We start from the raw sequence: 54,863 nt of genomic DNA, 5'->3' as shown, positions 1-54,863 counted from the left end.
AACAATTTACTTAAAGGAGATCTGGCAATATGACATTTACAATTGGTCAAACCGTTACGGCACTTTATAAAACTGGGAAATACATCGGTGAAATTACACAAGTTCGAGACCTGCATTATGTTGTGCGGATTCAAGCTGTGTTAAAGCATCCAGAACAAGGTGACTTACATAACCCTGGACAAGTGGACGTACCTTTTTTTCATGAGCGAAAAGCACTTGCATTTCGAGAGCAGGCCAATATTCCTCAAAAAATGGTTCATCTCTATGAAGACAGCGTTCCCGATTATAAAAATTCACTAAAAAAAGCGCTTGAATTAAAGATAGCTGAGCAACAAGCCAAAGATAGCCCTTTTGCTCAAGCAAGTATTGCCTGTTTAGAAGAGTTAAAAAAAGAGTACGGTATTCATTAAGTAAAAAGCCAAATTCACGTAGAAGTGATTTGGCTTTTATAATGCAAATTTATTTAATACTTTTGAAAAATCGATTCGATCTCCTATGGTCGTTGGCTCTGGTTTTTGAAGGTACCGCTTATCTTTTTCTACAAGCTTAAAGATGTTGAGTGTCGTCATCGCATCATCAAGCGCGCAGTGGTGCTTTCCAGTTCCTTCTTTACCGTACTCTTGCACAGCTTTCCAAAGGCCAGTTTGATTTTGATCTCCAAAAAAGCGCTTATACTCCATTGAAAGATCAATTTCTTTACCTGCAAAAGGAAATGGCACCTTATTTTTTTGACAGCACTGCCTTAATACTTTCATATCCATGTTCCCCCATGTAATGATCGTGCTGTGTTTATACATGCCCAGTCGCTGTACAAGCTGCTCTAGCGTAATGCCTTCATTTACTTGATTTTGTTCGATATGGAGAAATGATTTACAGCGCTCAGTTAATTTTGTAAAGTGTGTAGGCTGTACGTAAGAGGAGAAACGATCAATGATTTCTTGATTTTTAACAAACACCAAACCAACTTCAATGATTTCCGGAAAAAAGCCTTTTGGAAAACCCTTATACTCTGGCATTGTAAATTCAAAATCAATGAATAAATACTGAGAGTTCTTATCCAATATTATCACCCCTTTGTAAAATAAACCGCCCTACTATATTAATGCTATTATAGCACGATTGAACAATCGGAAGGTCTATTTTCTGTTCTTATTTTTAATATTATGAATATTCTAGTTGCTGAATAAAAAGAATACTTTACTACTACTATATTCTAGAGCATGTCTCTATGCGCAGGGTAACTGTCACGAATAGACATAATTTCGCTTATTTTTTTACCTATTTTTTCACTTTTTTACGTATCCGCTCTTCCAAATTCTCTTTAAACTCTAACTCGAGTGTGTGAGGTGGCTCCTCCTGGCTCTAAAAGCATACCTCACACCTTCTAGACTAAGCATTCTTATGTTTAAGCTTTAGGCAGAATAGCAAGCGTACATCTGGATATACAGATTAAATTCTCTTCTTCATCTTGAATTTTCACTTCCCAAACCGCTGTTTTTTTTCCTTTATGTAAAGGAACGCCTATAGCTGTAACGATTCCGTCTTTTTTCCCTTTGATATGATTGGCATTAATTTCTAAACCTACGCAGATTTCTTTTTCGAGATCTACACTTTTAATGGCACCTAGACTAGCCACAGTTTCAGCTAACGCCACCGATGCTCCTCCGTGTAAAAGCCCGAATGGCTGACGCGTTCGTTCATCAACAGGCATCGTCGCCTCCACTCTTTGTTCACTCGCACTAATAATCTCAATTCCTAATGCTTCTAACAGCGTATCTTTTGTTTTCATATCCATACCTCCCTTTGTATCTAGTATACAATAACGGTTTTGCTACAACATATACGAACCCTCTACATATACATAATAAAAATCCGTTTTCTAGGAGGGTTCTTATATGAAATCATTTGCTCCCTTGTCTTACTATTGGCCATCGTACTACATGCCTCACCCTTATACATACAGGGTACCTAACTTACCTGAGGCGGACATCGCGACATTTCAGCAATCTCTTAAAGTTATTCCCTCTACGATGCAAAGCGCTACTATATTTATTCAAAGAGCTAATACTTCGCCAAAGTTAATAAAAAAAATAAAAGCTGCTGCTCAAGAATCCAAAATGAGTGAAGTAAAAAGACTCATTCTTTCCACTGGTGTTAAGACAAAAATCGATGTTTTTTATACTCCAGACTATATTAAAATTACGTTTATTCATCCCGATAACCAATTTGACTGCTGTCACGTATCGTTAAATATTAGATGGTAAAATACAAGGAAAAAAGTCTTATTTTCTTCAAAAAAAGATGTACATGTTGTTTCGTTTCGAATATTATAATATATGCCATTTTTGTATGTAAAAACAAATTACACGATAATTGTATTTAGGATACAAATATGATATTGTATTTGGAAATATATTTTTTCTTTAGGAGGGATGACATGATGAGACATGTTACGCTAGTAGAAATTTTCACGCATCCTATCGCTCAAAAATATTTAACTCGATCTGGCGTTGCGCATGCTGTATCCGTCGCCTATCATGCGTTTCGTCTATCCGTACAGCATAATGTAAACCCGGATTTAGCTACAAAAGCAGCGCTGCTTCATGATATTGGCCACTACGAATGGTACACAAATGGTCAGTGGGATTATGAGAAGTATCGTCAAAATGATATTCACGCTATTAAAGGGGCTGAACGTGCACATAAATTACTCATTCGTTTGGGTGAGGAACCTAAGGCGGCAAAAGAAATTGCTTTAGCTATTTTACTACACACAGACTCATATTTGCCTGAAGGAACAATTCAACAACGCCCTCTTCAAAAAGTAGTCAAACTAGCTGACGAAGCTGATGAAGAGCCAGGCGGCAAACACCATTACCGTGAATTGGAATATAATCTGGCTGTAAAGAAAATTAAGGAGCTTGATAAGAAAGTGCTTGAACTTCTACATTCCAACCAATTTAAACAGTTAGGCTGACAGGGTTAACTCCTTTCATAAGAGTTAATCCTTTTTATTATTTCTCCTCATAATTCCCTGCAAACTACTCATACTACTTATTGATTCTCATTTTTGGTTAGTTAGGAGGAAGAAGAATGTCTAAAAACGCTAGAGGTTACGTGCAAGATTCTTGCACATCATTAAATCAGGCAAAAGCAAGCCTTGAACAAGCTCTTCAAACAGTAGAGAAAGATTCAAATCGTGAACGTATTGAACAATCTCTTCAGGCTGTAGAGCAAGCATTAGGAGCTTGTGACAGTACTGCTTCTACTCTTTCTCAAGCATGAAAAAAGCAGCCGGTTTTGATCGGCTGCTTTTTTTCATTATCGGGCCTCTATTTACAAGATAACCGAGGCAATCCACCCAAAAATAATAAGTGGAATGTTATAGTGAAGAAAAGTTGGTACACACGTATCCCAAATATGATCATGCTGACGATCGACTGCTAATCCAGATGTGGGTCCAAGCGTACTGTCTGAAGCTGGTGAACCAGCGTCTCCAAGCGCTCCTGCTGTACCAACAATACAAATCGTTGCCATTGGACTCATACCAAGTTCTAAGCAAAGAGGAACAAAAATCGTCGCGATAATTGGAATAGTAGAGAAAGAAGAACCAATGCCCATTGTCACTAAAAGCCCGATGACAAGCATAAGAAATGCCCCCAGCATTTGATTCCCTCCAATAAGAGCAACAGAATCTTTTACAAGCGCTTCTACATCTCCAGTTTCTTGAAGAACTTTTGCAAAACCAGAGGCTGACAGCATAACGAATCCAATGAAAGCCATCATTCTCATTCCGTTTGTTAATACTGGATCTGCTTCACTCCACTTCAAAGCTCCGCTGAAGTAAAGTACAACAATTCCTGCCAGCGCGCCAAAAATCATAGAATCTACTAAGAGCTGCACAGTTAAAGCTGCTACAATCGCAACCAAACCTATAATAATGCCTCTTGTTGTATAACCTGTACTCTCTTCTGCACCTTGATCAATATCAATGTCTTCATACCGACGTGGTTTGCGGTATGAAATAAAAACAGCAAACAATAAGCCCGCTATCATTCCTAAAGCTGGCAGAGCCATCGCTGCGGTAATATCTCCTTTATCAATCGTTAGTCCACTTTCTTTAATGTTAGTAAATAAAATGTCGTGATAAATCTTACCGAATCCTGCCGGCAAATACATATAAGGTGTAACCAGTCCAAACGTAATAACGGTTGCGACTAATCGGCGATCGATTTTTAACTGATTAAATACTTTTAATAGAGGTGGAATTAAAAGCGGAATAAATGCAATGTGAACCGGAATAACGTTTTGAGAAAAACATGAAATAATAAGAATGATCAATAAGATCAGTACTTTTGACAGTGACTTCTTTTTCGTTTCTCCTTCTTTCCCTACTATTTTTAACGCTAGTTGAACAACGGCATCAGGCAGCCCTGTCCGCGAAACAGCCATTGCAAATCCTCCAAGCAAAGCATAGCTTAATGCAACAGAAGCACTATTTCCAAGACCATCTGTGTATATACTTACTGTATCTGTGAGGCTGATACCGCCAACAAGTCCTCCAATTAGCGCTCCTACTGCTAAAGAAAAGACAACGTTGATGCGCATTAAGCTCAAAATCAGCATCACGAGCACAGCTATTAATACTGCATTCATTTTGAAACCTCCATTTTTCTTTTTACTTTATCTCATTAAAACATTAGAGAGATAAACAACATATTCATTATATTAGGTATAGAAAAAAAGTCAATCATCTTACTAAATAAACGTTTGTTTAACTTCTCTACACCCTTAACGATATAAGGATTTTTCTAAATAATCTTTTCTTACTAAAAAGAAAAAACATTATGTAAACATATTAAAAAAGAAGCATCGTCGATGCTTCTTTTTACGTTTCTTTCTATCACTGCTATACTTTTTTCATTAATTGGCTTCAAATAAACAAACCATTGCAGCTAGTGTTCGCACCATCACGCCTGTTGCACCTGAAGGTCCTAACTCATGAGAAGCAGCGGATGTTGCAGTTCCAGCAATATCCAAGTGAACCCATGGTGTTTGCTCTGCAAACTCACCAATAAAAGTTCCTGCCATAATTGCGTGCCCCTCTCGTCCAGGAGAGTTATTTAAATCTGCTACCTTACTTCCCCGAACACGCTTTTTGTCTCGTTCTGTAATAGGCAGCTCCCAAATCGGTTCGCCTGTCTCAATGCTCGCTTTTTCTATTTGCTGCAATAAAGCAGAATCATTCGTCATTGCCCCCGTTGTATGTGTACCAAGAGCTACAATTACACCACCCGTTAATGTCGCCACGTCTACTAAATAATTTGCTCCGTGGTGTTTGGCATAGGAGATACCATCAGCTAACGCTAAACGCCCTTCAGCGTCTGTATTCAGTACTTCTATTGTCTTTCCATTCATTGCTGTAATTACGTCATCTGGCTTAAAAGCACGCGCGCTAATAACGTTGTCAGTTGATGGAATGACAGCTACTACGTTTTGATGAGGTTTTAATTCTCCAATCGCTTCCATTGCACCAAGAACAGATGCAGCTCCTCCCATATCTGTTTTCATACCTACAATCCCGTCTTTAGATTTAATAGAGTAACCACCTGTGTCAAAGGTAATCCCTTTTCCTACTAACCCAATAACGTCTTCCCATTTTTCTTTTCCTTGATATTTCAGGACAATCATTTTAGGAGGCTCTGCGGAACCTTGATTAACTGCTAACAGTGCGCCCATTCCCAATGTTTCCATCTCTTCTTTTTCTAAAATTTCATATTCAAAACCATATGTATGTGCCATTTCTACTGCATAATTAGCTAAATCTGTAGCCGTTAGCATGTTGCTTGGTAAGTTAACAAGGGTGCGCGCTGAGTTTGTTGCTTTTCCATACGTATATCCAACCAAAGCAGATTGTACCACGTCTTTATAAAAAGAAAACAGTTCAATTTTCTCAAGCTGCTTGTCAGGTTCGTTTGATTTCTTTTTGTAGTTTTCAAACTCGTACATAGCAAGCTGTTGAGCTTCTCCTAATAAAGCTGCAGTTTCTTGCTCTGACCACGCTCCTGTATCAAATGTAGAAAGGGCAACCGATGCGTTTGAAATCTTCGCTTCTTTTAACTTTTTAAATAACAGCCCAAAGCTCTCTTTGAGCCCATTTTTAGTTAGCGCTTGCTTTCGTCCGAGTCCCACAAAATAAAGACGTTTTGCTCCTAATTTTCCTAGTGTATGAATCGTTGATATACGTTTTTCTTGTACACGTATATCCCCTTCTTTAATCAAATGAATGAGCTGTCCACCTAAAGCTTCATCAATTTCTTTTAGAAGGCCTTCAAATTGTTGATTTTGATTAAATAACCCGATTACGAGCGCTTCTGTTTGATGATCAGCACCAAATGTTTCTACATGCGAAAACATAAAATTCCTCCCTTTTACGTATAGAGATTTTATTTTTATTTATCATCTGCTTTGTTTAATCTATTCAGCAAGTGGAATATATATCATATTCACCACTGTTTTCATCTATATACATATGATAGCAGAAATACAATTTTTAATCACAGTTCAAAAACCTTAGTTTCACACATATACTTTCATCTACCGCTTTTTTCATCATACGGGTTTAGCTTTTCAGACATTTTAAGTTGAGGGAGGACGTCTCAATGGATTTATTCTCAAATTTTCCACTTTGGAGTTCATTAATCGCTATTTTCTTTGCTCAATTTATTAAGATTCCCCTTTCTTTTGTAGCTACTAAGAAAATAGACGGCAGCTTATTTTTTAGTACGGGAGGCATGCCAAGCTCCCACTCCGCAGCAGTAACTTCCTTAGCAACTGCCATTGGGCTAGCAGAAGGTCTTAAATCCCCTATTTTTGCTCTCTCCGCTATTTTTGCCATTATTGTCATGTTCGATGCTAAAGGAGTAAGAAGACATGCAGGAGAGCAAGCAACGGTTTTAAATCGTTTGGTTGAAGACTTTCAGCGCGCAGTAAAAGAGGCAAAGCTGTGGACGACCAATGAAGAAGACGAAAAACAAGTGAAGCTAAAAGAGCTACTTGGACATAAGCCTATTGAAGTTTTCTTTGGGGCCTTAACCGGGATAGCAGTTGCTTTTGTAACGTATTATGTATGGCCATAAAACATAAGAAAACACATGAAGAGTTCTTCATGTGTTTCTCGTTTATTTTACCTGCTGGCGAAAAACTTGCATCGACTTTTTTTCATTCAGCATTGTTAATTCTTCTTCAGTTAAGCGGCCGTCCCCTGATTTTACTACATAGACGTTTAATTCTTTTTTACCCCATATGTTGTACACATCGGAAACAGTCTCAAAATATAAATCAAGATGATTGCCTTTAATAGCCCCACCTTTATCTGCTACCACTCCATAGCCATAGCCCGGAATAAACAAGATCGTGCCAATTGGAAATATGGTTAAATCAGCAGCGATGGTTGAATACAAGTCACGTTTTACTTTAACGCCCGAATATGTAATACCATACCCTGGATGATTGGGATTTTTCCCAGTTGATTCGTAACCAGCTGTGTAACCCGTAGCCAATACATTCTTAGTTGGATAACGCGACCAATCAAATGCTTCTTCAATCGTCAAACGCTCTTTGTCATTGCTAGCCGCTTCAGCTCTTAGTGGTTTTAGAAATGATGGCAAGAGCCTTTTATTCATTAGAGGATGCCCTGTACTGTTTATAAAAGGCATATATTTGATGACTGTGGTTATTGGGACGCCGGTAATTGCTTCATATGTTGTAAACAGCGCTCCGACCAGTAGTAGGCACATAATGAATCGCTTTGCTATTTTTCCAATCATTGTGATTTCCACAACTCCTCTCACGAATCTATTTGTTTCCAACATAAAAACAAATTATTCGTTTGCGAGAAGAATTTACATTTAAAACATTTGGTACCCTCTTGTTCGTAAAGATTTAATGGTAATGCCTGAAGCTAGTGCACCTATAAAACCAGCCATTAAAATCACAATGTCAGCTGTGGCTAAAGACAGCACTTTTGTCCCTAGCTGCTGAAAGGAGTGAGCGGGATGTTGAATGTAATCCACCGCTCTTACATCATCAATAATAAAAATAAAAATCACGGGATAAATAATGGCCATAATCCAAGACATGCGAAGCAGCATATTCAATAAGAAACCGATTCCAAAAAACAAAACAAAAAACAACAAGATGGAGATAATTAGTACAGGCACACTCATTTCCATTGCTTTTCGCCTCCGTTACTCTTTATACTCTCAGTTTACTTAAGAGTAATGAAAGCGTCAATCACAGAAAAGTAAGTTAATACCAAAAAAGCAAAAGGCTTAAAGACCTTTTGCTTTTTGTTTTAAAAGAAATTAAATTTTCCTTTTTTCAATACAAGACCTGCTCCGCCTTGAAGGAAAAGCGAGCGATTATCAACAACTTTTTTCATAAAAGATGCGCTTGAACCAAATAGTTTTCGACCGTATACAACGCCAATTGCGTCATCATGCCCTAACGAACATACCGTTCCTTTAATATCTGGTTTGAACTCGCTTAATTCTTTTTGACCTTTCATCAAACGGCTAATATTTTCAGCGCAGGTACCGCCTTGCTGCATAGCAATTTGAGCTGTTGGCGGATAAGGACGTTCTGTTTCAGGGTTAATCATTAGCGAACAATCTCCAATAACAAACACATCTTCATGCCCTGGTGCCAGCAAGCTATTGCTTACTTTTACACGTCCGCGCATGTTCTCAAATCCAGCTTTTTCAATCACATGACTGCCTCGAACACCCGCAGCCCATACAACTGTTGCTGATTTGATTTCTTCTACTTGGTCATCTTTTGATACAATAATTCCTTCTTCTGTACACTCTTTAATCGCTGTTCCGATCTTGAACTCGATTCCTTTTCGTTCTAGTTGTGTTACCGCATATTCTACAAGTTCTGGATCAAAACCTGGCAAAGCCGTAGGCGCTGCTTCTACACAAATAACGCGTACTTTTTCACGAGGAATATCAAACTCTTTGCAAAGCTGTGGGACTCGATTTGCTAATTCTCCCACAAATTCAATGCCGGTAAAGCCAGCGCCCCCAACAATAATGGTCAGAAGTTCGTCTCTTTTTTCCACTTCATTGTTGTACGTCGCAAACACATAATCAATATGCTCACGAATTTGACGTGCTGCATTAATGCTCGTAATGGTAAATGCATGTTCTTTTAAACCTTTAATTCCGAAAGTTTCTGCTTCATACCCTAAAGCAACAACTAAATAATCGTACGTTAGCTCACTGTTTTCAAGAAGAACACGCTTTTCATCTAACTTAATATCTACGACCGTGTCTTTGATAAATGTAACCTTATTTGTGTTAATTAAATTTTTAACAGGAACACGAGAGCGATCTTGATGAATTGTACCTGCTGATACTTCATGAAGCCATGTCGTTTCGTAATGGTAATCGTTTTTATTTACCAAAACAATTTCCGCATCACTAGCACCCAGTTTTTTTTGTAAATTAACAATTGTCATAATGCCGCCATACCCGGCACCCAAAATGACGATTTTAGGCTTTTTCATAGGAATGTCATCCACCTTTTTTAGTTATAGTCACAAGTATGTCTTACAAATATAATGATAAGAGCAATTTTATTTGGTTTGCTTTTTTATGTTAGTTTGAGCAAGAACGATCATCGCTATCCATTTATTATTCACATAAGAAAAATAATGTGAATCACTTCACGTTCTTTTTCAAAAAAATGTAAGCGTAAGTCCTAGCTTGATTTACACAAACATCTTATGCTTTTTTAATCGGTTTTTCAACCCTTCACTTTGTATTTACAAGCTTTTTAATTTTCAATTACTTTCCTGTATACCCAGTTTTATATTTGACCAAAACGTGTGGTTATGTTAATGATTACAAATACTGATCTTTAAGTTGAGAAAGTTTCTCAAACATTCCAGCGTGTTTTAATGATATTTTATAATTTACTATGCTATCATAAAGTAGAATATGCATTGGCACAGAACAATCTAGAGGTGATTATAAATGAAAGAAGATAAACAAGTATATGATATTACCATCATCGGAGGCGGCCCTACAGGCTTATTTACAGCATTTTATGGCGGTATGCGTCAAGCGAGCGTAAAAATTATTGAAAGCTTACCACAGCTTGGTGGACAGCTTTCTGCTTTATATCCTGAAAAATATATTTATGATGTAGCTGGTTTTCCAAAAGTACGCGCTCAAGAATTAGTCAATAACCTAAAAGAGCAAATGGATCAATTTAAACCTGCAGTTGCGCTAGAGCAAGCCGTAGAAAAGGTAGAAAAACAAGCGGACGGCGTATTTCGATTAACTACTAATTCTGAAGTTCACTATTCAAAAACAATTATTATTACGGCTGGAAACGGTGCATTTAAGCCCCGTAAAATCGAGCTAGAAAACGCAGAACAGTTCGAGCAAACGAACCTTCATTATTTTGTGGATGATATGAATAAATTCAAAGGCCGCAAAGTATTAGTATGCGGGGGCGGGGATTCTGCTGTAGACTGGTCTCTTATGTTAGAGCCGATCGCAGAAAAAGTAACGTTAACGCATCGTCGAGACAAGTTCCGCGCTCATGAACACAGCGTAGAAAACTTGCATAATTCATCAGTTGATATTAAAACACCGTATGTACCGGTTGAATTTGTTGGAGATGACCGTATTACACAAGTTGTGTTAGAAAACACAAAAGGTGAAGAAAAGACAGTAGTAGACGTAGATGATGTTATTGTAAACTTTGGATTTGTTTCTTCTCTAGGTCCAATTAAAGAATGGGACTTAGATTTAGAGAAAAATGCAATTGTTGTTAACTCAAAGCAAGAAACAAACATTCCTGGCATCTATGCAGCAGGTGATGTCTGCACATATGATGGAAAAGTAAAACTCATCGTGGCAGGATTTGGCGAAGGTCCGACTGCCGTTAATAACGCTAAGGCATACATTGATCCAAAGGCTCGCTTACAGCCTATGCACAGTACGTCAATGTTCTCATAAAAAAAGCAGGCTCTCGCCTGCTTTTTTTCATTGCTGGATTGGTGTAACCATTCGATGAATGATTTCACTCATCATTTCCGCATCACTGCTTATTAAACAGATTTCATAAAAGGAATGGTTTCCTTCTTGACTAGTTACGCTCATCCTGTAGGTCTTCAAACCTTCGAGCTTGCTTAAATATTTTACTACCTCTGATTGACCGGCAATACGTTCAATCAGCAGAATATGCTCTCCTTCAACTGCTCCGTAGCTTTCAGCCAGAGATGCGTTAGCATTTTCATAATAGCGAATGTAAGGTTCAGAATGGTTAAGAGGCGCAGAGGACGAGTTTTGATGACAGGCTTTACCTGAGGAAAAAGGCAAATGCTGAACAAATAAATGCGATTCACTGAAGTGAATACTTTTTACATCCTTAGACTCCATTTTCCCATTTTCAAGTTTTAACCAGTTTATAAACCCCTTCCATAGAATAGGCAGGGTGTTTTTTTTGCGAAAACTTCCGTAACCTCCTACTTGTTCCGCGTCGTAACGAGTCGCATCTATCAAATCCGTTCATCTCCTCTTTTTTATTGAGTATAAAAAAGACTGATTATTCAGTCAACAAGTTTGACAGATGATGTAACATACAAAAATTCCTCACTAAAAAAGCTTTCTTCACCAGATCAGATGAAGAAAGCTTTTTTATAAAAATATATTTAGCACTCTTCAGGAGCACCTGCGTTGCTTGCTGTACGGAAAGAAGAGCCGCAGCCGCATGCTGCAATGGCGTTCGGGTTATCAATTGTAAACCCTCCGCCTAGCATAGATTGCTTGTAATCAATTTTTACATCTTTTAAAATTGGAGCACTTTCGCTATCTACAAGAATCTTAATGCCATGTTGTTCAAACAGCGTATCGTTTTCATTTACTTCGTGAGCAAAACCCATGCCGTAAGAAAGACCTGAACAGCCTCCTCCATTTACATTAACACGTAAATAAGCATTTTCTTCTTCATGTTCTTTCATCATATCTTTTATTTGAAAGCTTGCAGCTTCTGTAATTGTTAGGATATCTTGACTCATTTTTAAACAGACCTCCTTTTTTGTTTAGTATACGACGAAATGTCTGCGACGACAAATCGTCTGCTTCTTCGTTTCTAATAATAATACGCGCCGTCACAAATCACATTGGCTGGACCTGTCATTAATACATTGCCTTTATTTTGCCAAACAATCGTTAAATCTCCTCCAGCGAGGTGTACGACAGTAGGAACATCTTTTTTCGTCTTCTCATTTAATACAGACGAAACAACAGCAGCACATGCTCCTGTTCCACATGCTTGAGTGATACCCGAACCTCTTTCCCATACACGAAAATTCAGCTCTCTTTCGTTCACTACCTCGACAAATTCAACGTTCACTCCTTCTGGAAAACGCGAATCTTTTTCAACCACAGGCCCTAATGTAGTAAGAGGCGCTTGTTCAATATTATTTACGTAAAAGACAACGTGAGGATTTCCCATTGATACAGCCGTCCCTTTTAACCGTTCTTTTCCAAATTCCATCTCTTCATTAACGACTTGGTCTTGGCTTGCTCCCGTCATTGGAATTTGTTCTCTAGCTAAAAGAGGCGCTCCCATATCGATTGTCACTTCTGGAACTTCATTTCCCTGCGGATGCACCGTTGCTTCTACAACTCCAGAAAGCGTTTCGATAAAAAATCTTTCGCTTGTTACTAAATTATGTTCATATGCATATTTAGCTACACATCTTAAACCGTTTCCGCAGTTTTTTGCTTCCGAGCCGTCATTATTAAATACGCGCATTTTCACATCTGCACGTTCAGATGGACAAATAAGAATCATCCCATCCGATCCAATTCCCGTATAAACATTTGAGACTTTTACAGCAAGCGGTGCTAACTCTTGCTCTTCTATATGTTCTTCAAACATATTTACGTAGATATAGTTGTTGCCAAGTGCATGCATTTTTGTAAACTGAAATTTTTTCATATTATCACCCATTATTTTTTTATGTAGCTCTAGTATAAAGTGATTCTCTTTTGTACACAATAATATCATCCCCCGTTTTTTTAGCTCCTTAATCATAAAGATTAAGGGGTTTTTTATTTTGTCCTCATTTGGAGTATTAAAAAACACAAGAAGCATTATGATTGCAAAGAGAATGATTAAAGCGCAGATATTTGGGCAAAAACGCATAAAAAAGCACGGCAAGACTAGCCATGCTTACATCATCTATTCTATTAGCCTCATGTCCCTCTCCTGATAAAAAGAGATACGACAGCGGGGATAGTTTAAAACATTGGATTTTCTTCTAAATGAATGTAAATATTATCCACTAACTGTTCAGGTGTTTCCGCTGTAACAATCTCTCCATTTACCAAGGCAAATAAAGATTGTGAACATTTCCCGCAATAACCTAAACATCCGTATTCAATGATATCTAGATTTGGATCTTTTTCAAGCTTTGCTAAAGCTGCTTGAGAACCACTGGCTAAATTACTAACGCAAAATTCAATAATTGGCTGTATCACGTTTTTCACCTCTCTACTATTAGTTTATCCTATCTTCTTTCATTTTCAACGTCAACTTTGGAAATTCACGTTCATTTTGCGCACGCTTTTTAGCTTCACAGACTTTTTCAAAAAAACGTATAAATAAAGCTTTATTATAGGGATAGCTTGAAATTATGTTGAAACATATTGTGGTTTTTTATTAATTTAGTTATACTTTTATGTATAGAAAACCAAACGAGGTTATATTAAATTATTATTTAAGTAAAATATGTTATCTTATATAGCCTTTCATATCTTTTTGGCAACCATCCTTATTAACGGTAATTTGTACTCTCCTATTCTTAAAAGCAAGAATAATAGAGAGAAAACAAAAATGCATGAAGCTAAAGGGGAAATTCACATGAAGAACCTTGTCATACTGGGCGGCGGATACGGTGGTATGCGCGTTTTGCAGCGCCTTTTTCCGAATCAATTGCCTAACGATGTAGAAGTAACACTTATTGACAAAGCACCTTATCACTCACTAAAAACTGAATTCTATGCACTTGCAGCTGGAACAATTTCTGATCAGCATGTTCGTGTTGCTTTTCCTGAACACCCTCGCTTAAAGATTCACTACGGCTGTGTAAAACGCATAGACCTAAAAGAGAAATGTGTCTATGTGGATGATCAAATGATCGCTTATGATGACCTGATTGTAGGACTCGGATGCGAAGATAAATATCATGGAGTTCCCGGAGCTCTTGAGCATACATACAGCATTCAATCCATTGATGCTTCACGAGCAACTTATCAGACATTAAACAACTTGCCAGCCCACGCTACTGTTTCAATTGTAGGAGCTGGATTAAGCGGAGTAGAACTAGCAAGCGAGCTAAGAGAAAGCCGCCCGGATTTAAAAATCATCTTATTTGACCGCGGTAAATTAATTTTGTCTGCTTTCCCAGAACGTTTAAGTAATTACGTTCAAACTTGGTTTACTTCAAACGGTGTTGAAATCGTAAATAGTGCTAATATTACAAAAGTAGAACCGAACATTCTTTATAATCATGATGAGCCCATTCAAAGCGATGCAATCGTGTGGACAGCAGGTATCCAGCCAAATAAAGTGGTACGCGATTTAGACGTAGAAAAAGACCCTCAAGGCCGCGTCGTCTTAACGAAATACCATAACTTGCCTGACGACGAAAATGTCTACATTTTAGGTGATTGTGCAAGCCTACCGCATGCACCAAGCGCTCAGCTGGCAGAAGGTCAAGCTGAACAAATCGTGCAAGTACTTCTTCACCGCTGGAAAGGCGAAGCGCTTCCGGATGAATTGCCAACTATTAAATTAAAAGGCATACTTGGTTCATTAGGCAAAAAGCATGGATTTGGCTTAGTTGCCGAACGTCCAATTACAGGACGCGTAGCTCGATTATTAAAATCAGGTATTCTTTGGATGTATAAACACCATAGTGGATAAAATAAAAGCCGTTAGATGACTGACAATCTAACGGCTTTTTTCATTATGATGCGCAGAAACCATACTTCTCCATTTCCTCAAATACGCGCTTTAATTTCGGGTTGCCTTCCCCAACAATTTCTCCGTTAATGACCACTACAGGATAGAATAAATCTTCTTCAATCACACGCTTGGCAAAAGCTGTTTTTTCCGGATCCGTATGCGGCTCGTTTATATCTACATACGTGATAGCAAACGGCTGATTCGGATATTTACGAGAAATAGCTGCCTCTAGCCAATCATAGGTGTCTTTTGAAGACGGCAGGTTAACGCAGCTTGCACAAACAATTTCAGCTCCATAAATACACACTTCTACCTCAGTTGATTGCATAGCACATCCCCCTTAAATCTTTACATTCAAACTGTACGATTATTCACACTTTTACTTCATTATGAATACTATTTTACACAAAACTGATTCATTGCACATCTTTTTCTTTTAAGGTAACATTACGATGTATACTCCAATAGATTTTTCATGAAAGACCGTTTATAATAAGAGTAGAAGAAAGGAGTCGATAGTTATGTCAGAAATGCACGAGCAAGTTCAAGAAGTATTAGAAAAACTTCGTCCGTTTTTACTTCGCGACGGTGGAGACTGTGAGCTAGTAGACGTAGAGGATGGTATTGTAAAGTTACGTCTTTTAGGCGCTTGCGGAAGCTGCCCAAGTTCAACAATCACGCTAAAAGCTGGTATCGAACGTGCCCTTTTAGAAGAAGTACCTGGTGTAGTTGAAGTAGAACAAGTATTCTAATCTCTTTGATTTTATTATAAAAGCAACCTCCCATTTTATTGGGGCTTGCGAATGAAAAATCCTCATTCAAATGAATGAGGATTTTTTTATTAACTCGTTGTGACTTCAGCTTCTACAAATACACCTTTGCGGTCAATTTGTAAAACATCTATTTCGCAGTTCGGCAGTAAAGCATACATACGTTCGGCAATCGCTTTGCCTTTTCCTTTTGGTGCTAAACATAATACACTCGGACCGGCTCCACTTAGTGACACACCGTATGCGCCGAGAGCTTTTGCTTCTTTTCGCACAAGAGAAAGCTCTGGCACGAGTCTCATACGATAAGGTTCGTGATATAAATCTTTCTCCATAAATTCGCCTACCAGAGATAAATCTTTATTTAAAAGGGCTGCTACTAGCATGTTCCCGATTGCCCCAGCTTCTACTGCGTGGCGATAATTAATATCCAAAGGCAGCACATCACGAGCATCGGTTGTTTTTAATTCATATTCTGGAATGGCCATCACGATATCGACATCAAATTCAGGTATTTGAGCAATATATGTTTCATTTTCATGATGGTAACCAACAACGATGCCGCCGTAAATAGACGGGCTGACGTTATCAGGATGTCCTTCCATTAAGCTGCTGATGCGAAGCTTTTCTCTTTTTGATAAACGCAAGTCACACAGTACATTAGCCAGCTCGATTCCAGCTACGATAGCCGATGCGCTGCTTCCAAGTCCCCTTGCTAATGGAATGTTGCTCCAAACATTGACCTTCGCACTTGGAAGGTCAATGTTAAATTGACGAGCCACGTCTTGTGCCACTTCATACATTAAGTTATCTGTACCTGTAGGAATACTTTGCACTTCTTTCGTTTCAGGGATAAAAATCCATTCCTCATGACACTCTACTGTTAATCTTAAGTAGCGAGATAAAGCCACTCCAATGGAATCAAATCCTGGCCCTAAATTAGCAGAGCTAGCTGGGACCGTAATGACAAAACGCTCATTTTCTAGCATGAAGCAACGACACCTTGGATATACTCAAATACCTTTTCTTCATCATTTGGTAAAACCACTGGCTTTACGTTATGAGCATCGATTGCTACGTTTGGATCTTTTAATCCGTTACCTGTTAGTACAGCTACAACCGTTGAACCTTTTGCAATTTTACCAGAAGCTACATCTTTAAACACCCCAGCTATTGAAGCGCAAGAACCTGGCTCTGCAAATACACCTTCTTTGCGTGCAATTGTACGATATGCTTCTAAGATTTGTTCATCTGTTACTTCATCAATTTTCCCGTTTGATTCTTTTGCTGCGTTTACAGCATAATCCCAGCTTGCTGGATTTCCGATTCGAATAGCCGTTGCAATTGTTTCTGGATTTTCGATAACTTGATTACGCACGATCGCCGCTGCACCTTCTGCTTCAAACCCGTGCATGTGAGGAAGAGACGTTTGGTGACGCTCACTGTATTCTTTGAAGCCTTTCCAGTAAGCTGTAATATTTCCTGCATTCCCCACTGGGATAGCTAAAACGTCAGGCGCTTTTCCAAGCTGTTCACAAATCTCGAAAGAAGCTGTTTTTTGCCCTTCAATACGGTATGGGTTTACAGAGTTTACAAGTGCAACCGGTGATGTTTCACTCAGCTTACGAACCATAGAAAGTGCTTGGTCAAAGTTTCCTTCAATTGCTACAATTTCTGCACCATACATAACAGCTTGAGCTAATTTCCCCATCGCAATTTTTCCATTTGGAATAACAACGATACAGCGCATGCCAGCGCGTGATGCATAAGCTGCTGCAGCTGCGGATGTGTTACCTGTAGATGCACAAATAACCGTATTGCTTCCTTCTTCTTTGGCTTTTGCTACAGCCATTACCATTCCGCGGTCTTTAAATGACCCCGTTGGATTTAACCCTTCTACTTTCACATGTAAATCAATGCCTAGCTCTTTTGATAAATGAGCAAGATGAATTAAAGGTGTATTTCCTTCATGTAGTGTAAGCATAGGTGTTTTCTCTGTTACAGGTAAAAACTCTTTATATTCAGCTAATAGACCTTTCCACATCATACTGTGCCAACTCCCTCTACGCGGTAACTGCTTTTTACATTTTCTACAATTGGTAAATCCCGAAGCTGCTGAAGGATTTCCTCATAATCTTTTTGAGATGTTTTGTGTGTAACAACAACAATCTCAGCTAATTCGCTTCCTTTCACAGGAAGTTGAATAATTTTTTCGAAGCTCACGCCACGCTCTGAAAATAGCGTTGTTAATTTTGCAAATGCTCCAACTTGATCTTTAACATGAATACGTAAGAAATGCTTCGAGAACATTTCATCTTCTGCTTTTAACTGTTTTGGATACTGAGGCGTTACCGCACTTTTACCATTCACACCTAAACGCATGTTTTTCATAACACCTACTAAATCTGATACGACAGCAGTGGCAGTTGGCAGGCTTCCTGCCCCCGGTCCATAAAACATCGTTTCTCCAACAGCTTCTCCGTATACATATACAGCATTGTACTCATCGCTTACTGAAGCAAGAGGATGTGTGTCTGCTAAAAGAGTTGGCTGAACACTCACTTCTACATTGTCGCCGTCACGATGTGCATATCCAATCAGTTTCATCGTATAGCCTAATTGTTTACTATATTGCAAGTCTTCTTCCGTTACTTCTGTAATACCTTGAACACGAACATCGTCCAAGTCAATTTTCATTGAAAATCCTAGTGTAGCCAAGATTGCCATTTTGCGAGCAGCATCTAAACCACCTACGTCAGAAGTTGGATCCGCTTCAGCATATCCTAAATCCTGCGCTTCTTTTAACACTTCATCATAAGCGCTTCCTTCTTTTGTCATTTTCGTTAAAATGAAGTTTGTTGTACCATTTACAATTCCCATCATTTTGGTAATACGATCAGATGCTAATCCATCTGCTAATCCACGAAGAATTGGAATACCGCCTGCTACACTTGCTTCATAAAATAAATCACAGTTATTTTCAGAAGCTACTGTTAACAATTCTGAGCCGTAAACTGCCATCAAATCTTTGTTTGCCGTTACAACATGCTTTTTATTACGAAGGGCTGTTAAGATATAGTCTCTTGTTTCTTCAACGCCACCCATTACTTCAATGACAACGTCAATCTCCGCGTTATGTAAAACGTCTTCAACATTCGTTGTTAATTTATCTTCGCTGATTTCCACGTCACGTTTCTTATCAATATCTTTAACTACTACTTTTTTAACTTCTACAGGACACCCGACTTGATGACTTAATTTATCCTGATGATTTTCAATAATTTTGACTACTCCGCTTCCTACCGTTCCTAACCCTAATAATCCTACTGAAATACTTTTTGTCATATTCCTCACCTCTGTGTTCTTTCTACGTATACATTTGTTCTCTTATAGAGGACATTATAGACCTTATTTTTCTTTTTTACAAGGTTTACTTGCCATCTTTTCTCGTAAACTCGTTAAAAAAATTGGTATATAAAGATAAATGTAAATTTTTAAAATATTTCATTTTATTATCATAACATGGCTCCCACTGTTTTTTAACAAAAAAAAGACAATTTCACGGAAATGAAATTGCCTTTTTCTGTTATGATTTTTTCGCAAACGCTTCTTTATTTACAATTGTAATAGGAGACTCGTTTATAAGTACTGCTTTAATGTTTTTAACACATAAAGAAATCATTTCCGTGCGCGTTTCGATACTCGCACTGCCGATATGAGGAAGAGCTACAACATTAGGCAACTGAAGAAGAGGGTGAGAAGCAGAAATAGGCTCTTGATCGAATACATCCAAGCCAGCTCCAGCAATTTCACCGGATTGAACCGCATGTAACAATGCTTGCTCATCAACCACTGCTCCTCTTGAAGCATTAATAAAAATCGCAGTTGTTTTCATTTGTTCAAATGCTGAAACATTAAATAAATGTTTGGTTTCGTCCGTTAACGGTGTCAAACAAACAACAAAATCAGATCGTTCAAGCAGCTCATTTAACTCACAGTAAACTGCATTGAGCTTTTTTTCTGCTTGAAGGTTGCGGCTTCGATTGTGGTACAAGATTTCCATATCAAAACCTGTAGCACGTTTCGCAAGCGTCTCTCCAATTTTCCCCATTCCAACAATACCTAATGTTTTATGATGAATATCTCTACCCGCTAACAAAAATGGACTCCAGCTTTTCCACTGATTTTCTTTCACATATCCAGCAGCTTCTACTAAACGTCTAGCTACACTCATTAATAAACCAAACGTTAAATCTGCTGTTGTATCAGATAAAACATCGGGGGTATTAGAAACGATAATTCCTCGTTCAGTTGCCGTTTCTACATCAATATTATCGAATCCGACCGCCAAGTTAGCTACAAGCTTTAAATGAGGAGCTTGCGTAAGCAATTCACTGTCAATACGATCTGAAAGCATTGTTAATAGAGCATGTGCGCGCTTAGCTTTTTCACAAAGCAGCTCATGAGGGACTGCCTCATCTTCTTTATCCCACATTTCCACATTCGCTACTGCCTTTAAAGGTTCGATTAATTCATTCGGTATTTTTCTCGTAATAAATACAAACGGCTTGTCCATATGTACGCCACCTCTTTATCCTTTTTAAACTGCATGCACAAAAACAAAATAGAAAAACAGGTTTGGATTATCCAACACCTATTTTTCTATTTTATCATATTCTATAGTAATCGCTTTTTAATGAATCCATGTTAATTCAGGAATGTGATAACGAGACGTTGAAATACCCACCGACTGGTAAAAGCGCTTCAGAAAAGCTTCGTAGTGAGAAGAATGAGCTAATACTCCTTCCAGCTTCTCATAATACTTTTGTTTTTGCCTCTCATCTTGTACACTGTAATACCCTTCAATGACCTCAAAATAATGAACGGGAAAAAGAAGTCTAGCATATAACAGTCTCCATGAAAAAGAAGAAAGCGGATTTACCTTTTCATATTCACTTAAAAACTGATGCATGTGCCTTTCATCGACAGCGTATGTTAATAAATATTGTTCCCTTATATATTCAGCTATATCTCTGCTCGGATGATCGAAGACCCAATCTGCTGGGAGCTTGTAAACGTAGTCTTCCCCCCATGTTTTTTGCCCGAACCGATGATGACAAATCGTCGCAGCGTCAACTGAACGAGGCAAATCGTCAATTTCCGTGTCTACTAGGTATTGAATAGCATTTTCCGTTAATCCTAGGTAATAAGGAAAAGTTTCTAAAAAACGTTTTTCCATCTCTTGATTAGGCAAAGCACGTAATCTTCCATACCAAAATTGCTCCATCTGGTCGAGACGCTTCTCCCACATGGACTTCCATTGCCCTAGCCGGTTTGCTTTTTCCACTTCATAAGGAAACAGTCTCCCTTTTTGATGAAAAACAGCTAGCTCGTGCCCAGGTGAAAAGTTGGGGTTTTTCTCTTCCGCAAGACAGCGGCAAATGATAAATTTTTCAGTTTCAGTTTCTGTAATCATTTCACCATTCAAATTAGGCATAAATGTTGCCACATGGCGATCACCTTGGCCCATCAGAAATTGACTCATTTGATATAGTTCATTTAACTCGTCTTGTTCCATTTGTTTTACATTAATGATTGTATATAAAATATCTCGATACTGAAAACCTTCAAATTTACCTACGGGCATAAATTCATTTGGACGTAATCCGTAATGCTCATAAATGGTTTGTATCATTTTAATCCCTCTCTTCATTCATTCAAGAAATTATATGATGGAAAACAACATTACTTGTCATAATATTTACGGAGGAATGAATAGATTAGAAATACACCATTTATAGTTATTTACTCCGGGTTAGTAGTATGAAACAACTTTAGACTTAAAAATATATAGAAAACAGGTGATGATACTTGGAGAAAAAACATACACAAAGTGAGTTAGAAAAAAAAGCAAGAGAATGGTTAATAGAACGCGGCGTGGCTCTTACAGACATTGCTGAACTGGTCTATTACTTGCAAAAAAAGTATCACCCAAACTTAACAATCGAAGACTGTTTATATAACGTTGAGCGCGTCATTTCTAAACGAGAAGTTCAAAATGCTATTTTAACGGGTATTCAACTAGACGTCCTCACAGAAAAAAAAGTGATTGAGCCGCCTCTGTTGGATATTCTTGAGAAAGACGAAGGTTTATACGGTATCGACGAGATTTTAGCATTATCGATTGTAAATGTGTACGGATCAATCGGCTTTACCAATTACGGGTATATTGATAAACAAAAGCCGGGTATTCTAGAACGATTAAACGATAAATCGACTGGAGAGTGCCACACTTTCTTAGATGATTTAGTAGGCGCAATTGCCGCCGCTGCTTCTAGCCGGTTAGCGCATCGGGCTGCCAGTCAAGAATAGGTTAAAAAACAAAAAAAGCTGTCAATTGACAGCTTTTTAAATTCGCTCCATCCACTCTTTTAGTGAATCTACCGTATATGTTGGCTTTTTCTCATATCCTTCTAGTAACTCTCTTGTTGTTACACCTGTATGGACTAATAATGTATCTAAGCCTGCATTCATCCCTGCTAAAATATCTGTATCATAGTAATCACCAATCATGATTGTTTCTTCTTTTGGCGTACCGATGACTTCAAGGGCTTGCTCCATAATAATACTTTCTGGTTTGCCAATAAATACTGGATTTTTTTGAGTAGAAACCGTAATAACAGACGTGATAGATCCATTACCAGGCAGTAAGCCTCTTTCAGTAGGAATCGCAATATCTCCGTTCGTTGAAACAAAAAAGGCGCCGTTTCGAACGTTTAAACATGCTTTTGCTAATTTTTCATATGTAATTTCTTGATCTAAACCAACAACTACAAAATCCGTATCTTCCTCTTCAATGGTAAATCCTTTTTCAAGCAACGCATGTCGGATTCCTTCTCCACCAATTACATAAGCTGAAGCGTTTGCTTTGCGTTCGTGTAAATAATTAGCTGTTGCCTGGCTCGTTGTAAAAACTTGCTCTTCTGTTGCAGGAATGCCAAATGCCTCTAGCTTTTCAGCTACTTTATCAGGCGTTTTTGTGGAGTTGTTTGTTACAAATAAATAAGGAATTCCTTTTTCCTTTAACTTAATAACAAAATCACGCGCCTCGGCAATTAGCTCTGTTCCTTTGTACATTGTTCCGTCTAAATCAATCAAATATCCTTTATATTCCTTCATGTTGTGTGATCTCCTTTCAAGTCTCATACTTGAAATCATAGCTTATTTTTTATACAACTACAACTTGCTTGCCTTTAGTTACGAAAAGCAGACACAGGTCCTAACTCTGTCTCTAGATATGTCCTTACGCGCTCTGAAAATGCTGCCAGTACGTCTTTATGCTGCATCACTTTTTGATAAATATCCTGATGATTAACATCCACATATTCTTGAACAACGCTTTTACGCAATTGAACGATCTCTTTTAATGGCGTTTCTTCCTCTTTTTTAACCACTTTCTCGTCAACTAAAATGTCAATGATATCGTCGTAACTGCCTGGATCTCTCATAATAAACCCATCAATCATTGCATTTCCTACATCTAAAACGTTTTCAATTAAAAGGTGTACAATTCTCTCTAATGCTTTTTTCTCTATTTCTGTGTTCCAGCTCGAATGCTCAGCAAACAAGCGAACATGTTCATCAAAAAAAACAAGCGTGGCTTCTATTTTTTCACGATCTACAAAGTACATATTATTTCCTCCCTAGTTGTCAGCTCTCTATAAATCTTTTTTCATAAACAAACGGGGTTCCTGTTCTATTTTATCATGACCCATTATCCATTTGATAAATTCATTTTTGTTTTTGACCTTATTTGATATGATACACATACAACCTATGAAAGGAGTATACCTATGAGCGAACGCTTTTATCTATATGACGATGTTGTATCTACAAAGACCCGGTTTGTCAGCTTTATGGGCGAAAATCAACGATTTGATTTAGCTATTATCCAAACCGACCGTTATTATGGCAAACAAGTTGTTCTTGATATTCAAGGAGGACGCTTTGCCATCATTGGACAAGATGACCTTGAAGAACCAAACTATCTTGAAGAAGTATTTAAATTAAACAGTGAAGACGGTCAGGAACTTCGCGAATTTTTATATGAAATCATCTAAAAAAAAAGGCAGCGTGAAGGACAATTAGTGTCTTCGGCTTGCCTTTTTTTACTTATGGACTTTTTTTAAGACAAAATACGCACAGCCAAAATTACAATATTCATGTAAATAGTCTTGAAGCGTACTAATCTTCGTATCATACGTTGCCTTTTGATTTCGGTCATCAAAAAAGCCTCGCAGTCGAAGCTGATTGTATCCCCAATCTCCCACAATATAGTCATAGCGGCTCAGCACATCAATAAAGCGACCTCTAAATGCCTCTTCATTAAATGCCTCACGCTCATCTTTTAATACTTCATAACAAATATTATTGATACAGACCATTGCTCACACCTCTTCTCTTAAAATTTACCATACCATAATTATGATGATGAAACCATCAATTAACATGAAATTTTTCACGTATAAGCAGCACTCTAATCCTGTAGGAGTTTTATCGGTATACCTACTGATCTTTTATGCTCCACATGAAGGTTCGCCGGTTTACCTGGCGTACGATATTTAACTACAGGAGGTGGAAATGGTGAAGAAATCTATTCTTGGAATCGCTTTGATAACAAGTATTTTAACCATTGGCTGTCAAAATAAAAACACAGCTGAAAATGAAAATTTATCACCAAACAACCCAGATGCCATTAATGTAAACGAGCCTAATCATTATTATAATCCAAATAATAATAGCGGCACAAATTATGGATATGTCCGATACACTAAAAACACAAATGAGCAAAATTCCAATATGAACCAAGTAGGAACATTTAATCGAGAAGAAGCAGCCGACAATATTAGTAAACTGAGCACCGCTATACCAAATATTAAGCAAGCCGCTACGCTAGTAACCGATAAAGATGTACTTGTTGCTTATAAAACAGATGCTAAAAATCGGAATAACGCAGCCGATCAGGTAAAACGTACAGCTATGTCTGTAGTTCCTCGGTATTATCATGTGTACGTCTCAGATAATCCGAAACAGATGGACCAAATCGAAAATATCAGTGAAATGAATACGCAAACGAATGATGCTAGAAAACGAATCGATGCCGTTATTCAACAAATGCTGAAATCTCCCCAAGGGCGTAACATGAACGGCGGAGAAGATGCAAATGGAAGAGAAAAAAACGAATTGAATGAACCGATGACGGACAAAGATATGGTGGAATAAACAAAAAAGGTGATGAGCATATCATCACCTTTTTTACCTTATTTACTTTCTTGTGCTTTGTTTTTTGCAGCAGCGTTAACTTGCTCATCTGCATGGTAAGAAGAACGTACAAGAGGACCTGCTTCGACATGGCTGAATCCTTTTGATAATGCAATTTCTTTTAGCTCTTCAAACTCATTTGGATGGTAATATTTTTGAACTTTTATGTGCTTTTTAGTTGGCTGTAGATATTGGCCTAGCGTCATAATATCTACATTGTTCGCACGCAAATCATCCATCGTTTCAATAATTTCTTCTTTTGTTTCTCCTAGACCAAGCATGATACTTGATTTTGTAGGGATATCCGGCTGCATTTCTTTTGCACGGCGAAGGAACTCAAGAGAACGCTCATATTTAGCACGAGCACGAACACGAGGCGTAAGGCTGCGTACTGTTTCAATATTATGGTTTAAAATATCAGGACGTGCGTCCATTACAATACGTAAGTTCTCTTCTACACCGCCCATATCAGAAGGCAATACTTCAATTGTTGTGAATGGATTTTTACGACGAATCGCACGAATTGTTTCAGCTAATACGCTTGCTCCTCCGTCTTTTAAATCATCGCGAGCTACTACTGTAATAACCGCATGTTTTAAGTTCATTAGCTGAACAGAATCCGCTACGCGTTCTGGCTCTTCTAAATCTAATTCTGTTGGTAAACCTGTCTTAACCGCGCAAAAACGACAGGCACGTGTACATACTTCTCCCAAAATCATAAAAGTTGCCGTACGACGAACAGCCCAACACTCATGAATATTCGGACATCTTGCTTCTTCACAAACTGTATGAAGGTTTTTTTCACGCATCATTTTCTTTAAGCCTGTGTAATTTTCGTTTGTGTTTAGCTTAATCTTCAGCCACTCGGGTTTGCGGACATGCTCTTCTTTTGTTGCCATATTATCAACTCCACCAATCTAGAAAATGTCTATAACCTATATGCTTAATTTTAACTACATATTAAAAACATAACTATATGTCACTTTATCATAAAAAAGTGAGATTCGACAAGTTGTCTGCTCTTTATTTTCCTGAGTTTTCTTCTATTTTCCATCCGAATGTGTGCGTTTTCATCCTCCGTATAATTTCCATTTATCTTCTGAATAAAATTCTTTAAAAAAGTTTTGGAGCGATTTCCATTAATTAATATTTATGAAATCTTTTTTCTCGCTGCAAACTAGTGTTACACACTATTTTTAGAAAGGGGGAAACACGATGCGCAAAACGATTATCTTACTTTTTATGTTCATGTCTATATTCACAGGATGGCACCACGTAACAGCTGAATCTTCAGCAGATCAAGAAAAAATGCTTATTCAAAAGAGATTAGAGCTATATAAACAAATGGAAGCCGCTACTACAATTCCTTGGTATTACTTTGCTGGGATTGATCAGTATGAACGAAATATTCGACGCTCTCATAAAGATATTCCAAGAGAAAAAGGTGCGATCGCCATTTATTATCCTCCAGAAAAATGGTCAGGTTCTCTAAATCCAAATTTGGAAGATACAAACCCACTCACTATTTCTCTCCTCGGGGGAATAGGTAAAGATGGGAATGGAGACAAAAAAGCAGACCAATTTAATGATGAAGATATGCTTTTTACCATGGCAGATTATATTCGGACGTTCGGGGTATCCGAAGACTATATTAAAATTGCGCTTTGGAACTATTATCACCGGGCTAAAGCGGTTGATATTATTTTAGGGAATGCTAAAATTTTTCGCCATTACGGTCGCATTGATTTAAAAGGTTCTTCATTTCCTGTGCCTCTCCGTGCGAACTACAGTTATCGCAGTACATGGGGAGATGCGCGCGGCTGGGGTGGAAAACGAATCCATGAAGGAACAGACATTTTTGCAGATTACGGAGTTCCAGTAAAATCCCCTTGCTATGGCATTATTGAGCTTAAAGGATGGAATAAATATGGAGGCTGGCGAATCGGTATTCGTGACCTTCATAATAACTATCATTATTTAGCCCATTTAAGCGGGTTTGCAAAAAATTTAAAAGTAGGGCAAATTGTAGAACCAGGAACACTCATTGGCGGAGTAGGAAGTTCCGGTTATGGACCTCCTGGAACTTCTGGGAAATTCCCTCCTCACTTGCATTATGGAATGTATAAAGATAACGGCAAAAATGAGTGGTCGTTTGACCCATATCCTCAGTTAAGAACGTGGGAAAGAAATGATCGTTTAGAACTAAAGAAAAAATAAAAAAACAGGAAGCCGACGCTTCCTGTTTTTTTATCCTGACGCTTTGCTTTCTTTTGCTTTTTTCACAGCATGAGCAATACTCGCGGCCAAGCCGCCCCATATGATGACCATTCCTACAACCATCATTGTAATTGAACTTCCATCCATTATTTAGAAACCCCCTTCTCTTTAACTGACAAACGGATCGTCTCATCTTTCCATCGTGCAAAAGAGAAAACAATTCCTAAAATAACAGCCAGAGCTGCCACGCCCCAACCAAAAGGACCTACAAAAGTCGTTGCATACTGCTCGTAATTTTCCGAAATATTTTTCCGGAAGTTATCAAACATCATATACCCAAGTACAAGTGGTGTAACGACTCCTAAACATATCTTCCACCATGATCCGATTCGGATATCAGAGACTTCATTTGCATGCTGCTGAAGGCTGCTCAACTTTTTAAATACCCAAGCAACTAATACAACTTCTACTAAGCCTGCTAAAGCAACTCCGAAGTTATTAATGAAATAGTCGACCACATCTAAGAAATAAAGTCCGCCTTGTGTTGCAAATAACAGCGAGCAAATTGAAGCGATTCCTCCGCCTATTAATACAGCTTTTGTACGTGAGATAGTAAATTTATCTTGAATGCCTGCTACAAAGGTTTCAATAATTGAAATAAGCGACGTTAATCCTGCTAATGTTAAGGAAGCAAAGAATAACATTCCAAACAGCTGTTTAAAGGCCGGAAATTCATTAATAATTTGCGGGAAAACAACAAAGGCTAGTCCTACCCCTCCCTGAACCACCTTATCGATTGGGATACCTTGCTGAGTAGCCATAAAACCAAGTGCGCTAAACACACCGATTCCTGCTAGTAATTCAAAAGCGGAATTACCGAATCCAGTAATAAACGCATTATTAGTTAAATCAGATTTTTTTGGAAGGTAACTGGAATAAGTGATCATAATAGCAAAACCAACAGATAAACTAAAGAAAATCTGACCATATGCCGCAATCCAAACCTTTCCATCTCCAATTGCGCTCCAGTTTGGTTTAAAGAAAGCGTGCAGACCTTCCATTGCTCCGTCCAATGTTACTGCTCGAATAACGATGATTAAAAATAGAACAATTAGTGTTGGTAAAAAGATTTTGTTTGCCGCTTCAATTCCTTTTTTGATTCCTTTTAATAACACACCTAACGTGACAATCCATACAAGTACAAGCGGAATTAAAACATGTAATACGATGCTTCCTGTTTGTCCTGGTGCTTCAGCTAATTTTAAGTAATCTCCATATAAAAACGCTTCCGTATCCTTTCCCCAGCTTAACTTAAATGAAAAGATAAAATACGACATCGCCCACGCGATAATAACGGAATAGTAAACTGAAATAAAAAAGGAAATAGCTACTTGCCACCAGCCTAGCCACTCAGCCTTTGGACTTAGTCTCGCTAATGATAAAGGAGAAGAACCTTTATATTTATGACCTATAGCAAACTCCATGATTAAAATAGGAATTCCTGCCGTCAACAAAGCAAATAAATAGGGAAGAAAAAATGCTCCTCCTCCGTTTTCATATGCAGTAGCTGGAAACCTCCATATATTCCCTAGTCCAATTGCTGAACCTGCTGCTGCTAAAATAAACCCTGCTCTTGATCCCCACTGCGGCCTATTTTCCACTGTAATTCCCCCTCTTGTTCTCTCCCTACTCTCTTTTTATCGTAGATCAGCGAGAATTTTTATAATTTTTAGATTATTCTTTCTATAACTTCCTATCTCAAATTATAGAAGGGAGAAGATAGTATGTCAAAATATTTTTTATAGAAAATTCAGACAAATGTTCTAATGAATAAAAGCAAGTATGAAAGTCTTTTTGAACTTCCGCACCTGCTTTTTTAATAATACTTTATCACGTTAATATAATATTGTTAATTTTTCTTCGGAAGTTCAATCGCCGGAGAAGACGAGTTTCCACCGTTAAAATAGTCAGGAACGTTTCCAGGAATAACGGTGCCTCCGACCGGGATTGTAGCCGTAACGGTTGTTTTTTTAGTTGCAAATGGGATAATGATTTGCATGTTTACTTTTACTTTGATAGATACTTCAAGAAACGCATTATTTATTCCATACTCTTCGATTTTTCGCACTACGTCTGTTTGAACGTCACCAATAGCATGAAATTTAACCGGAATCAGCGGACCTAGATTTCCAAGCAGCGCATTATTAGTCGCTTGCCCAAGCGGAACTTGGTATACAATTCCTTGATTCCGCAACTTTTCACTTTTTTCAATACGAATATCTGTTGGAAGTTCAAGTGCATCTAAATTCCCTTTCTCTGCTTCTTTTAAGTTAGCCTGGACAAATGACGTAGTTTGAGCTCTGACCCGATTTACAAGCGCTGTGTCAATTTTGGCTACTTGACCGTTAGGTGTGGATTCCACTTTAATGACATCTACGTCCAGTTGATCAAGTACCTGTTTATTCACCGCTTTATTAATAACTAAAGTTGCAATCTCTTTTGTTTGTGCTTCAGCATATTTCATTAACGTCGGTTCAATCCCTCTATTAATTAGCCATAATCCTACCCCTGTGGAAAGCATAAAAAAAAGAAAGGTGAGCAACAGAACGTAGCGAAAAGGAAGCGGGCCTTTTCTTGTTAATTTCCGACGAAGTTTAACCAAAAAAAATCCCTCCTTACAAGCTATATGTATGCATGTATAAGGAGGTTCACGCTTCTTTTAAAAGTTTTATCTTAAATTTTCCACTATATTAAAGCATTTTCAATAAAGCATCTTTACCAATTGTCCCTTTAAAAATCCCCCTTTTTTCAGCTTCAAGCGTTACAGATTCAAGAGGCGCTTCAAGAAGCTGCTCAATTGTACGTACACCTACAGCTCTTCCAGCTATTATTTGACGATCAGCTAATTTATCATTTAATAGACCTACGTCTAGTGCTCCGCACATAATGTACCCTTTATCTGATGAGATTGTTAACAGAGTTGTTTTTGGCAGCAATACGGTAACTGCATTAAACGTATGACCTTCAATTACGATAGGCGCTAAGGTAATCATAGTAACTCACTCCTTTCTTAATCAATTTATGATTTTGAAAGAAAAAAGTGAGGTTTTACATATACTTTTCTACCTATTTGACGTTTATATTCCTTCTTCCTTATTTATATAAACTTTTATAGGACTCAGTTCTAAAATTCATTAAAAAAATCTAATTGTTTAGGAGCTAAATTCTCATATTCAATATTTAATAAACTCATGAGCTGTTTGGCATTATGTACAGCATCTCCGCCCGAGTTATTATTAAATAACAGGTAAATGTCCTTCGTTTGTTTTTGTAGCTTTTCAAGCCGTTCTTTCCACTCTAGGAGCTCTTTTTCATTGTAACGATACAAAAACCTTACTGCTCGCCAATTGCCTTCTGCGGGCTTATTCCAACCGTGTACGTTTCGTCCGTGAAAACGGATAAGTGTTTTCTGTTTATCTGTAGCATGAATCACAATAGGAATAGAGCCTTCTCCTGCCTGCGGTTCATCACAAATACCGTGAATCCACTTCTCTTGTTCCATAAACGTTAGCGTTTTATCGTAGAAAAATGGCTTAAACCAAGATTGATTTCGAAACTCAAGCGCTACTGGCAAATCGCCAAACTTCTCGCGGCTATATCTCAAATAGGCTACATTTTCTTTTGTACAGTCAAACCAGGGCGGCATTTGAAATAAAATCATACCAAGCTTATTCGATGTTACGTAAGGCTTCACTGATTCTAAAAACGCATGAAACATTTCTTCTTTGCTATCAAACGGATTTCCTTCTCTCATATGGCCTGTCATACCTTGATAGGCTTTTACCACAAAACGAAAAGATTCCGGTGTATCGTTCACCCATTTTTCTACATTTGATGTTGGTTGAATTGCATAAAAAGATGAATCGACTTCAACAATTGGAAAATGGCCTGCATATACGGCAAGCTTGTCTCTTGATGAAACCCCCGCTTCATATAATGAATCATGATCTCCCCAGCCTGTAACTCCAATATAAATCATGCCACTCCTCCTCTATGTTCTTAGCTTCGCTTTTCTTTATTTTAATACAAACGATACAAAAAAACTCGTTTGCATAAACAGCAAACGAGTTTTGATCTATTATTAACCGATTGAACCTTCCATTTCAAATTTGATTAGACGGTTCATTTCTACTGCATATTCCATTGGAAGCTCTTTTGTAAATGGCTCAATAAAGCCCATTACAATCATTTCTGTTGCTTCTTCTTCAGAAATACCGCGGCTCATTAGATAGAATAATTGTTCTTCAGATACTTTCGATACCTTCGCTTCATGCTCAAGTGAGATGTTGTCATTTAAAATCTCATTGTACGGAATTGTATCAGAAGTTGATTGATTATCCATAATCAGCGTATCACACTCAATGTTCGCACGTGCACCTTCTGCTTTACGGCCGAAGTGTACGATACCGCGGTATGTTACTTTACCGCCTTGTTTTGAAATTGATTTTGATACGATCGTTGAAGATGTGTTCGGTGCTAAGTGAATCATTTTTGCACCAGCATCTTGGTGCTGTCCTTTACCAGCAAGGGCAATAGATAATGTCATACCACGTGCACCTTCACCTTTTAAGATAACAGCTGGATATTTCATTGTTAACTTAGAACCGATGTTTCCATCAATCCATTCCATTGTTGCGTTTGCTTCACAAACCGCGCGTTTTGTTACAAGGTTGTATACGTTGTTCGCCCAGTTTTGAATTGTTGTATAGCGGCAATACGCATCTTTTTTGATGATGATCTCTACAACGGCACTGTGAAGAGAGTTTGTTGTATAAACAGGTGCTGTACAGCCCTCTACATAGTGAACGTGTGAGCCTTCATCAGCAATAATTAACGTACGCTCAAACTGTCCCATATTTTCAGAGTTAATACGGAAATAAGCTTGTAATGGTGTATCTACTTTTACGCCTTTTGGTACGTAAATGAATGATCCACCAGACCAAACCGCCGAGTTAAGTGCAGAGAATTTGTTATCCGTTGGCGGGATAACTTTTCCAAAATGCTCACGGAAAATATCTTCGTTTTCTTTTAGCGCCGTATCCGTATCTTTAAATACGATACCTTGTGCTTCAAGATCTTCTTTCATATTGTGATAAACAACTTCAGATTCGTACTGAGCTGATACACCCGCAAGATACTTTTGCTCTGCTTCAGGAATACCTAGTTTATCAAACGTTTGTTTAATTTCTTCAGGAACTTCATCCCAAGAGCGTTCAGACTTCTCAGATGGTTTTACGTAGTACGTAATTTCATCAAAGTCTAAGCTTGCCATGTCTCCGCCCCACTGTGGCATTGGCATGTTGTAGAAGTGCTCTAGAGATTTCAAACGGAAGTCAAGCATCCATTGTGGTTCCTCTTTCATACGAGAAATTTCTTCTACGATTTCTTTCGTTAAACCGCGTTTTGAGCGGAAAATTGATACGTCTTTATCGGAAAATCCATATTTATAATCGCCGATTTCTGGCATTTTTTTAGCCATCTTTTATTACCCCCTACTTGATAGGATTGGGAATGAATGAAGGTCTTATTTTTGTTCGTTAAGACCTTTTTCCATCGCTTTCCACGCTAGTGTTGCACATTTAATACGCGCAGGAAATTTTGCTACACCTTGAAGTGCTTCAATATCTCCTAAATCTATACTATCATCATACTCTTTACCTTGCATCATGTCAGAGAAGATATGGGCCATTTTAAACGCTTTGTCTACTTCTTGACCTTTAATTGCTTGTGTCATCATTGAAGCTGATGACATTGAAATTGAACATCCTTCGCCTTCGAACTTTGCATCCACCACTTTGCCGTCCTCTACTTTTAAAGAAAGTTCAATGCGGTCTCCACAAGTCGGGTTATTCATATGAATGTTCACAGTATCTTCATTCAACGTTCCACGATTACGCGGATTTTTATAATGGTCCATAATTACTTGACGATAGAGAGTATCTAAATTATTAAAAGCCATTTGTAAAATACTCCTTCGTTTTTATTAATGATGACACCAATTTATCTACTTCTTCTTCCGTGTTATACAAATAGAAGCTTGCACGTGCAGTAGAAGATACGTTTAAATATTTCATCAGCGGCTGCGCACAGTGATGACCTGCACGAATCGCAATTCCATCAGCGTCTACTACTGTTGCAACGTCGTGCGGATGCACATCTTCAATATTAAACGTCACAACACCCGCTCGCTCTTTCGGTCCGTAAATCGTAATTCCATCTACTTGCGATAAGCGATCCAGTGCATACTGCGCTAACTTGTGCTCATGTGCTTGAATATTATCTAAACCAACTTCTTCTAAGAAATCAATCGCTGCACCTAAACCAATTGCACCTGCAATGATTGGCGTACCTCCTTCAAATTTCCAAGGAAGCTCTTTCCACGTTGATTCGTATAGGTTTACAAAGTCAATCATTTCGCCGCCAAACTCGATTGGTTCCATTTTTTCAAGAAGCTCTTTCTTTCCATAAAGAGCGCCAATTCCAGTCGGTCCGCCCATTTTATGTCCAGAGAAAGCAAAGAAATCACAGTCTAAATCTTGTACATCCACCTTCATATGAGGCGTACTTTGCGCACCATCCACAACCATTACTGCACCGTTAGCATGTGCAATTTCTGCAATCTCTTTTACTGGGTTAATCGTGCCCAATACGTTAGATACTTGCATAATCGATACAATTTTGGTGTTGGATGTAATCGTGCTTTTTACCTCTTCTAGTGAAAGTGCATGATCTTCTGTTAATGAAATATATTTTAACGTTGCACCTGTTTCCTTGGCAACTTGCTGCCAAGGAATGATGTTGCTGTGATGCTCCATATAAGTAATCACAATTTCATCACCAGGTTTGAGATTAGCACGGCCATAGCTTGCAGCTACTGTATTAAGAGCTGTCGTTGTACCGCGCGTAAAGATAATCTCTTCCGTTGATTTTGCATTAATAAACTTACGAACCTTTTCACGAGCGCCTTCGTATCCGTCTGTTGCTCTTGTACCAAGCGTGTGAACACCTCGGTGTACGTTTGAGTTATATTCTTTATAATACTTCTCAATTGCTTCAATTACAGCAAGCGGCTTTTGTGAAGTTGCTGCACTGTCTAAATAAACGAGCGGGCTGCCATTTACCTCTTGGTCTAAAATAGGAAATTGTTTACGAATATCAGAGATATTCATTATCGAACTTTCCTTTCAATTAAATCTGTTAATTGCTTTTTAACCGTTTCGATTGGCAACTCGTTTACAACTGGTGCTAAGAACCCGTGGATAACTAGACGTTCTGCTTCTGTTTGCGGAATACCGCGGCTCATTAAGTAGTAAAGCTGAATTGGATCTACGCGTCCAACAGATGCAGCGTGTCCTGCTGTTACATCGTCTTCATCAATTAGAAGAATTGGGTTTGCGTCTCCACGTGCTTTTTCACTTAACATTAACACACGAGATTCTTGCTCAGCGTTTGATTTAGACGCACCGTGTTCAATTTTACCGATACCGTTAAAGATTGAAGACGCGCTTTCTTTCATAACGCCGTGTTTTAAAATGTAGCCTTCAGAATGTTTTCCAAAATGTACGATACTTGTTGTTAAGTTTTGAGACTGTTCTCCACGTCCAACTGTTACCGTTTTTGTATCTCCATAAGAACCGTCGCCCATTAGATACGTTGTATTTTCTGAAACTGTATTTCCTTCACTCATTAAGCCTAAAGCCCACTCAATGCGACCATCTTTTCCCGCTACGCCGCGGCGGTTCACATAAGTAGTTGTGCCTTTAGCTAAGTAGTCAACAGCCCCAAATGTTACTTTTGCATTGCTGTTAGCAAATACTTCCGTCACGATATTGACAACACCTTTTGACTCTTCAGCAGTAGCAATGTAGTTTTCTACATATGTTACTGAGCTGTTGTCTTCAGCTACAACAATCACATGGTTGAATAAAGCAGCTTCTTCATCTTCACGGACAAATACAGCTTGAAGCGGCTCTTGTACTTCTACATTTTTAGGAACGTACACGAATACACCGCCGTTTAATAACGCTGCGTTTAATGCAGTTAAACGGTGCTCATCTACTTTAACTCCGTCTTTCATGAAGTACTTCTCGACAAGGTCGCTATGCTCTTTAGCAGCTGTTTGAATATCTGTAAAGATAACGCCTTGAGACTTTAGCTCTTCTGTTAATGTTGAATATGCAGCTGTTTGGTCACGCTGAACATATAGATTTTTAACAGCTTCTGTATCAATCAATGCTTTAACCACTTCTGGAAGCTCGTCTACAGATGAGATTGTGCTTGCCTGTGAAGTGTGCTTGTCAAATGCAGTAAAGTTCCATTTCGAAATGTTTGTTTTATCTGGCTTTGGAAGTGCAAGATCTTCTGCTTTCGCAAGAGCTTGTAAGCGAAGATCTAGCAGCCAACTTGGTTCATTAGCTTCTTTTGAAAAGCTGCTGATGTACTCTTGATCAAATGGTAATTTCGTATCAATAGTCATAGAGATCCTCCTAACTCTTAAGCTTCTTGCTCTACAGTTTCGTCTTCAATACCTAATTCTTGTTTGATCCAGTCATAACCTTCTGCCTCTAGACGCTGTGCTAATTCTGGTCCGCCTGATTTTACAACGCGACCTTGCATCATAACGTGAACTTTATCTGGTGTAATGTAGTTTAGTAAACGTTGATAGTGAGTAATCATTAAGCAACCAAACTCGCTGCCGCGCAGTTCATTAATACCTTTTGATACAACTTTTAACGCATCGATATCTAAACCAGAGTCGATTTCATCTAAAATTGCAATTCCTGGTTGAAGCATCATTAATTGCAGAATTTCATTACGTTTCTTCTCACCGCCAGAGAAACCTTCGTTTAGGTAACGCTGAGCCATGTCTTGATCCATCTCTAAGAAATCCATGTTTTTGTCTAATTGACGGATGAATTTCATTAGTGAAATTTCTTCGCCTTCTTCACGACGAGCATTAATTGCTGAACGTAAGAAGTCAGCATTTGTTACCCCGCTGATTTCACTTGGATATTGCATAGCTAGGAATAGACCTGCACGAGCGCGCTCATCTACTTCCATCTCAAGTACATCTTCGCCGTCTAGCGTGATGCTTCCTTGTGTAACCTCGTATTTAGGATGTCCCATGATTGCTGAAGATAATGTTGATTTACCAGTACCGTTTGGTCCCATGATTGCATGGATTTCGCCGCCCTTAACTTCTAAATTAACACCTTTTAAAATTTCTTTACCTTCAATTGCAACATGAAGATCTTTAATTGTTAAAGTTGACCCTGCCATATTAAAACCTCCAGTTATAGACGTATATAGTAAAAAACGATATACCTATATCTTTTTAATTATTCTCATTTTATTCTCATTACAATCTTATAACAAATGAAAACTTATAGCAACCTTTTGACCCAAAAGGTTTTAAACCATTATGTACATTTTTCAAGACTAAATCCACTCATAAAAAAGTTGCCTTAAAAGACTCCATAGAGCCTTCTAAGACAAGCTTTTTTACCCTCTTTATTTACTTAGTGCGTGTGGCTAGTCAGTTCTGAAATACACTCTTGGACAAGCGTAACGGACTGACTCATCGCTGCGCCTCCGCCAAATGCTGCTGACACTCCGCATGCTTCTAAAATTTCTTGTTCAGTTGCACCTTGATCAATGCAGCCTTTTGTATGATAAATCATACAGTACTCGTCTTGAGCTACTACGCTGATTCCTAACGCGATTAACTGCTTTTCTTTTTTAGAAAGAGAACCTTCTCCAAAACATGCTTCAGTAAACGCATTAAACGTTTTTGTTACTTCCGGCAATTTTCCGCTAAATTTCCCAACACCCATTTTATAATCATGAAGTGCTTGCTCAGTTGAATGACGTGCTTCTTGCTGCATAACGTCAGCTCCCATCATCAGTAAAGTTTTCACGGTTAGTATGCGTGAGAAAAATAAGAGTTATTCGTTTTCCCGCATACAAAAAAAGCACTTGCCCAGAGTGGACAAGCGCTTTTCTTCTATTATTTATTTACCGGCAGTACTCCGCCTTTGTATTTTTCTTTAATGTAGTCTTGAATTTCTTTAGAGTGAAGAACTTTCACTAAAGCTTTCACTGTATCTTTATTTTCGTCGCCTTTGTGAACCGTAATGATGTTTGCATAAGGGTTATTTTCTTTGCTTTCCACTGCGATTGGATCTTTTACTGGATCTAAACCAGCATCGATAGCATAGTTAGCATTGATAACAACAGCGTCACCTTCATTATTTTTGTACATTTGAGGTAGCAATCCACCTTCAACATCGGCTTTAAATTTTAAATTCTTCGGGTTTTCTACGATATCTTTAATTTGTGCATCTGTTTTCTTTACGCCTGGTTTTAATTTGATTACGCCGGCTTTTTCAAAAATCGATAAAATACGTCCTTGCTCTGCTACTGCATCACGCATAATAACTGTGCCGTTTTTCGGAAGATCTTTTAAGCTTTTGTATTTTTTAGAGTAGATACCGATTGGTTCAATGTGAATGGCACCGGCACTTACAAAATCATACCCTTTTTCACCCTTGTGATCTTTCAGCACTGAATTCATATAAGGAACGTGCTGGAAGTAGTTTGCATCAATTTCATTGTTTGCAAGAGCTGTGTTCGGTAAGATGTAATCTTGGAATTTTTTAATTTCTAAGTCGATTCCTTGTTTTTCTAAAATCGGTTTTGCTTGTTCTAAAATTTCAGCATGAGGCGTATTAGATGCACCCACAACAATTTTCTTTTCATCTTTTGATCCATTGTTAGATCCACATGCAGCTAATCCTACTACTAGCGCAGATGTTAGTGCTAAAGCCGAAAGCCATTTTTTCATAATAAATAATCCTCCCTTTATCTTTTATCAATTTTTGCAGTAATCGCATCTCCAATAAGTTGGATAATAAATACAATAATCAAAATTAAGATCGTAGCAGCTAGCGTTACATCATTATGACTGCGCTGGAATCCTTCTAAATATGCAAGATTCCCAAGACCTCCAGCTCCAATCACACCCGCCATTGCCGTATAGCCGACTAGCGCAATCGTCGTTACCGTCAAACCAGAAATTAAAGCTGGCAGCGATTCAGGTAACAGCACTTTAAAGATAATAGTGCTTGTTGTTGCTCCCATTGATTTAGCAGCTTCAATAACACCTTTATCAATTTCACGCAGACCAATTTCTACAAGACGCGCATAAAATGGTGCTGCTCCCACAATTAAAGCAGGTAACGCTGCATTAGCGCCTAAAATACTTCCTACCAATGCTTTGGTAAATGGAATCAGTAAAACAATTAAAATAATGAATGGAATGGAACGAAAGATATTTACAACTGCTGACACAATGGCATATAAAGGTTTGTTTTGCCAGAGCTGTCCTTTGGACGTTAAAAATAAAAGCAAGCCCAATAAAATACCTAGAACAAACGTGGCTATAACTGAAATAGCCGTCATATATAGTGTTTCATTTGTCGCTTGAATAAAATCATCTAAAATAACGTTCGGAAATAGTTTCTCAAGCATTTGTCATTACCTCCACTTCTACCTGCTGCTCATGAATGTATGCAATGACTTTTTCAACTTCTGTTAATTCTCCGTCTAAATGAACGAACAACGTCCCGTATGAACCTGTTTGTGTATGAGAAATCTTTCCTTGCAAAATATTAATCGTTACATCAAACTGTTTTAAAATCGTTGTAATGAGCGGTTGCTCTGCTTTTCCGCCAACAAACGTCAGCTGAATAATTTGCCCGCTTGGATATAACCCCTGTACTTGTTCAATTGTTTCAAACGTTTCTTCTGGTTCAGAAATCTGTTGAACGAATCGTTTTGTAATCGGCTGCTTAGGTTTTCTGAATACTTCTAGCACTTGTCCTTCTTCTACCACTGCCCCATTTTCCATAACGGCTACCCGATGACAAATTTTACGAATAACGTGCATTTCATGAGTAATCAATACAATGGTTAACCCTAGCTTCTCATTAATATCTACTAACAGATCTAAAATGGAATCTGTCGTTTGAGGATCAAGCGCTGATGTTGCTTCATCACACAGCAATACTTTTGGGTTATTGGCTAGCGCTCGAGCAATACCAACACGCTGCTTTTGTCCACCGCTAAGCTGTGATGGATAAGCATTTTCACGCCCTTCAAGCCCGACTAACTTGATAAGCTCGTCTACTCGTTTCATTCTTTTTTCTTTTGAGATCCCTGCTATTTCTAACGGAAAAGCAATATTTTCTCGCACCGTACGCGACCACAAGATATTAAAGTGCTGAAATACCATACTAATTTCTTGTCTAGCTTTTCTGAGTTTTCCGCCTTTAATTTTTCCAATATCATTACCTGCTACTTCTACCGTTCCTGTCGTTGGTGTTTCTAACCCGTTTAGCAAGCGAATTAAAGAACTTTTCCCCGCTCCGCTATAACCAATAATTCCGTAAATTTCACCTTGGTTAACGGTTAGATTCACATTATCAACAGCTGTTATTTGACCACTTTTGGCCTGATAAATTTTTGTAACGTCTGTTAATGTAATCATATTTCTTCACCTTCTTTAGTAAAAACTTAATTATGTTAGGTTGCCCTATAGGATGAAAAAGCCGTAAAACAATTTTCCCCATCAAAAAAGCCTCTCTGCGCATGACAGAAAGGCTCGATATTTAATCCTTTCTCTCATCTTTCAAAGCGCATAGCTTTGCAGGAATTGGCACCATTTCAGTTAGTCTGACGGTTGCCGGGTTTCACAGGGCTCAGTCCCTCCACCTCTCTTGATAAGAGTTCGCAACAATTATTTTGTTTTTGGGAAATATTCATTCATTTATGAACATTCATGAGTGTGATTTTAGCATGTGTCAGATAGGCTGTCAACAGATTTTGTTCTTGGGATAATATCCCAAGATTCCAACAGCCCCAACGGTTCACTCTCTTTCAATTTCTTCATTTTAAACAAACGTTTGATTATCGAAGCTCTTCAAGTACGTGCTCGATGGAATGAAACGCATAGAGTTTTTTTACCATTTCGCCATTTTTCACTTCAATCAAACAAGGTACACTTTCAATTGAAAATATTTCTGCTTTTGAAGGCATATAATTTAAATTGCTCATTCCGATGGTCACACCGGGCAGCATCGCTTCTGCTACGGTTAACATTTTTTTTGCCAGCTGACATGTCCCGCAAAAAGGTGTATGGAAAAAGATAAACGTTCTTTGTCCTTCTTTTAACTGATCGTCAAGCTGTTTTTCGCTCCATTCTTGCATGTTGCTCATTCCTTTTATGTTAAAAATTCTGCATTAACATCGATATTGGCACTCAGTAATACTGTTGCTATGTGATGTCTAGGGGCGGCAGCAACCTCTCGGTACATTTTATCAATATATAGATGCTCTGCTTCCGGAAGCTCTCGTTTAAATTGTTTTCTTAGCTTATTCCCTGAATCATCAGAGTCAACAAGTATGTATACCTCTTTGTTAAACGTACAGTCAATAATTTCATCCAGCTTTGATAAACTAATCGTACCGTTTGTACAGATAATTTCAATTGGTTCTCGAATGATATCTTGGATACGCTTTTTATCTGATTTTCCTTCGACAATAATTACTTTTTCAATTTCAATTAGCCCCATTTTCATCACCCATAATCGTCAGTTGTATAGTAACATCATTTCTTTATGCTATACAATATTCGTTAATGTATCACAGTTCACCTGTTTTTTAAAAGAAATTTGCAAGAAAGAACTGTTTTAAAAAGCAGCTTAGGCCATATTGTTTCCATAAGACAAGAAAAACAGTGGCAGTTGCCACTGTTTAGCACCATCCTGCTTCTTCGTCGCAGTCTGTATATTTTTGCGTTTCACCTTGTTTTTGTACATCCGTATATTGATAGAACTTATTATTTTCTTGCGAATAACCTTCTTCAAAGCGGTATTCATTGCCGCTTGTTCCGTAACTAACTTCACCAATTGGCTGCTTATCAACATATAATTTCATACCGCCGTCATGAAATTTAGCTGTAACGCGATCTGTAACGTCCATTTTTTGTTTTTCAAACATAAAAAGACACTCCTTTAGCTTGTTTACTAATAGAGTGTCCAGTCAAAAACTTTTCATAAAGACAATTTATGGAGGAATATTATCCTTCGTTTGTCATTTCTTCGTATTGCTCTGCTGTCATTAGCTTATCTACTTGAGAAGCATCAGACGGTTTGATTGTAATCATCCATGCTTCTTCGTATGGAGATTCATTAACAAGTTCAGGGCTATCGCTTAAGTTGTCGTTTACTGCTACAACTTCACCGCTAATTGGTGCGTAAAGCTCAGAAACTGTTTTTACTGATTCAACGCTGCCAAACGGCTCGTCAGCTTCTACTGTTGCTCCTACTTCTGGCAGTTCAACGAATACGATGTCGCCAAGCTCAGCTTGAGCGAAATGCGTAATACCTACGCGGACAACGTCCCCTTCTGTTTTTACCCATTCATGCTCTTCAGAATAACGCAAATCTTTTGGTGTACTCATCTTAATCCCTCCAAAATATGTATCGTAATTTGTTTATATAAAAAGCGCCTTCAACGTGGAGAACACTTTCTACAACCTAAAATAACTTCCTATTAACAGTGTAACGTAAAAGGTAAAAATTTTCTATTTGAAAACTTACTTCCACACGTCCTCAAACTGCTCTTCTTTGAAGCCAAGCGTTACTTTTTGTCCATCTGTTAGCAGCGGACGCTTAATTAACATGCCATCTGACGCAAGAATCGACAGAAGTTCATCTTCACTCGCACTGCTTACTTTATCTTTAAGTCCTAATTCGCGATATTTTTTACCGCTTGTATTAAAGAATTTTTTTAATTCTAAGCCGCTGTTCTGATAATAAGATTGCAGCTGCTCTTTTGTTGGCGGGTTTTCTACAATATGGATTTCTTCATACGCTACTCCGTTATCATCCAGCCACTTCTTGGCTTTTCGGCACGTACCACACTTTGGATATGAATAAAAAAATAATGACATTTCGTCAACCACCCTTTATTTTAAGCTTTTTTCGTATTTTAACACATCCTTTATCATTTACCTAGATAGAGGCTTCTTAAACAAAAAGGAGCTCGTAAAACGAGCTCCTTTTCCCTTAAACTGTGAACTTCTCTACTTCTAGAAGCGTTTTTGCAATCTCGCGCTTTACACTAATTACATTAATTGGTGTATAGCGAGTTAACTTGCGAAGAGACGAAAGCATGACTCTAAGCGTATCACCTTGTTCAACGCCAATTAACGTTTCCTTTGCATCTGCTTCAATTCGATTAAATGCTTCTTGGCAAAATACTTGCGTATATTTTACCTTCAAGCTGTTTTGATCTGCACCTGTTTTGGAAATCGCTTTTTCAGTACGTAAAACAGTGGATTCCATTGCATATACGTTACTAATCATATCGGAAATATTAACGAGAATTTCTTGTTCTTTCTCTAATTCTTTCCCATACTTCTGTGCAGCTAGACCTAAAAGCAAGAGCGCAATTTTCTTTCCATTTTGCACAAGCATTTTTTCTTGATCTAACGGCTCATTTCCTACTTCCTGCGGCATAAGCATCATCAATTCTTCTTGAAGCGTTTGTGCTTTTTGAAGCAGCGGAAGCTCTCCTTTTAGCGCTTTGCGTAAATATGTGCCTGGTACTAAGAGTCGATTAATTTCATTTGTTCCTTCAAAAATACGGTTAATGCGGGAATCACGATACAGGCGCTCAATTTCATACTCACTCATAAAACCATAGCCTCCGTGAAGCTGCACCCCTTCATCTACGATGTAGTCAAGAGATTCCGTGGCAAACACTTTGTTTAATGAGCATTCAATGGCATATTCAGCAATGGAAGCGGCAATTTGCTTTCCGTCTTTTTGCTGTTCTTCTGAAAGCTGGCCCATATGGTCTTCAAAAAGTCCTACCGTACGATAGACGGAGCTTTCAGTTGCATATAATTTAGAAGCCATTGTTGCTAATTTTTCTTGGGTTAATGAAAATTTAGCGATTGGCGTTTTAAACTGCTGACGCTGGTTAACATATTGAGACGTGATTTCTAACGCACGTTTCCCTGCTCCAACTGCTCCAACTCCAAGCTTGTAGCGCCCAATATTTAAAATGTTAAAGGCAATCACATGACCTTTTCCCACTTCACCTAACACGTTCTCTTTTGGAACAAGTGCATCTTCAAGAATCAACGTTCTTGTTGATGAACTCTTGATTCCCATCTTCTTCTCTTCCGGTCCAACCGATACGCCTGGAAATTCGCGTTCAACGATAAAAGCAGAAAATTTATCGCCGTCGATTTTCGCGTACACGACGAACACATCAGCAAATCCGGCATTTGTAATCCACTGCTTTTCTCCATTTAACACATAGTGTGTGCCTTCTGCGTTAAGGCGAGCTGTTGTGCGAGCACCGAGGGCATCGGAACCAGAACCAGGTTCTGTTAACGCATATGCTGCTATTTTTTCCCCAACTGCTAAAGCAGGTAAATATGCTTGTTTTTGCTCTTCTGTTCCAAATAAGACGATTGGCAATGACCCAATTCCTACGTGAGCACCATGAGTGATGGAAAATCCGCCTGCTCGAGACATTTTTTCAGCAATTAAAGCCGAGGTAATCTTATCTAAACCGAGTCCACCGTATTCTTCTGGTACATCTGCACCAAGCAAACCTAATTCACCAGCTTGTTTTAATAACTTTACAGAACGGTCAAACTCATGCTTTTCTAAATATTCCACTTGTGGAAGGACTTCATTTTCTACAAATTCATCTGTCGTCTTGGCAATCATCTTTTGTTCAGATGTATAATCCTCCGGCGTGTAGACGCGGCTTGCATCGCCTTCTTCAATTAAAAAGCTTCCACCTTTAATCATTTGTTTTGTTTTATTTGACATGTTCATATCCCCCTTTGAAATGATTATGCTAACAATTCAAATACACCAGCAGCTCCCATTCCTCCGCCAATACACATCGTGACAATTCCAAACTGCTCATTTCGACGCTGCATTTCGTGCATTAAGCTAATAGTCAGCTTAGCTCCGGTACAGCCTAATGGATGACCTAAGGCAATAGCGCCTCCGTTTACATTTACTTTATCTTCATTAATATTTAATTCACGAATAACGCCAAGTGCTTGAGAAGCAAATGCTTCATTTAATTCAAACAATCCGATATCAGAAAGCTCCAGCCCTGCTAGTTTAAGAGCTTTAGGAATGGCAGCTATCGGGCCAATCCCCATTACTTCAGGCGGAACTCCTCCAACTGCAAATGAGCGAAACTTAAGCAAAGGCTTTAACCCTTCTGCTTCAGCTTGCTCTTTATCCATTAGAAAAACGGATGCAGCTCCGTCACTTGTCTGCGAAGAGTTTCCAGCTGTTACGGATCCTTTAACCGAAAAAGCTGGACGAAGTTTTCCTAATACATCCGCAGTTGTGCCAGGACGAACTCCTTCATCTTGAGAGAACATCAGCTTTTGTTCACGGAGCTTATTGTTTTCATCCACTTTTCGAAGCGTCACTTCCACCGGAACAATTTCGTCGTTAAACTTCCCTTCTTGAAGTGCTTTTGCTGCTTTTTGATGGCTGCGTACAGCAAACGCATCCTGGTCTTCACGTGAAATGCCGTATTTCATCGCTACTTGTTCTGCTGTATGTCCCATGCCCATATAATATTCCGGCGCATTTTCAACCAGCTGAACATTTGGACGCGCTACGTTTCCAAACATCGGAACAAAACTCATTGATTCTGCTCCTCCAGCTAACACTGCTTTGGCTTGCCCTAGCATAATTCGTTCTGCACCGTAGGCAATACTTTGCAAACCTGATGAACAATAACGATTAATCGTTATTGCTGGCACCGTATAAGGCAAACCCGCAAGAGCGCCAATATTTCGAGCCATATTCAAACCTTGTTCTGCTTCAGGCATCGCACAACCAATAATTAAATCATCAATTGGTCCTTCGTATCCGCCTGCTCGGCGAAGAGTTTCTTTAACCGCAATGGCTCCCAAATCATCAGGCCTAACACTTGCCAGTGAACCTTTTTTTGCTTTTCCAACCGGTGTCCTAGCACCTGCTACAATAACTGCTTCTCTCATTTTTTCTCCCCCTTAATTACGCAGTGGTTTTCCTTTAACTAACATGTGCTGCATACGTTCTTGAGACTTCGCTTCTCCAACAAGGCTTAAAAACGCTTCTCTCTCTAAGTCCAGCAAATACTCTTCATCAACTTCCGAACCAAACGCTACACGTCCTCCAGCTAACACAAATGCTAACTTACTAGCAATTTTATAATCATGTTCTGATATATATCCTGAATACTTCATGGATTGAGCTCCTAGCAGCAACGTTGCATATCCTGTTTCTCCAACCACAGGAATTTTAGTTCTTACAGGTGGTTTATAGCCCGTGTCATGTAAAGCAAGGACTGAGTTCTTCGCATCATTCAGCAAGTGATCTCCGTTTACGCTGATGCCATCATGGCGATTTAAAAAGTTTAGCTGTCTAGCTTCTGCAGCAGAAGCAGATACTTTTGCAGTAGCAATTGTTTCAAATGTTTTATTGGCAATTTGCTGAAGATCGAGCGTTACACCGTTAGGTAAACCATTTAGCTGTTTGATATAAAGCTCCTTATTACCTCCTCCACCAGGAATGAGTCCGACTCCTACTTCTACAAGGCCCATGTAAGTTTCAGCAGAAGCTTGAATTTTAGCTGACGGTAAGCAAATTTCTGCTCCGCCTCCAAGAGTCATCGCAAATGGAGCTGCAACAACCGGCTTTTCATTGTATTTCACCTTCATCATTGCCTGTTGAAATTGTTTAATGACAAATTCAATTTCAAAATAATTGTCATCTTGTGCTTCCATTAAAATCATAGCTAAGTTAGCGCCAACGCAGAAATTTTTCCCTTGATTTCCTATGACCAGCCCTTTATAGTTCTTATTCACTTCTTCAAGAGACTGATTTAATAAACTAATAATATCTAGCCCGATTGCATTGCTAGGAGAGGTGAACTGCAGGCACGCCACATCATCTCCTAAATCAATTAAACTCGCTCCGCTGTTTTCTAAAATGAGATTATTTTGAGAACGTAAAGATGACAGGTGAATCACCTTTTTATTTTCTTTTACCGCTTTATACTCTTCATCTTCGTAGTAAAGCGTTTGACCTTCCATTTCTTTATAGAAGCTTGTAAATCCATTTTCCTGCATTTGTTTTACCCACTGCGGAACTGCTAAACCAGACTGCTCCATCTTCTCAATTGACTTTTCTAAACCAATTGCATCCCACGTCTCAAAAGGACCCATTTTCCAGCCAAATCCCCACTTCATAGCTTGATCAACGGCCACGATATCGTCGGCGATTTCATTTTTTAACTGTGCTGCATATACAAGAACGGGACTGATCACATTCCAAAGAAGCTGTCCGGCACGATCATCAGAATATATAAGCGCTTTCATTTTATTTTGCAGCCCTTTTGCCTGCTTGCTTAATTCGGTAGAAGCTGTTTTTAACTTCTTTCTCTCGACGTATTGAAGTGTACTAGGATCAAGTTCCAAAATTTCCTTTCCTTTCTTCAAAAAGAAGCCTTGCCCTGACTTGCTTCCCAGCCAGCCATTTTCCTGCATTTGTTTCATAAATAAAGGGACATCGAACACTTCTTTTTCTTTGCCTTCTACTTTGTCAAATACATTATTAGCCACATGAATAAATGTGTCTAGACCCACTACGTCTAGTGTTCGAAACGTTGCGCTTTTTGGTCTTCCAATTAAGGGGCCCGTCACAGAGTCAACTTCTCCCACGCTGTAATTGCCTTTTAACATTTCTTGAACGGTCACAAGTAAACCGTACGTACCGATACGGTTGGCGATAAAGTTAGGCGTATCTTTTGCAATAACTACTCCTTTACCTAATACATCTTCACCAAACGTTTTCATATATTCAACAATTTCTGATTTTGTGTCATGAGTTGGAATGATTTCTAATAACTTTAAATAACGCGGTGGATTAAAAAAGTGCGTTCCTAAAAAATGCGCTTTAAAATCTTCTGAGCGTCCTTTAGCCATTTCGTGGATCGATATTCCTGAAGTATTTGAACTTACGATACTTCCTTTTTTTCGTACACTGTCAATTCTTTCAAACAACTGCTGTTTAATATCAAGACGTTCCACTACTACTTCAATAATCCAATCACACTCGCTTAACTGCTGTAAATGATCTTCAAGATTTCCTGGCGTAATTAACGATAGTGATGACTTCGACGTTAAAGGTGCCGGTTTTTGCTTCGTTAATTTAGCTAGAGCAGTTGTACTCAACCGATTTCTCACTTGTCTATCTTCAAGCGTTAGCTGTTTTTTTTCCTCGTCTGCTGTTAATGAAGTTGGAACCACGTCTAGCAAAAGTGTTGGAATTCCTACATTTGCTAAATGAGCTGCAATTCCAGAGCCCATAACTCCTGAACCTAAAACGGCGGCTTTTTTTATGTTCATAATTATCCCCACATCCCCTTTAATATATTGAATGAATGATCATTCATTTTATGCGTAAAAAAAGAGAGTCACTGTTAATCTCTGTTTTTACTATAAAACATTTTTTAAATTTTCGCAATATATTCACAATATTATCTCTAACTATTTTTAATGTGTTTGGTTATCTTAATACACAGGAGGTGATTTTGTGAGCAAATTAAAGAAGGATCCATCGTCAGCAGGCGTAAGCGCAGCAAGCGTTAAAGGAAATGCTGGACCGGTCAATGAACCGCACGGACGCGGCAAAAAGACATCTCAAAACCAACAGTACACAAAGCATAACACTCAAGGACATTAACCTCAAAATCGAACATGAGTAATCGAATCATGTTCGATTTTTGATTATTTCTTACTTTGTCATCACGACCATTTCATTATTATTTTTTTACAATTCCTTTTAAGACAAATGCGACATTTGCAGGTCTTTCTGCAAGGCGCCTCATAAAGTACCCATACCAGTCCGTTCCATAAGGAACGTACACTCTCATTTTATATTGTTCTGCTACGAGCTGAACTTGCCTTTCTGATCGAATCCCGTATAGCATCTGAAACTCAAACTGATTCATTGAAATTCCATGCTTTTTAACAAACTCTTTTGTATACTGAATGATTCGTTCATCGTGAGTAGCAACTGCTGTGTAGTGACCGTTTAATAAGTGAAGTCCAATGATGTTTTGAAAGTTTTCGTCCACGTCTTCTTTATCAGGAAACGCCACGTCTGCTGCTTCTTTGTACGCCCCTTTCACTAACCTTAATTTAGGAGCATAAGCATCTAATTCACGGATGTCACTTTCTGTTCGATATAAGTATGCTTGAAGCACCGTCCCTACGTGTTCATACTCATTTTTTAATTGTTTAAATAGCTTAATCGTCTTGCTGCATCGCTTATAGTCCTCCATATCAATCGTCACAAATACGCTATGTTTTTCCGCTTCTTCAAGAATACGCCGCATATGATGAAGCGCCAAATCTTCTGAAATATCTAGTCCCATAGACGTTAATTTTAAAGAAATTTCTGAATCTAATCTTTCTTTGTGTATAAGGTGAATGGCCTTTATGCATTGAGCTGCAGCATGATCCACTTCAACTTCACTTTCCACAAACTCGCCAAGATAATCAATCGTTACTTTTAATCCCTGTTCATTTAGCTTTTTTATCACACTAACAGCTTCATCGATGGTTTCCCCTGCAACAAAACGTGCTGCTCCAAAACGTAAGCCATAGCGCTTAGCCAGCTTTGTTAACTTTTTGCTTTTTGATAACAATAAAAAAAAGTTTCTTATCGTTTGTTCCAAAGCAACCCCCCGCCTTCACTTGTCATACGCCTCACAAAATTTATTTAATTATCATTAATTTTACCATTTTTCAAACTAGATAGGCACCCTTTATTAACGTATGCACACAAAACCAAAAAGCGACCGAGAGCTTTTGGATAAAAAAACATCCATCAGCTTTGTGATGAATGTTTTTATTCTGGTTTTCGCTGTGACGCTCGATGCGCTTCATTCAGCTCTTTTATTTCCTTCACAATCTCGACCATTTCCGCTTTTGCTTCTGGATATAATTGATTCCAATGCTTGGTTAAAGGCGGCATGGATTTTGAGATATGGTTGTAAAGTGCCCACATTTTTACTTTTTCTTGTAGCTGCTCGTCACTTTGACCAACCATTAGTTCCGTATACTTTTCAATTAAACCGTCGAATTGCTCTTGAAAGGTTTTACTCATGCACAATCACTCCTTTCTTTGGTTTACAAATAACCGGACACGTTCGACAATAAGTCTTTTTATCTCCTGTTTGGTAAGACAAACAGCACGTTTGCCGACCTCTTATCTCCTGCTTTTGCTTCTCTACTTGAAGAGGTGAACTGTACCTAGCAAACGGATTATGATGGTATGAACCAAAGTGATGACCCTCAGCTTCTTCCAACACATATCGTAAATTCTTTTGTACTTGCACATTTTCTATTTCTTCATTTGCTAAAAGCAAATCACAAAGCCAGTGGATATAAACAGCTACGTTTTCCCACAGCGTCAGCTTCGAGATTTTTGTCACTTTACGCAGTGATGACCATATCCGCTCAATGTGATGAGCAAACAATTCATCAAGAAGTTCATCAAGAAGAATTTTCCGATTGTCCTCTGTTACTTCTTTCGTCTCAGTTTCTGAGATGAACACTTTTGGGAGCCACATCGTTTCAGCGTCTTCTGTATGCAACGAAACATTTTTAGTCGATGCATTTATCTTTTTTTGAAACACAATAAATGAATACAAAGCCGCCACCACAACAAAGCTATACCGCTTAGCTAACATGGAGGCAGCTGCTCTCAAGTTATCAGCCTCCATCGTCTGTTGAATCCATAGCAGCTGCATCCGCAGCGTGCTTTCATCCATGCAGCTGGAGGGAGACAACCTATACAGCGAGTTATCTTTAAACGTACAGCGGAATTTTTCTGCTAACTCGCTTTGCTCTTTCTTATTGAGCATGCTGCGTTTCAACGCGCAGCTTATTCACAATACATCGTCCGCGCCCATGAGGAATACAAAGAGGCGTTCCAAATAACGGATCCACCGTCACTTCACAGTTCATATTAAAGACTCGCTGTACTAAATCGCAGTTAATGACTTCTTCTGGTCTTCCCTGTGCATAGATTTTTTTATCTTGAAGCGCCACAATATGATGAGCATAGCGGCAGGCTAAGTTTAAATCATGCAGCACCATTACGATGGTACGATTTTCTTTTTCATTCAGTTCAAACAACAAGTCCAAGATCTCAATTTGATGCGTCATATCTAAATACGTTGTCGGTTCATCAAGTAAAATAATATCCGTATCTTGTGCTAATGTCATAGCAATCCATGCGCGCTGACGCTGTCCTCCAGAAAGCGAATCAACTTGACGATCAGCCAAGTCTGCTAACCCTGTTGCTTCGAGTGCATTTTGTACTTTTTCTTCATCTTCTTGAGACCACTGACGGAACCAATTTTGATACGGATAGCGCCCTTGTTTAACAAGCTGAAGCACTGTCAGCCCTTCAGGTGCAACAGGACCTTGCGGAAGAATTGCTAGCTGCTTTGCAATTTCCTTGGTCGGAAGAGAGGAAATTTTAGAGCCTTCTAGTAAAATAGAGCCTGCATGTGGCTTTAATAGTCTTGCTAGTGAACGCAGCAGCGTAGATTTTCCGCATCCATTACTGCCGATAAAAACCGTAATCTCACCCTTTGGGATGGTAACGTCAAGCTCATCTATAATCATCGCTTCTCCATATGATAATGTTAGCGATTTTGTTTCTAACGAATGCATGCGAATCGCTCCTTCTACAAAGAATGCTATACGTTTCTTTGTTTGTATAGTAAATAAATGAAGTACGGTGCGCCAATTGCAGCTGTAAATACACCTGCTGGCACTTCGATTGGCAAGAAAAATGTTCGGCCAATTAAATCTGCTGCTGTGATTAAAATCGCTCCGATTAGTGCCGATAGCGGTATTAAAGCTCCGAACGAAGAACCTACCAGCTTTCGGGCAATATGTGGAGCAAGCAATCCTACAAAGCTAATCCCGCCGGCAAATGCAACGGCGCTTCCTGTTAAAGCTGTACTCATCAGTAATAGTGCCAATCGATTTTTTTGAACGCGACTTCCAACGTTAGTCGCAATTTCTTCACCTAATTCTTGAACATTTAAATTTCGAATCATTAAAATCGTGATTATAACCAGCCCTATTGTAACAGGAACTAGTACGGAAACACTGGCCCAGTTTGAGCCATACACCGTTCCTGTAATCCAAATATTTGCCTGGCTTGCGCGATAGATAGGACCCATAATCATAAACAGCGTGGTCATAGCTTTCGTTAACGCTGTTAATCCAATTCCTATTAATACTAGTGTAATAGGAGAGACGCCATTTTTCCAGGCAAACACATAAAGTAAAAGCGCCACTGCCAATGCACCTAAAAATGCGCTAACAGGCATCCAATTAATACTTACGGTTAACGAGTTGCTTTTATCACTAAATAGTGTCAAAAATAACACTACACCGACTGACGCTCCCCCTGTTAATCCAATTAAGTCTGGTGAAGCAAGCGGATTTCGCACAAGCCCCTGCAAGATAGCACCTGCAATGGCTAAACAAATACCGGCACAAATGGCAACGATAATGCGCGGAAGTCTAAAGGAGGTAACAACTAACCGTTCAAACTCCAGTCCATGACCCGCTAAAATGTTAATCACACGAAAGGGATTGATAAATAAGTCACCCGTACCTGCACTTAATAAAAAAAGAGCAATAAGTGCAGCTGAAAAACCAGTGATAATCAAAGCTGCTTTTATGTTAATTAAAAATGAAATTCGCTTTAAGCGAAGAGATAAGTATGTTTTCATGACGCCTTGGCCCCTTTCCTTGCCATGTAGATAAAGAAAGGTGTACCAATAACAGCAGTCATGACTCCAACAGGGATTTCTTGAGGCATAATGACATATCTAGCCGCAACATCAGCTAATAAAATTAAAATCCCGCCGGCAACCGCACTATAGGGAAATACCCAGCGATAATCTTGTCCTACAATTGCTCTTACAACATGAGGAACAATGATTCCAACAAAGCTAATCGGACCGGCTACTGCAACGGCTCCACCAGCTAAAATGGCAATAATGATCCCGCTTATAATTTTCACAAGAGCCGTTCTTTGACCTAATCCTTTAGCTACATCTTCACCAATCGTTAAAATATTAATTTTTGAAGCAATAAAAAACGTGACAATAATTGCTAGCACTACATAAGGCAGTATGTCATACAGCATTTCCACCTTGCGCCCTTGAACAGACCCAGCCAGCCAAAAGAGAACTTGATCAAGTGAAGATTCATCGACAGCCAGCAGACCTTGTGTTAAAGAAGAGAAAAAGGCTGCAATAGCCGCTCCTGCGAGCGTCAATTTAATAGGCGTTAATCCTTCTTTTCCGATGGACCCAAGAAAATAGACAACCACTACGGTTAATGCCGCTCCTAAAAATGCAATCCATGTAAAAGCTTGAAGTGAATTGACCGAAAAAATCATCACTGCAACAACAATAAAAAAGCTGGCCCCAGCGTTCACACCAATAATATCTGGTGAAGCAAGTGGGTTTTTCGTTAACGCCTGCATCATTGCTCCTGCAATTCCTAAACAAATACCTACCACAGCACCGATTATAGCGCGCGGCAATCGAATATTTTGAATAACTATGTGCTCATTCGAACCGTTAAACGCTTGAAAAGCTTCAAATGCTGTCTTGATACTTGTATCTGTGTATCCGAGTACGATACTTAATCCAATACAGATTAAAAGCAGCATGATTCCAATGATGAGCCCCATTACTTTCATTTGAACACTGCGTAGCATCATTTTCATTGCTCTCCTCTAAGATGATTCCTATATATATCTAACCTTTAGTTTAGGAAACATTGAAAAAAGTGTCAATGATTTTGAGAATCATTTTCAATTTTTAATTGACACCGCTTAAAAGTTAGAATATTATCTTAATTGTTAATGAAAATCATTATCACTTAAGAGGAGGAAGAGATGTGAATACATATTCTAAAGGCAAGTTGTCATATTTGTTATCTATTCTTACCATTATGACACTGCTTGTGCTGGCAGCCTGCGGTAATTCAAACAGCGCTGACGATAATAAAAAAGAAAAAACTGAGGGTTCTGGCGAAACTTATACAGTAAAACACGCAATGGATAAAACAGAGATTAAAGGAACACCTAAACGAGTGGTCGTTTTAACAAACGAAGGTACTGAAGCTCTTCTTGCAATGGGTGTAAAGCCTGTGGGTGCTGTTCAATCATGGTTAGGGAATCCGTGGTATGACCATATTAAAGGTCAGATGAAAGGCGTTAAAAGTGTAGGTACAGAAAGCGAACCAAGCTTAGAAGCAATCGCAGCTTTAAAACCTGACTTGATTATCGGAAATAAGATGCGCCAAGAAAAAGTATACGATCAGCTGAGTCAAATTGCTCCGACTGTATTTTCTGAAGAGCTGCGCGGAGACTGGAAATCAAACTTTAAGTTATATGCAAAAGCTGTGAATAAAGAAGAAAAAGGTAAAAAAGTATTAGCTGACTATGACAATCGCGTAGCAGATTTAAAGAAACGTCTTGGTGATCAGTTAAAACAAAAAATCTCAGTTGTACGCTTTACAGCTGGAGACGTTCGTATCTATCATAAAGATTCGTTCTCAGGCGTTATTTTAGATCAGCTTGGTTTTGCTCGCCCTGAATCTCAAAACAAAAATGATTTTGCTGAAATGAATGCAACAAAAGAACGCATTCCGGCAATGGACGGCGATCAGCTATTCTACTTCTCTTATGAAACGGGAGACGGCGAAGCAACAAAGCTTGAAAAAGAATGGATAAACGATCCGCTTTTCAAAAAGTTAAAAGTAGCTCAAGAAGACCATGTTCATAAAGTAGATGATGCTACTTGGAATACAGCAGGCGGTGTGTTAGCAGCTAATATCGTACTTGATGATATTGAAAAAATCTTCTTAGATAAAAAACAATAATAATATGAAAGAAAGAGCTTCGACGAACCGAAGCTCTTTTTGCATGTATAATGTATTTCCTTTCATCGCACACTAACCGTGGTCTCACTTTATTAAATAGGAGTGGTGAAAATGAATTCAAAAAAACAGCCTAAAAAGCAGCCTGATACAAATGAAATGGCTGACCGTCAGTTCGAAACAGAAGATTATAACCGACAAGATGCACTCTCACAAGGCCTAGCAGAAACACATGAGCAAGTAAGCGACGCCTATCAAGAAGGATCATTTGAAGATACAGATCGTTAATAAAAAAAGAGCTGACTCTAAGTCAGCTCTTTTTTATTTTGAATGCTGCCATGCCGTTTTAGGCAATG

At 38.6% G+C, this 54,863-nt stretch carries 65 protein-coding genes and 1 riboswitch (1 of these 66 only partly in view); of the genes, 15 read left to right on the top strand and 50 right to left on the bottom strand.

Translation table 11 applies throughout. The features are described 5' to 3' along the window. Positions 1-29 precede the first annotated feature (29 nt). On the top strand, positions 30-410 hold the full coding sequence (kapB, locus tag AC1DEF_RS22035; RefSeq protein ID WP_013059606.1) for a kinase-associated lipoprotein KapB: 381 nt from the start codon (positions 30-32) through the stop codon (positions 408-410). A 36-nt stretch (positions 411-446) separates the two neighbouring features. Here the strand turns inward: kapB and kapD are convergent, their stop codons facing one another. After that, positions 447-1,061: a 3'-5' exonuclease KapD gene (gene kapD, locus AC1DEF_RS22030; RefSeq protein WP_013059607.1), complete on the bottom strand. Its 615-nt coding sequence runs from the start codon at positions 1,059-1,061 to the stop codon at positions 447-449. Between the two features lie 344 nt (positions 1,062-1,405). After that, positions 1,406-1,789, bottom strand: a complete 384-nt coding sequence (locus tag AC1DEF_RS22025; protein ID WP_013059608.1) for a hotdog fold thioesterase — start codon at positions 1,787-1,789, stop codon at positions 1,406-1,408. 106 nt (positions 1,790-1,895) lie between these two features. On the opposite strand from AC1DEF_RS22025, the gene AC1DEF_RS22020 reads away from it, so the two are divergent. The 3 genes from AC1DEF_RS22020 (at position 1,896) to AC1DEF_RS22010 (ending at position 3,285) form a co-directional block, all read left to right on the top strand. Further along, a complete protein-coding gene (locus tag AC1DEF_RS22020) occupies positions 1,896-2,264 on the top strand; it encodes a YuzC family spore coat inner layer protein (RefSeq protein WP_097824849.1) in 369 nt (122 codons plus the stop codon). 176 nt (positions 2,265-2,440) lie between these two features. After that, positions 2,441-2,977, top strand: coding sequence for an HD domain-containing protein (locus tag AC1DEF_RS22015; RefSeq protein WP_097824850.1), 537 nt, complete (start codon positions 2,441-2,443; stop codon positions 2,975-2,977). 116 nt (positions 2,978-3,093) lie between these two features. After that, on the top strand, positions 3,094-3,285 hold the full coding sequence (locus AC1DEF_RS22010) for a hypothetical protein (RefSeq protein WP_013059611.1): 192 nt from the start codon (positions 3,094-3,096) through the stop codon (positions 3,283-3,285). Between the two features lie 51 nt (positions 3,286-3,336). Here the strand turns inward: AC1DEF_RS22010 and AC1DEF_RS22005 are convergent, their stop codons facing one another. Together AC1DEF_RS22005 and AC1DEF_RS22000 are read right to left on the bottom strand one after the other, a co-directional pair. Next, positions 3,337-4,656 (bottom strand): Na+/H+ antiporter family protein, encoded by a 1,320-nt coding sequence (locus AC1DEF_RS22005; protein WP_097824851.1) that lies wholly within the window; start codon positions 4,654-4,656, stop codon positions 3,337-3,339. Positions 4,657-4,923: 267 nt separating this feature from the next. Further along, on the bottom strand, positions 4,924-6,417 hold the full coding sequence (locus tag AC1DEF_RS22000) for a leucyl aminopeptidase (protein WP_043977222.1): 1,494 nt from the start codon (positions 6,415-6,417) through the stop codon (positions 4,924-4,926). Positions 6,418-6,662: 245 nt separating this feature from the next. Between AC1DEF_RS22000 and AC1DEF_RS21995 the strand changes: the two genes are divergently transcribed. Next, positions 6,663-7,139 carry a divergent PAP2 family protein gene (locus AC1DEF_RS21995; protein ID WP_013059614.1) on the top strand — a complete coding sequence of 159 codons (477 nt, stop codon included), beginning with the start codon at positions 6,663-6,665 and terminating at the stop codon, positions 7,137-7,139. Positions 7,140-7,181: 42 nt separating this feature from the next. On the opposite strand, the gene AC1DEF_RS21990 is transcribed toward AC1DEF_RS21995, so the two are convergent. The 3 genes from AC1DEF_RS21990 to AC1DEF_RS21980 form a co-directional block, all read right to left on the bottom strand. Then, positions 7,182-7,829 (bottom strand): 3D domain-containing protein, encoded by a 648-nt coding sequence (locus tag AC1DEF_RS21990; RefSeq protein ID WP_074681646.1) that lies wholly within the window; start codon positions 7,827-7,829, stop codon positions 7,182-7,184. Between the two features lie 81 nt (positions 7,830-7,910). Then, positions 7,911-8,234: a YuiB family protein gene (locus AC1DEF_RS21985; RefSeq protein ID WP_074681648.1), complete on the bottom strand. Its 324-nt coding sequence runs from the start codon at positions 8,232-8,234 to the stop codon at positions 7,911-7,913. A 122-nt stretch (positions 8,235-8,356) separates the two neighbouring features. Next, complete coding sequence (locus AC1DEF_RS21980) at positions 8,357-9,571, bottom strand: NAD(P)/FAD-dependent oxidoreductase (protein ID WP_025752690.1); 1,215 nt, start codon at positions 9,569-9,571, stop codon at positions 8,357-8,359. A 469-nt stretch (positions 9,572-10,040) separates the two neighbouring features. On the opposite strand from AC1DEF_RS21980, the gene AC1DEF_RS21975 reads away from it, so the two are divergent. Then, positions 10,041-11,033 carry an NAD(P)/FAD-dependent oxidoreductase gene (locus tag AC1DEF_RS21975; protein WP_013085323.1) on the top strand — a complete coding sequence of 331 codons (993 nt, stop codon included), beginning with the start codon at positions 10,041-10,043 and terminating at the stop codon, positions 11,031-11,033. Between the two features lie 27 nt (positions 11,034-11,060). Here the strand turns inward: AC1DEF_RS21975 and AC1DEF_RS21970 are convergent, their stop codons facing one another. The 4 genes from AC1DEF_RS21970 to AC1DEF_RS21955 all read right to left on the bottom strand — a co-directional run bounded on the left by AC1DEF_RS21970 (position 11,061) and on the right by AC1DEF_RS21955 (position 13,565). Then, the gene (locus tag AC1DEF_RS21970) at positions 11,061-11,579 is read right to left on the bottom strand and encodes a hypothetical protein (protein WP_097824852.1); all 519 of its coding nucleotides are present in this window, start codon (positions 11,577-11,579) and stop codon (positions 11,061-11,063) included. A gap of 149 nt (positions 11,580-11,728) precedes the next feature. Next, a complete protein-coding gene (locus AC1DEF_RS21965) occupies positions 11,729-12,094 on the bottom strand; it encodes a HesB/IscA family protein (protein ID WP_013059620.1) in 366 nt (121 codons plus the stop codon). A gap of 74 nt (positions 12,095-12,168) precedes the next feature. After that, positions 12,169-13,023 (bottom strand): diaminopimelate epimerase, encoded by an 855-nt coding sequence (dapF, locus tag AC1DEF_RS21960; protein ID WP_097824958.1) that lies wholly within the window; start codon positions 13,021-13,023, stop codon positions 12,169-12,171. 302 nt (positions 13,024-13,325) lie between these two features. Beyond that, positions 13,326-13,565, bottom strand: coding sequence for a YuzB family protein (locus tag AC1DEF_RS21955; protein ID WP_025752683.1), 240 nt, complete (start codon positions 13,563-13,565; stop codon positions 13,326-13,328). A 382-nt stretch (positions 13,566-13,947) separates the two neighbouring features. On the opposite strand from AC1DEF_RS21955, the gene AC1DEF_RS21950 reads away from it, so the two are divergent. Then, positions 13,948-15,012, top strand: a complete 1,065-nt coding sequence (locus AC1DEF_RS21950) for an NAD(P)/FAD-dependent oxidoreductase (RefSeq protein ID WP_097824959.1) — start codon at positions 13,948-13,950, stop codon at positions 15,010-15,012. 43 nt (positions 15,013-15,055) lie between these two features. On the opposite strand, the gene AC1DEF_RS21945 is transcribed toward AC1DEF_RS21950, so the two are convergent. Then, positions 15,056-15,382: a YuzD family protein gene (locus AC1DEF_RS21945; RefSeq protein ID WP_097824853.1), complete on the bottom strand. Its 327-nt coding sequence runs from the start codon at positions 15,380-15,382 to the stop codon at positions 15,056-15,058. A 193-nt stretch (positions 15,383-15,575) separates the two neighbouring features. Here AC1DEF_RS21945 and AC1DEF_RS21940 point away from each other — a divergent pair, with 193 nt between their 5' ends. Further along, complete coding sequence (locus tag AC1DEF_RS21940) at positions 15,576-15,806, top strand: NifU family protein (RefSeq protein ID WP_013059625.1); 231 nt, start codon at positions 15,576-15,578, stop codon at positions 15,804-15,806. 89 nt (positions 15,807-15,895) lie between these two features. Here the strand turns inward: AC1DEF_RS21940 and thrB are convergent, their stop codons facing one another. The 5 genes from thrB to yutH form a co-directional block, all read right to left on the bottom strand. Continuing rightward, positions 15,896-16,810: a homoserine kinase gene (gene thrB, locus AC1DEF_RS21935; protein ID WP_097824854.1), complete on the bottom strand. Its 915-nt coding sequence runs from the start codon at positions 16,808-16,810 to the stop codon at positions 15,896-15,898. After that, positions 16,804-17,865, bottom strand: a complete 1,062-nt coding sequence (thrC, locus tag AC1DEF_RS21930; protein ID WP_025752680.1) for a threonine synthase — start codon at positions 17,863-17,865, stop codon at positions 16,804-16,806. Before thrC ends, thrB begins: the two co-directional genes overlap by 7 nt. Next, positions 17,865-19,166: a homoserine dehydrogenase gene (locus AC1DEF_RS21925; RefSeq protein ID WP_013059628.1), complete on the bottom strand. Its 1,302-nt coding sequence runs from the start codon at positions 19,164-19,166 to the stop codon at positions 17,865-17,867. The genes thrC and AC1DEF_RS21925 overlap by 1 nt, the downstream gene beginning before the upstream one ends. Positions 19,167-19,407: 241 nt before the next feature. Then, positions 19,408-20,397, bottom strand: a complete 990-nt coding sequence (locus AC1DEF_RS21920; RefSeq protein ID WP_097824855.1) for a 2-hydroxyacid dehydrogenase — start codon at positions 20,395-20,397, stop codon at positions 19,408-19,410. A gap of 117 nt (positions 20,398-20,514) precedes the next feature. After that, positions 20,515-21,516, bottom strand: coding sequence for a spore coat putative kinase YutH (gene yutH / locus AC1DEF_RS21915; protein ID WP_013059630.1), 1,002 nt, complete (start codon positions 21,514-21,516; stop codon positions 20,515-20,517). A 176-nt stretch (positions 21,517-21,692) separates the two neighbouring features. Between yutH and AC1DEF_RS21910 the strand changes: the two genes are divergently transcribed. Further along, the gene (locus AC1DEF_RS21910; protein WP_013059631.1) at positions 21,693-22,193 is read left to right on the top strand and encodes a phosphatidylglycerophosphatase A family protein; all 501 of its coding nucleotides are present in this window, start codon (positions 21,693-21,695) and stop codon (positions 22,191-22,193) included. A 36-nt stretch (positions 22,194-22,229) separates the two neighbouring features. Here the strand turns inward: AC1DEF_RS21910 and AC1DEF_RS21905 are convergent, their stop codons facing one another. Then, positions 22,230-23,000 (bottom strand): TIGR01457 family HAD-type hydrolase, encoded by a 771-nt coding sequence (locus AC1DEF_RS21905; protein ID WP_097824856.1) that lies wholly within the window; start codon positions 22,998-23,000, stop codon positions 22,230-22,232. Between the two features lie 74 nt (positions 23,001-23,074). After that, positions 23,075-23,512 (bottom strand): DUF86 domain-containing protein, encoded by a 438-nt coding sequence (locus AC1DEF_RS21900; protein WP_043977243.1) that lies wholly within the window; start codon positions 23,510-23,512, stop codon positions 23,075-23,077. A 162-nt stretch (positions 23,513-23,674) separates the two neighbouring features. Here AC1DEF_RS21900 and AC1DEF_RS21895 point away from each other — a divergent pair, with 162 nt between their 5' ends. Then, positions 23,675-23,941 (top strand): DUF3055 domain-containing protein, encoded by a 267-nt coding sequence (locus tag AC1DEF_RS21895; RefSeq protein ID WP_013059634.1) that lies wholly within the window; start codon positions 23,675-23,677, stop codon positions 23,939-23,941. 48 nt (positions 23,942-23,989) lie between these two features. On the opposite strand, the gene AC1DEF_RS21890 is transcribed toward AC1DEF_RS21895, so the two are convergent. Beyond that, positions 23,990-24,265: a YutD family protein gene (locus AC1DEF_RS21890; protein ID WP_013059635.1), complete on the bottom strand. Its 276-nt coding sequence runs from the start codon at positions 24,263-24,265 to the stop codon at positions 23,990-23,992. A 196-nt stretch (positions 24,266-24,461) separates the two neighbouring features. On the opposite strand from AC1DEF_RS21890, the gene AC1DEF_RS21885 reads away from it, so the two are divergent. Next, positions 24,462-25,103 carry a YhcN/YlaJ family sporulation lipoprotein gene (locus AC1DEF_RS21885; protein WP_097824857.1) on the top strand — a complete coding sequence of 214 codons (642 nt, stop codon included), beginning with the start codon at positions 24,462-24,464 and terminating at the stop codon, positions 25,101-25,103. Positions 25,104-25,141: 38 nt separating this feature from the next. Here AC1DEF_RS21885 and lipA read toward each other — a convergent pair whose 3' ends face one another. Then, entirely contained in the window at positions 25,142-26,041 is a 900-nt protein-coding gene (gene lipA / locus AC1DEF_RS21880) for a lipoyl synthase (protein ID WP_013059637.1), read from the bottom strand. A gap of 316 nt (positions 26,042-26,357) precedes the next feature. Between lipA and AC1DEF_RS21875 the strand changes: the two genes are divergently transcribed. Beyond that, complete coding sequence (locus tag AC1DEF_RS21875) at positions 26,358-27,359, top strand: M23 family metallopeptidase (RefSeq protein ID WP_097824858.1); 1,002 nt, start codon at positions 26,358-26,360, stop codon at positions 27,357-27,359. 30 nt (positions 27,360-27,389) lie between these two features. Here AC1DEF_RS21875 and AC1DEF_RS21870 read toward each other — a convergent pair whose 3' ends face one another. From AC1DEF_RS21870 to AC1DEF_RS21765, 22 genes are all read right to left on the bottom strand, one after another. Further along, positions 27,390-27,506, bottom strand: coding sequence for a methionine/alanine import family NSS transporter small subunit (locus AC1DEF_RS21870; protein ID WP_016765823.1), 117 nt, complete (start codon positions 27,504-27,506; stop codon positions 27,390-27,392). Beyond that, complete coding sequence (locus tag AC1DEF_RS21865; RefSeq protein WP_097824859.1) at positions 27,506-29,020, bottom strand: sodium-dependent transporter; 1,515 nt, start codon at positions 29,018-29,020, stop codon at positions 27,506-27,508. Before AC1DEF_RS21865 ends, AC1DEF_RS21870 begins: the two co-directional genes overlap by 1 nt. A gap of 248 nt (positions 29,021-29,268) precedes the next feature. Continuing rightward, positions 29,269-30,021, bottom strand: coding sequence for a sporulation protein YunB (gene yunB / locus AC1DEF_RS21860; protein ID WP_013085335.1), 753 nt, complete (start codon positions 30,019-30,021; stop codon positions 29,269-29,271). A gap of 88 nt (positions 30,022-30,109) precedes the next feature. After that, positions 30,110-30,412, bottom strand: coding sequence for a YunC family protein (locus AC1DEF_RS21855; RefSeq protein ID WP_013059641.1), 303 nt, complete (start codon positions 30,410-30,412; stop codon positions 30,110-30,112). A gap of 131 nt (positions 30,413-30,543) precedes the next feature. Then, the gene (locus tag AC1DEF_RS21850) at positions 30,544-31,398 is read right to left on the bottom strand and encodes a DUF72 domain-containing protein (RefSeq protein WP_013059642.1); all 855 of its coding nucleotides are present in this window, start codon (positions 31,396-31,398) and stop codon (positions 30,544-30,546) included. 102 nt (positions 31,399-31,500) lie between these two features. Then, positions 31,501-32,898 carry a Fe-S cluster assembly protein SufB gene (sufB, locus tag AC1DEF_RS21845; RefSeq protein ID WP_013059643.1) on the bottom strand — a complete coding sequence of 466 codons (1,398 nt, stop codon included), beginning with the start codon at positions 32,896-32,898 and terminating at the stop codon, positions 31,501-31,503. A gap of 45 nt (positions 32,899-32,943) precedes the next feature. Then, a complete protein-coding gene (sufU, locus tag AC1DEF_RS21840) occupies positions 32,944-33,378 on the bottom strand; it encodes a Fe-S cluster assembly sulfur transfer protein SufU (RefSeq protein ID WP_013085338.1) in 435 nt (144 codons plus the stop codon). Next, a complete protein-coding gene (locus tag AC1DEF_RS21835; RefSeq protein ID WP_013059645.1) occupies positions 33,368-34,588 on the bottom strand; it encodes a cysteine desulfurase in 1,221 nt (406 codons plus the stop codon). Before AC1DEF_RS21835 ends, sufU begins: the two co-directional genes overlap by 11 nt. Continuing rightward, the gene (gene sufD, locus AC1DEF_RS21830; RefSeq protein ID WP_043977250.1) at positions 34,588-35,895 is read right to left on the bottom strand and encodes a Fe-S cluster assembly protein SufD; all 1,308 of its coding nucleotides are present in this window, start codon (positions 35,893-35,895) and stop codon (positions 34,588-34,590) included. The genes AC1DEF_RS21835 and sufD overlap by 1 nt, the downstream gene beginning before the upstream one ends. Before the next feature lie 17 nt (positions 35,896-35,912). Next, a complete protein-coding gene (gene sufC / locus AC1DEF_RS21825) occupies positions 35,913-36,698 on the bottom strand; it encodes a Fe-S cluster assembly ATPase SufC (protein ID WP_013059647.1) in 786 nt (261 codons plus the stop codon). Positions 36,699-36,937: 239 nt separating this feature from the next. Continuing rightward, the gene (locus AC1DEF_RS21820) at positions 36,938-37,303 is read right to left on the bottom strand and encodes a carboxymuconolactone decarboxylase family protein (protein ID WP_047931108.1); all 366 of its coding nucleotides are present in this window, start codon (positions 37,301-37,303) and stop codon (positions 36,938-36,940) included. A gap of 122 nt (positions 37,304-37,425) precedes the next feature. Further along, positions 37,426-38,262 carry a MetQ/NlpA family ABC transporter substrate-binding protein gene (locus AC1DEF_RS21815; RefSeq protein WP_014457885.1) on the bottom strand — a complete coding sequence of 279 codons (837 nt, stop codon included), beginning with the start codon at positions 38,260-38,262 and terminating at the stop codon, positions 37,426-37,428. A gap of 17 nt (positions 38,263-38,279) precedes the next feature. After that, positions 38,280-38,948, bottom strand: coding sequence for a methionine ABC transporter permease (locus AC1DEF_RS21810; RefSeq protein ID WP_013085342.1), 669 nt, complete (start codon positions 38,946-38,948; stop codon positions 38,280-38,282). Beyond that, entirely contained in the window at positions 38,941-39,966 is a 1,026-nt protein-coding gene (locus AC1DEF_RS21805; protein ID WP_043977252.1) for a methionine ABC transporter ATP-binding protein, read from the bottom strand. The genes AC1DEF_RS21810 and AC1DEF_RS21805 overlap by 8 nt, the downstream gene beginning before the upstream one ends. 131 nt (positions 39,967-40,097) lie before the next feature. After that, positions 40,098-40,205, bottom strand: a riboswitch (SAM riboswitch). Positions 40,206-40,385: 180 nt separating this feature from the next. Next, positions 40,386-40,685: a thioredoxin family protein gene (locus AC1DEF_RS21800; RefSeq protein WP_097824861.1), complete on the bottom strand. Its 300-nt coding sequence runs from the start codon at positions 40,683-40,685 to the stop codon at positions 40,386-40,388. Positions 40,686-40,699: 14 nt separating this feature from the next. Then, positions 40,700-41,050 (bottom strand): toprim domain-containing protein, encoded by a 351-nt coding sequence (locus AC1DEF_RS21795; RefSeq protein WP_025752660.1) that lies wholly within the window; start codon positions 41,048-41,050, stop codon positions 40,700-40,702. Positions 41,051-41,231: 181 nt separating this feature from the next. Next, positions 41,232-41,477: a YusG family protein gene (locus AC1DEF_RS21790; RefSeq protein ID WP_013059654.1), complete on the bottom strand. Its 246-nt coding sequence runs from the start codon at positions 41,475-41,477 to the stop codon at positions 41,232-41,234. A gap of 79 nt (positions 41,478-41,556) precedes the next feature. After that, entirely contained in the window at positions 41,557-41,940 is a 384-nt protein-coding gene (gene gcvH / locus AC1DEF_RS21785; RefSeq protein ID WP_013059655.1) for a glycine cleavage system protein GcvH, read from the bottom strand. 135 nt (positions 41,941-42,075) lie between these two features. Then, entirely contained in the window at positions 42,076-42,432 is a 357-nt protein-coding gene (locus tag AC1DEF_RS21780) for an arsenate reductase family protein (RefSeq protein WP_013059656.1), read from the bottom strand. 115 nt (positions 42,433-42,547) lie between these two features. After that, positions 42,548-44,332 carry an acyl-CoA dehydrogenase family protein gene (locus AC1DEF_RS21775; protein ID WP_043977255.1) on the bottom strand — a complete coding sequence of 595 codons (1,785 nt, stop codon included), beginning with the start codon at positions 44,330-44,332 and terminating at the stop codon, positions 42,548-42,550. Positions 44,333-44,355: 23 nt separating this feature from the next. Further along, positions 44,356-45,534, bottom strand: coding sequence for an acetyl-CoA C-acetyltransferase (locus AC1DEF_RS21770; protein ID WP_097824863.1), 1,179 nt, complete (start codon positions 45,532-45,534; stop codon positions 44,356-44,358). Positions 45,535-45,546: 12 nt separating this feature from the next. Further along, on the bottom strand, positions 45,547-47,928 hold the full coding sequence (locus AC1DEF_RS21765; RefSeq protein ID WP_176521340.1) for a 3-hydroxyacyl-CoA dehydrogenase/enoyl-CoA hydratase family protein: 2,382 nt from the start codon (positions 47,926-47,928) through the stop codon (positions 45,547-45,549). Between the two features lie 184 nt (positions 47,929-48,112). Here AC1DEF_RS21765 and AC1DEF_RS21760 point away from each other — a divergent pair, with 184 nt between their 5' ends. Next, positions 48,113-48,262, top strand: a complete 150-nt coding sequence (locus AC1DEF_RS21760) for a YuzL family protein (protein ID WP_013059660.1) — start codon at positions 48,113-48,115, stop codon at positions 48,260-48,262. Positions 48,263-48,341: 79 nt separating this feature from the next. Here AC1DEF_RS21760 and AC1DEF_RS21755 read toward each other — a convergent pair whose 3' ends face one another. The 6 genes from AC1DEF_RS21755 to AC1DEF_RS21730 form a co-directional block, all read right to left on the bottom strand. Beyond that, a complete protein-coding gene (locus AC1DEF_RS21755; protein ID WP_043977260.1) occupies positions 48,342-49,259 on the bottom strand; it encodes a proline dehydrogenase family protein in 918 nt (305 codons plus the stop codon). Between the two features lie 173 nt (positions 49,260-49,432). Next, the gene (locus AC1DEF_RS21750; protein ID WP_013059662.1) at positions 49,433-49,690 is read right to left on the bottom strand and encodes a YusU family protein; all 258 of its coding nucleotides are present in this window, start codon (positions 49,688-49,690) and stop codon (positions 49,433-49,435) included. Next, on the bottom strand, positions 49,683-50,450 hold the full coding sequence (locus AC1DEF_RS21745) for an IucA/IucC family C-terminal-domain containing protein (protein WP_097824865.1): 768 nt from the start codon (positions 50,448-50,450) through the stop codon (positions 49,683-49,685). Before AC1DEF_RS21745 ends, AC1DEF_RS21750 begins: the two co-directional genes overlap by 8 nt. Continuing rightward, positions 50,440-51,267, bottom strand: coding sequence for an ABC transporter ATP-binding protein (locus tag AC1DEF_RS21740; RefSeq protein WP_013059664.1), 828 nt, complete (start codon positions 51,265-51,267; stop codon positions 50,440-50,442). The genes AC1DEF_RS21745 and AC1DEF_RS21740 overlap by 11 nt, the downstream gene beginning before the upstream one ends. Positions 51,268-51,293: 26 nt before the next feature. Continuing rightward, positions 51,294-52,343, bottom strand: a complete 1,050-nt coding sequence (locus AC1DEF_RS21735; RefSeq protein WP_043977265.1) for a FecCD family ABC transporter permease — start codon at positions 52,341-52,343, stop codon at positions 51,294-51,296. Next, complete coding sequence (locus tag AC1DEF_RS21730; RefSeq protein WP_043977266.1) at positions 52,340-53,344, bottom strand: FecCD family ABC transporter permease; 1,005 nt, start codon at positions 53,342-53,344, stop codon at positions 52,340-52,342. The genes AC1DEF_RS21735 and AC1DEF_RS21730 overlap by 4 nt, the downstream gene beginning before the upstream one ends. A 179-nt stretch (positions 53,345-53,523) precedes the next feature. Between AC1DEF_RS21730 and AC1DEF_RS21725 the strand changes: the two genes are divergently transcribed. Together AC1DEF_RS21725 and AC1DEF_RS21720 are read left to right on the top strand one after the other, a co-directional pair. Then, positions 53,524-54,510, top strand: a complete 987-nt coding sequence (locus AC1DEF_RS21725; protein ID WP_318331343.1) for an ABC transporter substrate-binding protein — start codon at positions 53,524-53,526, stop codon at positions 54,508-54,510. A 111-nt stretch (positions 54,511-54,621) separates the two neighbouring features. Next, complete coding sequence (locus AC1DEF_RS21720) at positions 54,622-54,795, top strand: YozQ family protein (protein WP_013085357.1); 174 nt, start codon at positions 54,622-54,624, stop codon at positions 54,793-54,795. 33 nt (positions 54,796-54,828) lie between these two features. Here the strand turns inward: AC1DEF_RS21720 and AC1DEF_RS21715 are convergent, their stop codons facing one another. Beyond that, positions 54,829-54,863: the end of a hypothetical protein gene (locus tag AC1DEF_RS21715; RefSeq protein WP_014457868.1), read on the bottom strand. Its footprint extends 103 nt past the window's final position; the window shows 35 of its 138 coding nt (coding positions 104-138); its start codon lies beyond the right edge, outside the window — the gene reads right to left on this strand; it ends in the stop codon at positions 54,829-54,831.

It is taken from the genome of Priestia sp. 10L35 (assembly GCF_056395685.1).
The sequence above is the reverse complement of the archived record's forward strand: the minus strand, read 5'-3'. Positions and strand labels throughout refer to the sequence as shown.

What these genes read in the sequence shown, in the direction of transcription:
- kapB (WP_013059606.1), top strand. Translation starts at nt 30, where the DNA reads ATGACATTTACAATTGGTCAAACCGTTACGGCACTTTATAAAACTGGG.
- AC1DEF_RS22025 (WP_013059608.1), bottom strand. Translation starts at nt 1,789, where the DNA reads ATGAAAACAAAAGATACGCTGTTAGAAGCATTAGGAATTGAGATTATT.
- AC1DEF_RS22020 (WP_097824849.1), top strand. Translation starts at nt 1,896, where the DNA reads ATGAAATCATTTGCTCCCTTGTCTTACTATTGGCCATCGTACTACATG.
- AC1DEF_RS22015 (WP_097824850.1), top strand. Translation starts at nt 2,441, where the DNA reads ATGAGACATGTTACGCTAGTAGAAATTTTCACGCATCCTATCGCTCAA.
- AC1DEF_RS22010 (WP_013059611.1), top strand. Translation starts at nt 3,094, where the DNA reads ATGTCTAAAAACGCTAGAGGTTACGTGCAAGATTCTTGCACATCATTA.
- AC1DEF_RS22005 (WP_097824851.1), bottom strand. Translation starts at nt 4,656, where the DNA reads ATGAATGCAGTATTAATAGCTGTGCTCGTGATGCTGATTTTGAGCTTA.
- AC1DEF_RS22000 (WP_043977222.1), bottom strand. Translation starts at nt 6,417, where the DNA reads ATGTTTTCGCATGTAGAAACATTTGGTGCTGATCATCAAACAGAAGCG.
- AC1DEF_RS21995 (WP_013059614.1), top strand. Translation starts at nt 6,663, where the DNA reads ATGGATTTATTCTCAAATTTTCCACTTTGGAGTTCATTAATCGCTATT.
- AC1DEF_RS21990 (WP_074681646.1), bottom strand. Translation starts at nt 7,829, where the DNA reads ATGATTGGAAAAATAGCAAAGCGATTCATTATGTGCCTACTACTGGTC.
- AC1DEF_RS21985 (WP_074681648.1), bottom strand. Translation starts at nt 8,234, where the DNA reads ATGGAAATGAGTGTGCCTGTACTAATTATCTCCATCTTGTTGTTTTTT.
- AC1DEF_RS21980 (WP_025752690.1), bottom strand. Translation starts at nt 9,571, where the DNA reads ATGAAAAAGCCTAAAATCGTCATTTTGGGTGCCGGGTATGGCGGCATT.
- AC1DEF_RS21975 (WP_013085323.1), top strand. Translation starts at nt 10,041, where the DNA reads ATGAAAGAAGATAAACAAGTATATGATATTACCATCATCGGAGGCGGC.
- AC1DEF_RS21965 (WP_013059620.1), bottom strand. Translation starts at nt 12,094, where the DNA reads ATGAGTCAAGATATCCTAACAATTACAGAAGCTGCAAGCTTTCAAATA.
- dapF (WP_097824958.1), bottom strand. Translation starts at nt 13,023, where the DNA reads ATGAAAAAATTTCAGTTTACAAAAATGCATGCACTTGGCAACAACTAT.
- AC1DEF_RS21950 (WP_097824959.1), top strand. Translation starts at nt 13,948, where the DNA reads ATGAAGAACCTTGTCATACTGGGCGGCGGATACGGTGGTATGCGCGTT.
- AC1DEF_RS21945 (WP_097824853.1), bottom strand. Translation starts at nt 15,382, where the DNA reads ATGCAATCAACTGAGGTAGAAGTGTGTATTTATGGAGCTGAAATTGTT.
- AC1DEF_RS21940 (WP_013059625.1), top strand. Translation starts at nt 15,576, where the DNA reads ATGTCAGAAATGCACGAGCAAGTTCAAGAAGTATTAGAAAAACTTCGT.
- thrB (WP_097824854.1), bottom strand. Translation starts at nt 16,810, where the DNA reads ATGCTAGAAAATGAGCGTTTTGTCATTACGGTCCCAGCTAGCTCTGCT.
- thrC (WP_025752680.1), bottom strand. Translation starts at nt 17,865, where the DNA reads ATGTGGAAAGGTCTATTAGCTGAATATAAAGAGTTTTTACCTGTAACA.
- AC1DEF_RS21925 (WP_013059628.1), bottom strand. Translation starts at nt 19,166, where the DNA reads ATGACAAAAAGTATTTCAGTAGGATTATTAGGGTTAGGAACGGTAGGA.
- AC1DEF_RS21920 (WP_097824855.1), bottom strand. Translation starts at nt 20,397, where the DNA reads ATGGACAAGCCGTTTGTATTTATTACGAGAAAAATACCGAATGAATTA.
- yutH (WP_013059630.1), bottom strand. Translation starts at nt 21,516, where the DNA reads ATGATACAAACCATTTATGAGCATTACGGATTACGTCCAAATGAATTT.
- AC1DEF_RS21905 (WP_097824856.1), bottom strand. Translation starts at nt 23,000, where the DNA reads ATGAAGGAATATAAAGGATATTTGATTGATTTAGACGGAACAATGTAC.
- AC1DEF_RS21900 (WP_043977243.1), bottom strand. Translation starts at nt 23,512, where the DNA reads ATGTACTTTGTAGATCGTGAAAAAATAGAAGCCACGCTTGTTTTTTTT.
- AC1DEF_RS21895 (WP_013059634.1), top strand. Translation starts at nt 23,675, where the DNA reads ATGAGCGAACGCTTTTATCTATATGACGATGTTGTATCTACAAAGACC.
- AC1DEF_RS21890 (WP_013059635.1), bottom strand. Translation starts at nt 24,265, where the DNA reads ATGGTCTGTATCAATAATATTTGTTATGAAGTATTAAAAGATGAGCGT.
- AC1DEF_RS21885 (WP_097824857.1), top strand. Translation starts at nt 24,462, where the DNA reads ATGGTGAAGAAATCTATTCTTGGAATCGCTTTGATAACAAGTATTTTA.
- lipA (WP_013059637.1), bottom strand. Translation starts at nt 26,041, where the DNA reads ATGGCAACAAAAGAAGAGCATGTCCGCAAACCCGAGTGGCTGAAGATT.
- AC1DEF_RS21875 (WP_097824858.1), top strand. Translation starts at nt 26,358, where the DNA reads ATGCGCAAAACGATTATCTTACTTTTTATGTTCATGTCTATATTCACA.
- AC1DEF_RS21870 (WP_016765823.1), bottom strand. Translation starts at nt 27,506, where the DNA reads ATGGATGGAAGTTCAATTACAATGATGGTTGTAGGAATGGTCATCATA.
- AC1DEF_RS21855 (WP_013059641.1), bottom strand. Translation starts at nt 30,412, where the DNA reads ATGATTACCTTAGCGCCTATCGTAATTGAAGGTCATACGTTTAATGCA.
- AC1DEF_RS21850 (WP_013059642.1), bottom strand. Translation starts at nt 31,398, where the DNA reads ATGATTTATATTGGAGTTACAGGCTGGGGAGATCATGATTCATTATAT.
- sufB (WP_013059643.1), bottom strand. Translation starts at nt 32,898, where the DNA reads ATGGCTAAAAAAATGCCAGAAATCGGCGATTATAAATATGGATTTTCC.
- sufU (WP_013085338.1), bottom strand. Translation starts at nt 33,378, where the DNA reads ATGGCTTTTAATAATTTAGATACTCTCTATCGTCAAGTAATTATGGAC.
- AC1DEF_RS21835 (WP_013059645.1), bottom strand. Translation starts at nt 34,588, where the DNA reads ATGAATATCTCTGATATTCGTAAACAATTTCCTATTTTAGACCAAGAG.
- sufD (WP_043977250.1), bottom strand. Translation starts at nt 35,895, where the DNA reads ATGACTATTGATACGAAATTACCATTTGATCAAGAGTACATCAGCAGC.
- sufC (WP_013059647.1), bottom strand. Translation starts at nt 36,698, where the DNA reads ATGGCAGGGTCAACTTTAACAATTAAAGATCTTCATGTTGCAATTGAA.
- AC1DEF_RS21820 (WP_047931108.1), bottom strand. Translation starts at nt 37,303, where the DNA reads ATGCAGCAAGAAGCACGTCATTCAACTGAGCAAGCACTTCATGATTAT.
- AC1DEF_RS21815 (WP_014457885.1), bottom strand. Translation starts at nt 38,262, where the DNA reads ATGAAAAAATGGCTTTCGGCTTTAGCACTAACATCTGCGCTAGTAGTA.
- AC1DEF_RS21810 (WP_013085342.1), bottom strand. Translation starts at nt 38,948, where the DNA reads ATGCTTGAGAAACTATTTCCGAACGTTATTTTAGATGATTTTATTCAA.
- AC1DEF_RS21805 (WP_043977252.1), bottom strand. Translation starts at nt 39,966, where the DNA reads ATGATTACATTAACAGACGTTACAAAAATTTATCAGGCCAAAAGTGGT.
- AC1DEF_RS21800 (WP_097824861.1), bottom strand. Translation starts at nt 40,685, where the DNA reads ATGCAAGAATGGAGCGAAAAACAGCTTGACGATCAGTTAAAAGAAGGA.
- AC1DEF_RS21795 (WP_025752660.1), bottom strand. Translation starts at nt 41,050, where the DNA reads ATGGGGCTAATTGAAATTGAAAAAGTAATTATTGTCGAAGGAAAATCA.
- AC1DEF_RS21790 (WP_013059654.1), bottom strand. Translation starts at nt 41,477, where the DNA reads ATGTTTGAAAAACAAAAAATGGACGTTACAGATCGCGTTACAGCTAAA.
- gcvH (WP_013059655.1), bottom strand. Translation starts at nt 41,940, where the DNA reads ATGAGTACACCAAAAGATTTGCGTTATTCTGAAGAGCATGAATGGGTA.
- AC1DEF_RS21780 (WP_013059656.1), bottom strand. Translation starts at nt 42,432, where the DNA reads ATGTCATTATTTTTTTATTCATATCCAAAGTGTGGTACGTGCCGAAAA.
- AC1DEF_RS21775 (WP_043977255.1), bottom strand. Translation starts at nt 44,332, where the DNA reads ATGTCAAATAAAACAAAACAAATGATTAAAGGTGGAAGCTTTTTAATT.
- AC1DEF_RS21770 (WP_097824863.1), bottom strand. Translation starts at nt 45,534, where the DNA reads ATGAGAGAAGCAGTTATTGTAGCAGGTGCTAGGACACCGGTTGGAAAA.
- AC1DEF_RS21750 (WP_013059662.1), bottom strand. Translation starts at nt 49,690, where the DNA reads ATGAGTAAAACCTTTCAAGAGCAATTCGACGGTTTAATTGAAAAGTAT.
- AC1DEF_RS21745 (WP_097824865.1), bottom strand. Translation starts at nt 50,450, where the DNA reads ATGCTCAATAAGAAAGAGCAAAGCGAGTTAGCAGAAAAATTCCGCTGT.
- AC1DEF_RS21740 (WP_013059664.1), bottom strand. Translation starts at nt 51,267, where the DNA reads ATGCATTCGTTAGAAACAAAATCGCTAACATTATCATATGGAGAAGCG.
- AC1DEF_RS21735 (WP_043977265.1), bottom strand. Translation starts at nt 52,343, where the DNA reads ATGAAAACATACTTATCTCTTCGCTTAAAGCGAATTTCATTTTTAATT.
- AC1DEF_RS21730 (WP_043977266.1), bottom strand. Translation starts at nt 53,344, where the DNA reads ATGATGCTACGCAGTGTTCAAATGAAAGTAATGGGGCTCATCATTGGA.
- AC1DEF_RS21720 (WP_013085357.1), top strand. Translation starts at nt 54,622, where the DNA reads ATGAATTCAAAAAAACAGCCTAAAAAGCAGCCTGATACAAATGAAATG.